General features: G+C 45.5%; 46 protein-coding genes and 1 pseudogene (1 of these 47 running past the window's edge). 23 read left to right on the plus strand and 24 right to left on the minus strand.

All coding sequences use genetic code 11. The features are described 5' to 3' along the window. Positions 1 to 491: 491 nt before the first annotated feature. On the plus strand, positions 492 to 2,423 hold the full coding sequence (locus tag QUA04_RS09210; protein ID WP_333255880.1) for an ATP-binding protein: 1,932 nt from the start codon (positions 492 to 494) through the stop codon (positions 2,421 to 2,423). A gap of 254 nt (positions 2,424 to 2,677) precedes the next feature. After that, entirely contained in the window at positions 2,678 to 3,208 is a 531-nt protein-coding gene (locus QUA04_RS09215) for a hypothetical protein (RefSeq protein ID WP_333255882.1), read from the plus strand. A gap of 117 nt (positions 3,209 to 3,325) precedes the next feature. Here QUA04_RS09215 and ilvD read toward each other — a convergent pair whose 3' ends face one another. Beyond that, the gene (gene ilvD, locus QUA04_RS09220) at positions 3,326 to 5,011 is read right to left on the minus strand and encodes a dihydroxy-acid dehydratase (protein ID WP_333255884.1); all 1,686 of its coding nucleotides are present in this window, start codon (positions 5,009 to 5,011) and stop codon (positions 3,326 to 3,328) included. 419 nt (positions 5,012 to 5,430) lie between these two features. On the opposite strand from ilvD, the gene QUA04_RS09225 reads away from it, so the two are divergent. Further along, a complete protein-coding gene (locus QUA04_RS09225; protein WP_333255981.1) occupies positions 5,431 to 6,273 on the plus strand; it encodes a pentapeptide repeat-containing protein in 843 nt (280 codons plus the stop codon). 94 nt (positions 6,274 to 6,367) lie between these two features. After that, the gene (locus tag QUA04_RS09230; protein WP_333255886.1) at positions 6,368 to 7,231 is read left to right on the plus strand and encodes a sulfite exporter TauE/SafE family protein; all 864 of its coding nucleotides are present in this window, start codon (positions 6,368 to 6,370) and stop codon (positions 7,229 to 7,231) included. A 92-nt stretch (positions 7,232 to 7,323) separates the two neighbouring features. On the opposite strand, the gene QUA04_RS09235 is transcribed toward QUA04_RS09230, so the two are convergent. Continuing rightward, positions 7,324 to 8,124 carry a hypothetical protein gene (locus QUA04_RS09235; protein ID WP_333255888.1) on the minus strand — a complete coding sequence of 267 codons (801 nt, stop codon included), beginning with the start codon at positions 8,122 to 8,124 and terminating at the stop codon, positions 7,324 to 7,326. 229 nt (positions 8,125 to 8,353) lie between these two features. On the opposite strand from QUA04_RS09235, the gene QUA04_RS09240 reads away from it, so the two are divergent. Both QUA04_RS09240 and QUA04_RS09245 read left to right on the plus strand, forming a co-directional pair. Then, a complete protein-coding gene (locus QUA04_RS09240; protein WP_333255890.1) occupies positions 8,354 to 8,680 on the plus strand; it encodes a hypothetical protein in 327 nt (108 codons plus the stop codon). Between the two features lie 66 nt (positions 8,681 to 8,746). Further along, complete coding sequence (locus QUA04_RS09245; protein ID WP_333159532.1) at positions 8,747 to 9,286, plus strand: GIY-YIG nuclease family protein; 540 nt, start codon at positions 8,747 to 8,749, stop codon at positions 9,284 to 9,286. A 486-nt stretch (positions 9,287 to 9,772) separates the two neighbouring features. Here the strand turns inward: QUA04_RS09245 and QUA04_RS09250 are convergent, their stop codons facing one another. From QUA04_RS09250 to QUA04_RS09265, 5 genes are all read right to left on the minus strand, one after another. After that, a complete protein-coding gene (locus QUA04_RS09250; RefSeq protein WP_333255892.1) occupies positions 9,773 to 11,095 on the minus strand; it encodes a response regulator in 1,323 nt (440 codons plus the stop codon). Between the two features lie 105 nt (positions 11,096 to 11,200). Then, positions 11,201 to 15,328 (minus strand): ATP-binding protein, encoded by a 4,128-nt coding sequence (locus tag QUA04_RS09255; RefSeq protein ID WP_333255894.1) that lies wholly within the window; start codon positions 15,326 to 15,328, stop codon positions 11,201 to 11,203. A 75-nt stretch (positions 15,329 to 15,403) separates the two neighbouring features. Continuing rightward, positions 15,404 to 15,889, minus strand: a complete 486-nt coding sequence (locus tag QUA04_RS09260; protein WP_333255896.1) for a DUF6887 family protein — start codon at positions 15,887 to 15,889, stop codon at positions 15,404 to 15,406. Beyond that, positions 15,876 to 16,115 (minus strand): DUF6888 family protein, encoded by a 240-nt coding sequence (locus tag QUA04_RS29925; protein WP_445242305.1) that lies wholly within the window; start codon positions 16,113 to 16,115, stop codon positions 15,876 to 15,878. Before QUA04_RS29925 ends, QUA04_RS09260 begins: the two co-directional genes overlap by 14 nt. 299 nt (positions 16,116 to 16,414) lie before the next feature. Further along, positions 16,415 to 21,919, minus strand: a complete 5,505-nt coding sequence (locus QUA04_RS09265; RefSeq protein WP_333255898.1) for a PAS domain S-box protein — start codon at positions 21,917 to 21,919, stop codon at positions 16,415 to 16,417. A 229-nt stretch (positions 21,920 to 22,148) separates the two neighbouring features. On the opposite strand from QUA04_RS09265, the gene QUA04_RS09270 reads away from it, so the two are divergent. Next, entirely contained in the window at positions 22,149 to 25,961 is a 3,813-nt protein-coding gene (locus QUA04_RS09270) for a glycoside hydrolase family 2 TIM barrel-domain containing protein (protein WP_333255900.1), read from the plus strand. Positions 25,962 to 26,061: 100 nt separating this feature from the next. Here the strand turns inward: QUA04_RS09270 and QUA04_RS09275 are convergent, their stop codons facing one another. The 7 genes and pseudogenes from QUA04_RS09275 to dnaK form a co-directional block, all read right to left on the minus strand. Next, positions 26,062 to 26,298 (minus strand): toxin-antitoxin (TA) system antitoxin, encoded by a 237-nt coding sequence (locus QUA04_RS09275; protein WP_333255902.1) that lies wholly within the window; start codon positions 26,296 to 26,298, stop codon positions 26,062 to 26,064. A gap of 91 nt (positions 26,299 to 26,389) precedes the next feature. Next, positions 26,390 to 26,635 carry an HNH endonuclease gene (locus tag QUA04_RS09280; RefSeq protein WP_015179287.1) on the minus strand — a complete coding sequence of 82 codons (246 nt, stop codon included), beginning with the start codon at positions 26,633 to 26,635 and terminating at the stop codon, positions 26,390 to 26,392. Between the two features lie 50 nt (positions 26,636 to 26,685). Continuing rightward, positions 26,686 to 27,120, minus strand: coding sequence for a KGK domain-containing protein (locus tag QUA04_RS09285; protein ID WP_333255904.1), 435 nt, complete (start codon positions 27,118 to 27,120; stop codon positions 26,686 to 26,688). 206 nt (positions 27,121 to 27,326) lie between these two features. Continuing rightward, positions 27,327 to 29,762 (minus strand): dynamin-like GTPase family protein, encoded by a 2,436-nt coding sequence (locus QUA04_RS09290; RefSeq protein WP_333255906.1) that lies wholly within the window; start codon positions 29,760 to 29,762, stop codon positions 27,327 to 27,329. A 348-nt stretch (positions 29,763 to 30,110) separates the two neighbouring features. Continuing rightward, entirely contained in the window at positions 30,111 to 31,334 is a 1,224-nt protein-coding gene (locus QUA04_RS09295; protein WP_333255908.1) for a J domain-containing protein, read from the minus strand. Positions 31,335 to 31,396: 62 nt separating this feature from the next. Continuing rightward, positions 31,397 to 31,747: pseudogene (locus tag QUA04_RS09300) on the minus strand (four helix bundle protein). Between the two features lie 182 nt (positions 31,748 to 31,929). Then, positions 31,930 to 34,038 (minus strand): molecular chaperone DnaK, encoded by a 2,109-nt coding sequence (dnaK, locus tag QUA04_RS09305; protein ID WP_333255910.1) that lies wholly within the window; start codon positions 34,036 to 34,038, stop codon positions 31,930 to 31,932. Positions 34,039 to 34,093: 55 nt separating this feature from the next. Here dnaK and QUA04_RS09310 point away from each other — a divergent pair, with 55 nt between their 5' ends. The 8 genes from QUA04_RS09310 (at position 34,094) to QUA04_RS29930 (ending at position 40,447) form a co-directional block, all read left to right on the plus strand. Continuing rightward, the gene (locus QUA04_RS09310; RefSeq protein WP_333255912.1) at positions 34,094 to 34,231 is read left to right on the plus strand and encodes a hypothetical protein; all 138 of its coding nucleotides are present in this window, start codon (positions 34,094 to 34,096) and stop codon (positions 34,229 to 34,231) included. Between the two features lie 124 nt (positions 34,232 to 34,355). Then, positions 34,356 to 35,606, plus strand: coding sequence for an FAD-dependent oxidoreductase (locus QUA04_RS09315; RefSeq protein ID WP_333255915.1), 1,251 nt, complete (start codon positions 34,356 to 34,358; stop codon positions 35,604 to 35,606). Positions 35,607 to 35,786: 180 nt separating this feature from the next. After that, entirely contained in the window at positions 35,787 to 36,041 is a 255-nt protein-coding gene (locus QUA04_RS09320; RefSeq protein ID WP_333255917.1) for a hypothetical protein, read from the plus strand. Further along, the gene (vapC, locus tag QUA04_RS09325; protein ID WP_333255919.1) at positions 36,038 to 36,448 is read left to right on the plus strand and encodes a type II toxin-antitoxin system tRNA(fMet)-specific endonuclease VapC; all 411 of its coding nucleotides are present in this window, start codon (positions 36,038 to 36,040) and stop codon (positions 36,446 to 36,448) included. The genes QUA04_RS09320 and vapC overlap by 4 nt, the downstream gene beginning before the upstream one ends. An 80-nt stretch (positions 36,449 to 36,528) precedes the next feature. Next, positions 36,529 to 37,320, plus strand: coding sequence for a Uma2 family endonuclease (locus QUA04_RS09330; RefSeq protein WP_333255921.1), 792 nt, complete (start codon positions 36,529 to 36,531; stop codon positions 37,318 to 37,320). Positions 37,321 to 37,442: 122 nt separating this feature from the next. Next, a complete protein-coding gene (locus tag QUA04_RS09335; protein ID WP_333255923.1) occupies positions 37,443 to 38,531 on the plus strand; it encodes an SPFH domain-containing protein in 1,089 nt (362 codons plus the stop codon). 86 nt (positions 38,532 to 38,617) lie between these two features. Then, positions 38,618 to 39,880, plus strand: a complete 1,263-nt coding sequence (locus tag QUA04_RS09340; protein WP_333255925.1) for a hypothetical protein — start codon at positions 38,618 to 38,620, stop codon at positions 39,878 to 39,880. A 411-nt stretch (positions 39,881 to 40,291) separates the two neighbouring features. Further along, complete coding sequence (locus tag QUA04_RS29930) at positions 40,292 to 40,447, plus strand: transposase (protein WP_445242303.1); 156 nt, start codon at positions 40,292 to 40,294, stop codon at positions 40,445 to 40,447. Between the two features lie 101 nt (positions 40,448 to 40,548). Here the strand turns inward: QUA04_RS29930 and QUA04_RS09345 are convergent, their stop codons facing one another. Next, on the minus strand, positions 40,549 to 41,961 hold the full coding sequence (locus QUA04_RS09345; RefSeq protein ID WP_333255927.1) for a hypothetical protein: 1,413 nt from the start codon (positions 41,959 to 41,961) through the stop codon (positions 40,549 to 40,551). Positions 41,962 to 42,038: 77 nt separating this feature from the next. Here QUA04_RS09345 and QUA04_RS09350 point away from each other — a divergent pair, with 77 nt between their 5' ends. Continuing rightward, positions 42,039 to 43,064: a hypothetical protein gene (locus tag QUA04_RS09350; protein ID WP_333255929.1), complete on the plus strand. Its 1,026-nt coding sequence runs from the start codon at positions 42,039 to 42,041 to the stop codon at positions 43,062 to 43,064. Positions 43,065 to 43,379: 315 nt separating this feature from the next. On the opposite strand, the gene QUA04_RS09355 is transcribed toward QUA04_RS09350, so the two are convergent. Further along, positions 43,380 to 43,703, minus strand: coding sequence for a TMEM14 family protein (locus tag QUA04_RS09355; RefSeq protein ID WP_190657231.1), 324 nt, complete (start codon positions 43,701 to 43,703; stop codon positions 43,380 to 43,382). A 126-nt stretch (positions 43,704 to 43,829) separates the two neighbouring features. Between QUA04_RS09355 and QUA04_RS09360 the strand changes: the two genes are divergently transcribed. The 4 genes from QUA04_RS09360 (at position 43,830) to QUA04_RS09375 (ending at position 47,575) form a co-directional block, all read left to right on the plus strand. Continuing rightward, positions 43,830 to 45,134, plus strand: coding sequence for an ATP-binding protein (locus QUA04_RS09360; RefSeq protein WP_333255933.1), 1,305 nt, complete (start codon positions 43,830 to 43,832; stop codon positions 45,132 to 45,134). A gap of 367 nt (positions 45,135 to 45,501) precedes the next feature. Next, complete coding sequence (locus QUA04_RS09365) at positions 45,502 to 45,948, plus strand: tellurite resistance TerB family protein (RefSeq protein WP_333255935.1); 447 nt, start codon at positions 45,502 to 45,504, stop codon at positions 45,946 to 45,948. A 153-nt stretch (positions 45,949 to 46,101) separates the two neighbouring features. Beyond that, positions 46,102 to 46,527: a thioesterase family protein gene (locus QUA04_RS09370; RefSeq protein ID WP_333255937.1), complete on the plus strand. Its 426-nt coding sequence runs from the start codon at positions 46,102 to 46,104 to the stop codon at positions 46,525 to 46,527. A 76-nt stretch (positions 46,528 to 46,603) separates the two neighbouring features. Beyond that, entirely contained in the window at positions 46,604 to 47,575 is a 972-nt protein-coding gene (locus QUA04_RS09375) for a putative 2-dehydropantoate 2-reductase (RefSeq protein ID WP_333255939.1), read from the plus strand. Between the two features lie 115 nt (positions 47,576 to 47,690). Here QUA04_RS09375 and QUA04_RS09380 read toward each other — a convergent pair whose 3' ends face one another. From QUA04_RS09380 to menA, 6 genes are all read right to left on the minus strand, one after another. Beyond that, a complete protein-coding gene (locus tag QUA04_RS09380; protein ID WP_333255942.1) occupies positions 47,691 to 49,124 on the minus strand; it encodes a 2-succinylbenzoate--CoA ligase in 1,434 nt (477 codons plus the stop codon). A gap of 76 nt (positions 49,125 to 49,200) precedes the next feature. Beyond that, positions 49,201 to 50,238 (minus strand): o-succinylbenzoate synthase, encoded by a 1,038-nt coding sequence (locus QUA04_RS09385; RefSeq protein ID WP_333255944.1) that lies wholly within the window; start codon positions 50,236 to 50,238, stop codon positions 49,201 to 49,203. 11 nt (positions 50,239 to 50,249) lie between these two features. Continuing rightward, positions 50,250 to 51,053: a 2-succinyl-6-hydroxy-2,4-cyclohexadiene-1-carboxylate synthase gene (gene menH, locus QUA04_RS09390; protein ID WP_333255946.1), complete on the minus strand. Its 804-nt coding sequence runs from the start codon at positions 51,051 to 51,053 to the stop codon at positions 50,250 to 50,252. Between the two features lie 27 nt (positions 51,054 to 51,080). Then, the gene (locus tag QUA04_RS09395) at positions 51,081 to 51,488 is read right to left on the minus strand and encodes a retropepsin-like aspartic protease (protein ID WP_333255948.1); all 408 of its coding nucleotides are present in this window, start codon (positions 51,486 to 51,488) and stop codon (positions 51,081 to 51,083) included. A 5-nt stretch (positions 51,489 to 51,493) separates the two neighbouring features. Continuing rightward, positions 51,494 to 51,739, minus strand: coding sequence for a hypothetical protein (locus QUA04_RS09400; protein WP_333255950.1), 246 nt, complete (start codon positions 51,737 to 51,739; stop codon positions 51,494 to 51,496). Positions 51,740 to 51,890: 151 nt separating this feature from the next. After that, positions 51,891 to 52,787 (minus strand): 2-carboxy-1,4-naphthoquinone phytyltransferase, encoded by an 897-nt coding sequence (menA, locus tag QUA04_RS09405; protein ID WP_333255952.1) that lies wholly within the window; start codon positions 52,785 to 52,787, stop codon positions 51,891 to 51,893. Positions 52,788 to 53,213: 426 nt separating this feature from the next. On the opposite strand from menA, the gene QUA04_RS09410 reads away from it, so the two are divergent. Beyond that, a complete protein-coding gene (locus QUA04_RS09410; RefSeq protein WP_333255954.1) occupies positions 53,214 to 54,647 on the plus strand; it encodes an isochorismate synthase in 1,434 nt (477 codons plus the stop codon). Between the two features lie 52 nt (positions 54,648 to 54,699). Here QUA04_RS09410 and QUA04_RS09415 read toward each other — a convergent pair whose 3' ends face one another. Then, the gene (locus QUA04_RS09415; RefSeq protein WP_333255956.1) at positions 54,700 to 54,999 is read right to left on the minus strand and encodes an antibiotic biosynthesis monooxygenase; all 300 of its coding nucleotides are present in this window, start codon (positions 54,997 to 54,999) and stop codon (positions 54,700 to 54,702) included. 73 nt (positions 55,000 to 55,072) lie between these two features. Between QUA04_RS09415 and menD the strand changes: the two genes are divergently transcribed. After that, positions 55,073 to 56,989 (plus strand): 2-succinyl-5-enolpyruvyl-6-hydroxy-3-cyclohexene-1-carboxylic-acid synthase, encoded by a 1,917-nt coding sequence (gene menD, locus QUA04_RS09420; RefSeq protein WP_333255958.1) that lies wholly within the window; start codon positions 55,073 to 55,075, stop codon positions 56,987 to 56,989. Between the two features lie 44 nt (positions 56,990 to 57,033). Here menD and grxC read toward each other — a convergent pair whose 3' ends face one another. After that, positions 57,034 to 57,348, minus strand: coding sequence for a glutaredoxin 3 (grxC, locus tag QUA04_RS09425; protein ID WP_333100208.1), 315 nt, complete (start codon positions 57,346 to 57,348; stop codon positions 57,034 to 57,036). Positions 57,349 to 57,599: 251 nt separating this feature from the next. Between grxC and QUA04_RS09430 the strand changes: the two genes are divergently transcribed. Further along, positions 57,600 to 57,671, plus strand: the 5' end (the start) of a protein-coding gene (locus QUA04_RS09430) for a hypothetical protein (protein ID WP_333255983.1). The gene runs 144 nt beyond the window's last position; the window shows 72 of its 216 coding nt (coding positions 1-72); it begins with the start codon at positions 57,600 to 57,602; its stop codon lies off the right edge, out of view.

Consider the following 57,671-nt stretch of genomic DNA (forward strand, 5'->3'; position numbering starts at 1 on the left):
TACGTAAATACCACATTTTTTATATTTGTCTTTTTGTCAAGTACAATTTATACTAAATTAGATGAGCTTACCCTGCTTATTCTACAAAAACTAGCCGGACGATAAGTTTTTATAATTATTCTTGATAAACTAGGAAATTAAAATAAAGGGAAGACAACCGATGATCTGAAACTATGTCACCAATCAAATAGAGTTTAAGTAAGTCGGCGTGAAAAAAACGAACTCTGTTAAAAAACAACAGAATACAGAGAATGTTTCTACTGAGGCAACTCAATATATGGGCGCTATATTAACAGAAACCCGGTTTTTTAACACCAGTGCCTGCTGGAAGCTCCGAAAGTAGAAACGAGAAACCGGGTTTATTACGCCAGGTAAGAGCGTCCTAATTTACAAAAATTATCAAATTAACTATCGATGCGGTACACTCCAATCAGCCGCGAGTCAAGTTAGACTGAATTGTCAGTGCGTGAATTATTCACAGGTTAGCATCTATGCAGCTCAAACATCTGAATCAGCCTTCACAAGACCTCTCTACCTCTTGCGAGCATAACATCAAAGAGACCCAGCCACCAAAGCCCCATTATTTCGCTCACATAGCCCGTTCCTTCGGCAACCTCAGTATTCACGACAAAATCTGCCGTGGGTACGCACTGGCTCTTTGTGTTGCGATTGGGGGAACGACTGTCGGGATGTTGGCGGGCAATCATTACTATCGCAGAACTAATAATCAAGTACACATTGATCGAGGAAGTCAGCTTTTAAATAAGTTGCAGGTGGCTTTACTGCGAACGCAAAACACCCAAGAGGGGCTGATTAACTGGGTCGAAAAGCCCCAAATTTTTGACACCAAATACCAACAGCTACAAAATAATATTTACAATTTGAAGGTTTTGCTATCTGAAGTCAAAAATTCTAAATACATGGAAGAGATAGAAGGCATAGAAAAATTTAAAAAAACTTGCGATTCGCTATTGTCTAATTATCTTTCACGATTAGAAATACTTAATAAAAAACTCAGTAAATTGCCAAATAACGCCGCTCAACAACGTGTAAAAAGTAAGTTGTTGTCGAATTTAGATCGGGATAAAATAGGGTTGGAACTCGATAGGGCGGTCAATGATATAGCAGAAATTATCGATCGCGCCCAAGAGCAAGAAAATGCAGGGCGGGAGGATCTGCTGCGAGCGCAGGCGCTGCGGGTACAAATAATTTTGGGTAGCATGGCACTGTCGATCGTGGTTGCAGCAGTGCTGGCGGGCTTCACCAGTCGGGCGATCGCCAAACCCCTCGCTGCTGTAACTAAAATCGCTCAGCGAGTGACTGAAGAATCTAATTTTCAGTTGCAAGTACCAGTTACCAGCACCGATGAAGTGGGAGTATTAGCAGCTTCGCTGAATCAACTGATTCAGAAAGTAAATCAGTTGCTAGAAGAATTGAAATCTGAACAACAAAGCCAGATACTTCAAAATGAGAAAATGGCAACTTTGGGGCGGATGTTAGCCGGTGTTGCTCACGAAGTTAACAACCCAATAAATTTTATTTATGCCAATATCGACCCAGCCAGAAATTATGTTGAAGATATTTTAGATTTGCTCAAAACTTACGAAACAGAAATTGCCAACCCCCCTGCCGCAGTGCTGGCGAAAGGCGAAGAAATAGACATCGATTTTCTCAAAGAAGATTTGATCAAAATATTTGACTCGATGCAAGTAGGCGCGGAAAGAGCCAAAGCTATTATCTTAAGTTTGAAAGATTTTTCTCGCCTCGATGAGGCAGCCCCTCATCCCGTCGATTTACACGCCTGCATAGACAGCAGTTTGCTGATTCTCAACAGCCGCATCAAACAGGGCATTGAAGTGGTGCGACATTACGGGAATATTCCGACTGTTGAAGGCTATATGGGTTTGCTTTACCAGGTATTTGTGAATCTTCTGAACAATGCACTAGATGCTGTGGAAGAGAAAGCACAAATTGAAAAAGCCAGCTCTGAGGAGGCGAAAAAACAATCGGCTTCGGACTCAAGCAAACAAGAAGCACCGAGTTTTTCCCCGAGAATTGTGATTGCTACAGAATACTTGGACGACGACTCAGTGGTAGTGCGAATTTCTGATAACGGTATGGGAATAGCGCCAGAGAGTCAAGAAAAAATGTTTGAAACATTCTTTACTACTAAACCGAGAGGTGTAGGTACTGGTTTGGGATTGGCAATTGGTCGCGAAATTATCGTTAAGAAACACGGGGGGACGATTAACTTTTGGTCGGAGGTGGGAATGGGGACGGAATTTTCGATCGCCCTGCCGATTAAGCATGAGGATTTGATGCAAAATACGCAGGTAAAACCTCCAATGGCTCGCGAAGAGAATTCCCTCTACAACGGTAACGCACCAGCCAAGTCCGAGGATAGAGAAACTGTAAAAAATTAAAAATTATCACTTTTTATAGCAGTTTCAAAAAATAAGACCACTCTCAGCCCGCGATCTAAACTCTGATGTCCTAATTTATTCCAACTCTAAAATCTAAAATCTACAATCTAAATTGTATGAGATTGCTTACTGATTGGCTGTCGCTCTCCCACTCAATGAGTGATAATACCCAAATCAAAAGTATTTTCAGTAATCTTGAAAAACAGGATTTGGTATAATTTAAAGTTGAGCAATCCCTGTACGGAGCGAAAATTATGGGACTATTTGACCAAATTTTGAGCGCGATCGACAATCCCAACCAACAAGCAAGTCCCAATCAGTTGGGCAACATTCTCGGTGCGGTAGAGCAGTTGAGCGGCAACCAAGGGGTCAATACAGGCACGACTCAGCTAGCAATGTCGGTTTTGGGCGGATACGTGCGATCGGCATTGCAAGACGTGCGATCGCAGTCGGGAGACGCACAAGCTCAACAAATTGTCAACCAATTTAGCGGCACAAATCCCAGTCCCCAAGCGGTACAGAGTTTGTTCGGAGCAGGGCAACTCACGCAAATAGTGGCCGATATCGCCCAAAGAACCGGTTTAAATAACGCGACAGTGCAAGCGATGATACCTGTTTTGGTGCCGCTCATACTGAATTTGCTACAAACCGGCGGCAACGCCCAAAATCCAGCCCAGGGCAGCAATCCTGTTTTGAATACATTTTTAGATGCAGATGGAGACGGCGACGTAGATATTACTGACGCCATGTCGATGGCAGGCCGCTTTTTGAATCAGCGCAGTTAATTTGGGATTTTTTTAACCGCAGATATCAGCGAATGGACACAGAGGAACGCAGATAGGAGTTTATCTGCGTTCCTCTGCGTTTATCTGGCTTCATCTGCAGTTAAAAAAATTCCCACTTTAACCCAAACCCAAATCAGTCACAGCACCAACACTGCTAGAAGAAACCAACTTAGCATATTTAGCCAAAACCCCCTTAGTATAGCGAGGTTTAGGAGGCTGCCAAAGAGCCCGCCGCTGCTCCAATTCTGCATCAGAAACATTGAGCTGCAACAAGCGATTTTGAGCATCAATCGTAATTGAATCGCCCTCTTTTACCAGAGCAATTGTGCCTCCTACTTGCGCTTCTGGTGCAACGTGACCGACAACCATGCCGTAAGTTCCGCCAGAGAAGCGACCGTCAGTAATTAACCCTACAGAATCGCCCAAACCTGCGCCAATAATTGCCGAAGTTGGTGCTAACATTTCGCGCATTCCCGGCCCGCCTTTGGGTCCTTCGTAGCGGATGATAATCACATCTCCGGCTTGAATTTTGCCCGCTAAAATTGCATCCAAACAATCTTCTTCAGATTCAAATACCCGCGCCGGGCCGGTAATTTGCGGTTTTTTAACGCCAGTAATTTTAGCAACGGCTCCTTCTGTTGCCAGATTTCCCCTGAGAATTGCTAAATGTCCTTGGGCATAAAGCGGGTTGTTCCAAGGGCGGATGACATCTTGGTCGGTGCGGGGTTCGGCTGGAATATCTGCCAACACTTCAGCAACAGTTTGGCCGGTAATTGTCAGCGCGTCGCCGTGCAGTAAACCCTGTTCTAGCAGCATTTTCATTACTTGAGGAATGCCACCGGCTTTGTGCAAATCGGTTGCTACGTATTTGCCGCTTGGTTTGAGGTCGCACAGCACTGGTACTTTTGCTCGAATAGTTTCAAAATCGTCGAGGGACAACTCAACGCCGATCGCATTGGAAATGGCTAATAAATGCAGCACAGCGTTGGTTGAACCGCCGATTGCCATGATTACCGCGATCGCATTTTCAAACGCCTTGCGCGTCAAAATTTGGCTCGGTAACAACTGTTTGCGGACAGCTTCCACCACAACTTTTGCAGATTCGGCAGCGCTGTCAGCTTTTTCGGCATCCTCAGCAGCCATTGTCGAAGAATAAGGCAAACTCATGCCCATCACTTCAAAAGCGCTCGACATCGTATTTGCCGTGTACATTCCGCCACAAGAACCCGCACCCGGACAAGCTTTATGTTCCACTGCATTGAGTTCTGTTTCGTCAATTTTGGCGGCGCTGAATTGACCGACTGCTTCAAAAACGCTGACGACGGTTAAATCCCGTCCGTTGTGGTGTCCTGGTTTGATCGTGCCGCCGTAAACAAAAATAGCAGGAATGTTCATGCGGGCGATCGCAATCATCGCCCCCGGCATATTTTTATCGCAACCGCCGACAGCCAGCAACCCGTCCATACTTTGGCCGTTGCAAACAGTTTCGATGGAATCAGCAATTACATCTCTCGACACCAGAGAATATTTCATCCCTTCAGTTCCCATCGAGATCCCGTCGCTGATAGTAATCGTACCGAACATCTGTGGCATCGCCCCAGCTTCCTTTGCACCCGCAATAGCCCGCAAAGCGAGGTCGTTCAATCCCATATTGCAGGGCGTAATCGTGCTGTACCCGTTGGCAATCCCCACAATCGGCTTAGTGAAATCGCCGTCACCAAAACCGACTGCCCGCAGCATTGCCCGGTTGGGCGCGCGCTGCACGCCTCCAGTCACAGCTTGGCTTCTCAAATTTTCAGGCATTTTAAAATTTCCTTTCTCTGTTGACAGTTGACAGTTGACAGTTGACAGTTGACAGTTGTCAGTTGTCAACTGCCAGCTCGCCCAAAAACGAATACAAGTTTCCGATAATCGTCGTGGTGAGCCCATAATTTTAGACCAAAGTTCCGGCTCCCAGATGAATCTGTGGAGCAAATCTAAAATCTAAAATCTAAAATCGACTGACTCAGTGCCGAGCGCCGAGAGTTTTACCCTATTGTTGATTTTCTCAGAAGCTTTGATATTTGTCAGACCTTTTAGGAGGCAGTGGCACAGCAGTGTCCGTAAAGCAGTGCAAAGATTCTACAGATAGTACAGCGTGCAGAGTGAATACCGTAGTTATCTGGGATGATGTGGTAACACCCATCACTCTAACGTTTACAAAAAATTGCGAGGCGAATGACATGGAGGCCGATCGAATTCTGAGGCAATATGCGGCCGGAGAAAGAATTTTTCGAGAAATTAACCTCGCCGGGGCCGACTTAAAAGGGGTAAACCTCAGCGAGGCTAATTTTACCAGAGCGAATTTCCAAGACGCAAACCTCAAGGGCGCTAACCTGACGGGAGCAAACTTGCGCGAGGTGAAATTGGCAGGGGTGGACTTGACGGAAGCCAACCTCAGCGAAGCAAATCTCATCGGTACCGATTTGAGTCGCGCCAATCTCAGCGGGGCTAACCTGATGGGAGCCAACCTGCGCGGCTCAATGGCCAGAGAAGTCAACATGACCAAGGCTAATTTGACGGAAGCTAATTTGACCGAAGCCAACTTTACCGAAGCGAATTTGTTTGCGGCCAACTTAACCGACGCTAGCATGATTCGCATTAATTTAATGAAGGCAAATTTGAGTTGGTCAACTCTCAAAGCGGTAAACCTGACAAATGCCATCCTCAGCGAGTCGCTTTTAGAAAGAGCTAATCTGACTCAGGCAATTCTCAGCGGGGCGATGGTGAGCGGGGCCAACTTGGCTGGTGCAGACTTGCGCCAAGTAACGATGGTTGGAGCTAATCTCACCGACGCTAATCTGAGCAATGCTAATTTGAGAGTTGCTAATGTGAGTTGGTCAACGCTGGCAAGAGCTAATTTGAGCGGTGCTAATTTGTACCGGGCAAAGCTGTGCTGGTCTAATTTTAGCGGGGCTGTTTTGGTGGAAGCGGTTTTGATTGATGCTAATCTCAATCGAACTAACTTCCGCGATGCAGATTTGAGGCGGGCAATTATGCCGGACGGCACAACTAATGATTCTTAAAATTTGATTGTTGACTGTTAACTGTTGACTGTTGACTGTTGACTGTTAACTACTGACTGTTAACTACTGACTCTTAACTACTGACTAATGACTAATGAGTATCAGTGAATTATTGATGTTGGGTGCGGCCGGAATTTTTGCCGGGATTCTAGCTGGATTTTTGGGTATCGGTGGCGGTACGGTTCTCGTGCCTTTGTTGGTAGCTCTCAATTACGCTCCGGTGAAAGCGGTTGCTACTAGCGGTTTGTCGATCGTCATTACAGCTATTTCTGGCAGCATCCAGAATTGGCGCATGGGCTACCTCAGCTTGAGCCAAGTCGCAGGCATCGGATTTCCAGCCGTCATCACCGCACAAATCGGTGCTTATTTGGCGGGGAAATTTCCGCCTTACTTGCTGTTACTTTCTTTTGGGCTGTTGCTGTGGCTGAATATTTATTTGATTGAAGTTCGCAAGCACCTGACAGCTAAGAAGAAAGCGGAACTAGAACAAGGGGAACTGGGAGGACAAGCGGGACAAGGAGAAAATGCTCAATTACCAATTACCAATCAGGAATTACCCAATAATTCAAATATTTTATTCCATCCAACTTTTGCTAAAATTGCTACTGGCAGTGCGGCGGGTTTATTAGCGGGTTTGTTCGGCGTAGGCGGCGGCGTAATTATGGTTCCCCTGCAAATTTTGCTGTTAGGAGAAAGCATTAAAACCGCAATTCAAACCAGCTTGGGCGTCATCGTCATCACGGCAATTTCGGCGACGGCGGGACACGCGGCGCGCGGGAATGTTTTGTGGGTTGTGGGGTTAATTCTTGGCGGCGGCGGTTTGTTGGGCGCGCAGGTGAGTACGCGGTTTTTGCCGAGATTGCCCGATCGTATTGTTAGTTTAGCTTTTCGATCGCTCTTGGCAGTGTTATCGATTTATGTTTTCTGGCAAGCTTGGCAAAAATTTAGTCACGGGTAATTGGTAATTGGTAAGGTGCGCGGCCCGGCGCACCCTACGAAAAAATCCGGAAGGTTCCCGCGCAGCACCCTACGAAAAACTAATAACTAAGACTAATTTGCTGATAGTTTTTTCACGGCGCGAGTCAGACGCTGCAAATAAGGCTTGACAATTTCTTGATTTTGTCTCTGCAATTCGGAAACTTGCTGCTGCAAATGCTGAATCTCGGTTTGCAGCATCCCTGTGTCTATTGTGGGTCGATCGAGCAAATCCTGCAATTGCTTCAGAGAACCTTGGATTGTATCGAAGTCTACTTCGTTCGATCGCTCCTGTAACTGAGCCGTAATAGTTTTAACTTCAGTCAACTGTTCGCCCATCAATAAAAATCGGACGTTGACATTTTCCCAATCATGCTCTCTGAGGGCGCTATTTTCCAAAATGCGGAGTTTTTGCTGCAAATCGGACAGTTGCGTGTTGAAATCCTGAGAATCTGCCGGCAGCGCCTGGGCTTGGCGTTCGAGGGAGGCTACGGCAGCTTGTACCTCGGCGATGACGCCGGATTCCAAGCCGAGGAGTTTCTGCTGCAAGTCGGAGACAGCGGTGTAGAGTTCCGCAGGTTCTCCAGGTAGTATCTGAACTTGCTGCGATCGACGTTCTACTGCGGCCTGTACGTCCGTAATCGCAGAATTTGCCTTTTGTTGCATTTGCTGCTCGAAACGCTGGCGATTGGCGAGATTCAGCGATAGTGCTGCGGTTAAGGGGGCGGCAGCGTAGAGAATTTGGCCCGACAATACAGCAGCAATCGTGCCCATCGCTGAACCAGCAACAGAGGCGTATTCTGCCAATTCTAGCCAGTCCGGCTGGTTCGGGGCGCTTCTCAAAGCTGGGAATGATGCTTTTTCAATCTTCTGCATAGCCTTTTAGTCGTAGTCGGATAGATGGCGATACGGACATGATAAAAGCGATCGGCAAATAAATCAGGCCTATTTGTCAAAATTTCCTGATTGTGGTATTTTTATTGACCTCGTGCCGAATACCTTCTGCCTTCAAAACGGTCAATCTCAGGTAAAATTCAGGATTAAGTCGATCGCTCAACAGTTAACCAATAAGTGTTCACCGCCGTCTGTCAGGAGTATACAGAAAATGGGTCTTAAGATTATTGAAAGCTACGATAGCAGTTTTGTCCTCGAACCAGAGGCTAAAACTGCACTGTTCGGTTTGTTAACCGGTGAAAACTTTCTCCAACAAGTAGCGGTACAATTGCAATGCTCGCGCATTGAGTTTGCCGAGTTACTTTTTCAGCCCGTCCCTTACAGCAGCGAGACGCCGAAGGGAATGCCTGCTGAATTTGAAAAGTATCATGAATCGAGCGATTTTGCGATCGTAAACGTCCCGCCTAATTTCATGTTCCAAGCCAAAATATTTAAACCCAGCCGCCTCTGTGCAATTTATCGAGTTTTCAAGAGCTAGCTAAAGGCTGGTTAATCTGTGGTTTAATCTAAAATCTAAAATCTAAAATCTAAAATCTAAAATCGGATGACAGAAGACATTCAATCTCTCGCCAGCTTAGAATTCATTCCATACATAGACTCCGAGGGGAAATTGCCCGATTTTGTCCAGGGAAAAATCGGCGTTTACGCGATTTTTGACAGCGAGAAAGTCCTGCAATTTGTCGGCTATTCTCGCGACATTTACCTCAGCCTCAAACAGCATTTGGTACGCCAAACCCAATATTGCTACTGGCTGAAAGTCCAAACTATTGACAAGCCCAGCCGCACCATCCTAGAAAGCATTAGAGAAAGTTGGATTGCCGAAAACGGTTCCCAACCCCAAGGTAACGGTGCCGATGCTGCCAAGTGGAACGATCCCATCGACACCAAAACTGTAATGACTGCCCAAGAAACGGCAAATTATGAAGGTATCTTCGCCGATGAAATTGCCAAAGATAAATTGTTGAAAAATGTTGCGCGGCGCGTGGAAAATGAAATTTTCGCGCTGCTGAAAGCTCGCGGCGTAACTGAAGAAATCCGGTTTAATCCCAAGCTGAAAACTAGCGGATTGCTGGATTTAAAGTAAAGACGCTCTCTGGTCAATTCCCCACAATCAGCCCCTGTTTGTAATGAGAACTCCTCTCAAATCCGGTAGCATGGGAATTAATATTACCCACCGCTTTCAAGACGGCGCCGTGCCCATTGGTCTCAACTTAAGCTTTTAGTCCGCCAGTTATCCCGCTCACCCGGAAGTCCGCCAGGGAATGAATTCCCTGTCTAATAGCCAAAGTCCTCTAAAAGAGGACTGAATAATTTATTAGTCCTCTTTTAGAGGACTTTGGCTTTGAGGCAGGGGTTTCAACCCCTTACTGACGGACTGACGGACTATCGGTTTTACCTTAAGTGGACACCAATAGCCCTTGCCCTGTCCATAATTTCCGCGCCGGAAACGGTAATGCCGTCTCCATAATCCCCACGCCGGAAACTGCATTGCCGTTTCCCTACAGATGCTCGCGTACAATCTATCTGATATATCCGGTGGGTCGGTTAAATTTTAAAAGGTTGAAATTTATTAAAATTTAACAGATATCGGAATCTGCACAATTAACTTGGTTCCTAGGCCCGGAGCAGAAATACAACTGATTTGACCTCGATGTTTTTCCACTACAATATCGTGACTGATTGCCAACCCTAATCCAATACCGCGACCTACAGGCTTCGTAGTAAAAAATGGGTCAAATATCTGGTGGCGTACTTCCTCACTCATCCCACAACCGTTATCGGCAATGTGAATAACAACGGATTTATAGTGGTGAGGGGCTAATTTTGCATCTTGATTGTGCAGGGTCGATTCTGACTCACAACTTACTGAAGTGCTGATGGTAATTTTTCGGGGAGACGGTTGAGTTTCCAGGGCATCAATAGCATTAGTTAACAGGTTCATGAACACCTGATTTAACTCACTGGCGTAACAGGTGACTCTTGGCAGTGGGCTGTAGTGTTTAATGACCTCTATCTCACCAGCTTTGTTTGCTCCCTTCAGCCGGTGCTGCAAAATAACTAAAGTATTGTCAATGCCTTCATGAATATCGACTGGCTTGTACTTTTGTTCGCCAAGGCGGGTGAATTTCCGCAAAGACATCACAATTTCACTAATCCGAGAAGCACCCTCTGTCATCGAATGCAGCAGTTTTGGATAGTCCTCTGCGATGAATTCGGGTTGAATCTCGTTCAATTTGCCGATAATTTCTGCAACGGGGTGGGGGTAGTAATGTCGGTATAATTCGACGAGGCGAAGCAAATCTCGTGCATAGTCCGCCGCTAGAGCAATGTTACCGTAGATAAAGCTGACGGGATTGTTGATTTCGTGAGCAATTCCTGCCGCTAGCTGACCTAAAGAAGCCATTTTTTCCTTCTGTATTAACTGAGCTTGAGTTTTCTTTAGTTCAGTTACGGTTTGTTCGAGTTGCTTGGCGTAGGATTGTGTTTGCTGGAACAACTGGCGCTGCACGAGTTGATTTGAGACGCGGGCGAGAACTTCTTGTTCGTGAAACGGTTTTGTGATATAATCAATACCACCAACTTCAAAGGCTTTGACTTTATCTAATACTTCATTTAAAGCACTGATAAAAATAACGGGAATGTCCTTGGTTGTGGGAGAAGCTTTCAATGCTTGGCAGACTTTGTAGCCGTCCATACCAGGCATCATGATGTCGAGCAAAATCAAGTCAGGAGGAGTTAACTCGATCGACCGCAGCGCTAGTTTGCCGTCGGGTGCGGTGCGTGTTTTGTACCCTTGCTGGGAGAGTATTTGAGCTAAAAGTTGCAAATTAGCCGGAATATCATCAACAATTAAAATATTCCCTTTTAAGACGGGAGCTGGTTCGTAATTCATATCTAGTTCGGTAAAATAACCTTTATAGGTTTGTAGTGAGTACGATCGCCCGATGGGGTTTTATGAGGACGATCCTACCCACTACAAACCTATCTCATATCCTTATTATTTTGGTTCGGGATGGATGAGAGCTAGTATTTGATTGAACTGAAACTGGTTAGCAAATGCGGCTAAAGCGCTAGCTAAAGCGTCATTGCGATCGCGAATTTGCTCAATTTGGCTCAGAATTAACTCTAAATCGCACTCAATTGTGGCTTTCTCTAAAGCTGCCAGCCAATCTGCGGGTAAAGCTGCCAGAGTCTCTGGAGTCGGAGCCTCGATTTGAGTTGACTCGGGAACACTCTCCGGTTCATCGTAAATGTAACGCACTCCCAGATGTTTGTGCAGGGTGGCAAAAATTTCTGTATCTCGAAAGGGTTTGTGGATAAAGTCATCGCAATCATCTGATACAGTAACGCTTTGCGCTTCGTCGGCGTTACTGGCACTCACGGCAATAATTGCCGTAGCTTGACCTTTAACGGTGGCTTTAATGCGTTTGGTCGCTTCATGTCCATCCATCACGGGCATCCACATATCCATAAAAATTAAGTGTGGCTCAAAACTCGACCACTTTTCAATAGCTTCTATGCCGTTGGTGGCTTCTTGGAGTTCAAAGTTAAAGGCAGCGAGGAGTTTGATCAGCAGTTGGCGGTTGTCCGATCGATCGTCCACAATCAAAATACGATAGCGTGGCTGGTTGCGTTCCAGCGCTATCACCCGACGCGGTGGCTTTACGGGTTGAGTCGCCGGGGTATCAACGGCGCTGACGGGGATATCAAACGCGAAGGTGGTGCCGCGCCCAATTTCACTGCGTACAGTAATCACGCCGCCCATCAACTTGACAAACTGTTGGCTGATAGCCAGCCCCAAGCCTGTTCCTTGCTGAGATTTGGTTCCTGTTTTGGTTTGCACAAAGGCTTGAAAAAGCTTATCTAACTCATCAGCAGCTATGCCGGCACCTGTGTCTTCTATTTCAAAATGTAATTGGTAATTACTGAGTGGTAAGTGCTGATTTTTATTATCTCTAAACGCACTTACTCTTAACCTGATTACTCCTTTTTTCGTAAACTTAATAGCGTTAGAAAGGAGATTAATTAAGACTTGGCGCAACTTCATTTGATCTGTTTGCACGTATTCGGGAGTTTCACTAGAGCAGTCAAATATTAACTGCAATTGTTGCTCCATTGCCTGGAGTTGAAACATCTCTTCCATATCGTTCAACAGGCTGCTTAATTGGAAGTTTGTTGCGTTGATGGTAATGCGTCCCGCCTCTATTTTGGCTAAATCTAATATTTGATTTATCAGAGCTAGCAAGTGTTCTCCGCTGCGGTTGATAATGCGGATATTTTCCTGTTGTTCGCGAGTGAGGTTGGTAGAGCGCTGCATCAATTGGGAGAATCCCAGAATTGCGTTTAGCGGGGTGCGGAGTTCGTGGCTCATATTTGCCAGGAAAGTGCTTTTGGCAAGGTTGGCGGCTTCTGCGGCCCAGGCGGCTTGTTGAAGCTGTACTGCTTGCTGTTGAGTGGCTTCGAGCAATTGAGCTTGTTGTAAGGCAACTCCCAGTTGAGTGCTAATTTGCAGCCCAATATTGATTTCTGCTTCGCGCCAAGTGCGGGGTGCAGAATTTTGATAGCTGGCGAGCAAACCCCAAAGCTGACTGCCGCAAAATATGGGGAAAATAACGTAGGCTCTAGCTTGAAATTGTTTTAAAAGTTCTAGGTAACAAGGACTCAACCCAGCGTTGTATATGTCTTCAATTATGCGGTAAGGAACGCCTCTAGCATACATACCACCTTGATTTTTTTGTAGATAGGTATCCAGCACGGGTTTACCGGAGGCTTGCATAGTTTTCACGGTACAGTGAGAGTCTTCGACAAGAGTGTTTGGTACATTAAAATCGTCAGGTTGCATCAGAGATATCCAGCCGGCAGCCATTGATTCGGCAACAAATTCCCCACTCCAATCAGGATTAAAGCGATAGATACCGACACGATCGCATTTTAGGGTTTGTCGCAGTTCAGAGGTTGTGGTTTTGAATATTGTGTCAATATCTAAGGATTGACGGATGCGCTCGATCGATCGGGCGATGGCTTGTTCTCCCTGGGCGCTTTCTCGCAAAGCTGACTCGGATTGTTTGCGATCGCTAATATCCAAAACAGTGCCGAACAAACGGCTCAACTGCCCTTTTTCATCATAAACGGGTTTCCCTCGAACTTCTATGTAACTGAGCGAGCCATCTCTTCGGATCAGCCGCAGATCAATTTCAAAGCTTTGCCCCGACATAGCTTGCTCGCGCACCATTGCCAGATAGCGCGATCGATCTTCTGGATGAAAACGCTCGATTAATTGTTCGGTTGGCAGCGGTTTTTGAGTAGGATCGAGCTCATAAATGCGATAGAGTTCTTGACTCCAAGTGGTTGTTGCTGTGCCGATATCGTGTTCCCAACTGCCAATACGGGCAATTTTTTGGGCTTCCAGCAGTCGGGCTTCCGCCAACTGGCGATCGCTAATGTCGCGCGCTACCCAAACCGCAGAGCTATCCGACAGCGGCGAAATTTTAGCAGCAAACCAAACTTCTTGGTTATTAATCTGCAGACTGTAATCAAAACTAATAGTTTGTTGAGCTTCCAATGCCTGTCGAACTTGAGCGAAATAAATCTCCTCGCTTTCATCATCAAAAAATTGTTCGATGATGGAGTCGATCTGATTCGTGTGATAGTTGTATTGAAAAATTCCCTTAGTGGGTATAATTTGGATGGTTTCTTCTTGGACATCAAAAATCAATACAATATCTGTAATCGACTCAAATATTTTCACAAATTGCTCAGTAGAAGTGTAAAGTTTTTGTTCGAGCAATTTGCGATCGGCAATTTCATATTGTAATAGTTCGTTAGCACGAGCTAAGGCGTAGCTACGTTCTGCAACTTCGGCTGCTAAAGTGCGATTGTAGTCAGTTAATATTTTTTCAGCTTGTTTGCGCTGTGCGATGTTATAAAAAACATTGATGGCATAAATAATGTTTCCGCCTTCGTCAAAAATTGGTGTGGCGCGCACCTCAAAAGGAATAAATTTCCCATCTCGATAAAGTTCTAAATCTTCAAGGAATACCGTTTCGCCACGCAGTGCTCGGAATGCGGGCAGCTCTTCAGTGGGATACGGCTGGTTTTGGCGGTAGATTTGATAAACTTCTACGGCTTCTTCTAAAGTCGAATCCGGAATAGTTGCTACGCCGAGCCAATGCTTGGCAGTTTCGTTGAAGTACACGACTTTACCCGAGGCATCGTGGATAGATACTCCCGCAGGTATGGCTTCGATAAATTGCTTGAGTTGGCTCTCTCTTTGCGCTAAAGCTTCATTTAAAGATTTTTGGTCTGCAAAAGCCTGTTGCAGTTGCGCTGCCATAAAATTGAAGGAATTGGTGAGTTCTCCGACTTCATCCCAGTGTTTAATTTCTAAAGGTTTATCCCATTTTCCTGTGGCAACATTTTTGGCTGCCGTATTCAAACGCATAATTGGCTTTGTTACCCAGCGGGAAGTCAAAAATCCGATCGCGATCGCCAGCGGCAGTGTACCGATCAATAACCACAATGTGTTGCGCGTATTTGCTTGAATGCGAGCCATGAAATCAGACTCTGGCACCACCACCACAATCAACCAATCCAAGCCACGGACATCTCGATAGGGAGTGACGCGGACAAACTGCCTATCGCCCTTGCTCACCAAGGTAAATCGCTGGGTTGTTTGCAGCGTGCGGAAGTTGCCAAATCCGTTGGCGATTTGTCGAGCAATATCTCGTGTTCGGGCATCCTTGCTGTTAGTGGCTAGCAATGGCGTCGGTTGCTTTGTTGCGGGCGTCACCAAGGGTGTTTCTAGTGTAGATGTGGCAATCAGATTGCCCGATCGATCCATAATAAAAGTTTGTCCTGAAGCCGAGAAGTGTAGCCTAGCCAGAAAGGTATTGATTGCCGAGAGCCCATTATTATCTGTGAGGCGATCGCTAATCCGTTCTCCTACTTGTTCGATTAATTGATGGGCTACATCTTCGACTGATTCCTGACCACTTTTGAAAGAAAGATAGCCCACTAGCCCGACGACGCTGACTGTTTGCAAAACAAACGGAACAATCAGAACCGTTCGCAGCGGCAGCTTGCTGAAAAATTTGGCGGTTAGGCGGTTGAGGGGATAAAGGGGCATGGGTGTGAGGGAATTGCGCTGGTAATCGAATTTTAACTGCTATAGTCTGCCTTTACCCCCGGCAATTGGCGAACCCTACAGGCTCTGAAATGTTCCTCCGGGTTCAATATAGCCAACTACCCGCGAAGATTGGGCCCTGCTGTCAAAATTTGCTTCTGTCAGTTCTGTTTCTAGCTGTTTGGCATTTGATTCATTTTTACTTACAAAAACTGTGATAATTTTTCTATTTTCTTTGTGTTTCTCGGCAATCATGTCGTTAATTAAAAGCTCTATAAATGGCTTATTGGTTGGCAGAGAACTGCCCATATTTTGAATTTTAACTTCTGTTTGATTTCCCTCTGAATCTGTCAAAATCAAGCTAGAGTCGCTTTCGGGAAGTTTATTAATAGTTTGATTCGGGTGCTGGAAGTGCAACCATTTAACCACTGCTGCCTCTGTGACGGCTACAGATTCATGCAGCCGATCGACAAAAGCATAGAAAGCCTCATTATCTTCTCGGTGAGCAAGTACGTAAGCTCGCAATTCCTTTCTGCTCATAGTTTGAAAATTAGGTCGGTTCATCAGAGTATCTCCATTGCCCGTTAGGATAAATCTCTATTTCAATAGTTTCACCAGCCAAAATGTAGACGTTATTTGTGCGTTCATCGAGCCGCATTATGTAGATATGCTGATACATATTTGTTAACTCGTAGCAAACTACAAAGCATTTGAGTAACTGCGCTGCTGTAGGAATAATCTTTGCTCCTTCACTCTCCCACTCTTTGTTGTTTAGTATACAGCAGTCAATCGATTTTAGATTTTAGATTTTAGATTTTAGATTGAAGAATTGGCGCCGGAGCAAATTACTTTTGGTCAGAGTTGACAGTATCTCATCGATTTTAGATTGAAGAATTGAAGAATTGAAGAATTGAAGAATTGATCCCTGATAAATCCGGGGGCCCGGAGCAAATTAATTTTGGTCAGAGTTGGTAGTATCTCATCGATTTTAGATTTTAGACTAAAGAATTGAAGAATTGACCCCTGATAAATCCGGGGGCCCGGAGCAAATTACTTTTGGTCAGAGTTTGCAGTATCTCGCCGATCGCCCTAATCCCCATTTGCTAACTTGGCTAAAACGGTGGCGAAGAGAGCGGGTTCGATCGGCTTTGTTAAGTGTTCGTTGTAACCAGTGGCGATCGCCTGATCGCGGTCTTCTTCGCTAGCATAAGCTGTCAGCGCCACGGCCGGCAAGCTCTTGATTTTGTCGGATTCGGACGATCGCACTTGGCGGATTAGCGAGTAGCCGTCCTCAACGGGCATACCGATATCGCTGACTAAAATATCCGGCGGCGACTGCTGTAAAATGTCGATCGCCTCCGCAGCCGAAGCAGCCGCAGTCGCAGTCGCCCCCCACTGTTGCAGCGCCACCATCAAAAACTCGCGGTTGTCGGGTTCGTCGTCAACTACCAACACCTTTAAACCAGCCAAAATACCCGGAGGCCTTGGATGGGATTTCCTTTCTCCTCTCAAATGCGGCTGCTTACTCCGAGGCTGTTTGAGTGGCAGTGTCACCGTAAATGTCGCACCTTGGTCTTTACCGGGACTTTCCGCAGTCACAGTACCCCCGTGGAGTTGCACCAAGTGCTCGACGATCGCCAATCCCAGTCCCAAACCGCTCTCAGCCTTAGTTTTCGAGGCGTCTGCTTGTCGGAAGCGATCAAACACGTAGGGCAGAAACTCAGCAGCAATGCCCTTTCCGGTATCGCTGACAGTAATTTGCACGTAATTGGGTGATGAGGAATCGCTAACAGCTACCGCAGATAAGCGCAGTTCGACATTTCCCCCCGAAGGCGTAAACTTGACGGCGTTAGTCAGCAAATTCCACACTACCTGCTGCAACCTTGGGGCGTCGCCCCACATCAAGCCGACTGCGGGGTCAAGTTCTAACGAAACGGTGACAGACTTGGCCTCGGCTGCCAAACGAACTGAATTATGAGCCGCCTCGATCGTCCTTACCATGTAGAACCAGCCGGGTTTCAGAACCAGCTTGCCTTGAATAATTCGGGAAACGTCGAGCAAATCTTCCACTAGCTGCATCTGCACCTTCGACTGACGCTCGATGGCTTCCAAACCCGAAGCTAATTTATCTTCGTTGTAGGCGTGGGCGCGCAGGATCTGTGCCCACCCATGAATCACGTTTAAAGGCGTTCGCAATTCGTGGGAAAGAGAGTCTAGAAACTCGTCTTTCCGGCGGCTGATAGCTTCTGCTTCCGCCCGCGCGACTTGTTCGCGCTCGAGCAACTGAGCGCGTTGGGCCTCGACTTGCTTGCGATCGCTGATGTCGGCGATAATCGACATACAGTTGATATTGCCGTTGCTGTCGCGGACTGGAGTTGCCCACAAACTGATGTCGATCAAGCTGCCGTCTTTCCTTTGGCGCTGGGTTTCCATGCCGGCGATCGCGTTTCCTTCGCGAATTCCTTTCAAATTAGCCCTGAATTCCTCCCGCTTGTCTGCGGGAACGCTGGGTATAAATTGACCTACCGCCTCTGATTCCTGCCAGCCAAAAATCCTCTCGGCTGCTGGGTTCCACATTTTCACAGTCCCGTCGTCGCAGTCCAAAACGGTAATTGCTAGGGGACAAGCCTGAATCAAGGCTTCTAAAGTGTGATGGATGTGCGATCGCGCTGCTTCTGCTTGTTTGCGATCGCTGATATCGACGTTCACCCCGATCATCCGCCAAGGCAAACCCCCATCGTCGGGAAACACCTTAGCCCTGCAAGCAATCCAGCCCACGCTTTTGTCCGGGCGGCAGATGCGGAACTCAAGGTTTAATTCCTCCCCGGACGCCCTCGCAGCCTTTACCTGCTTTTGAATAACAGCGCGATCGTCTGGATGCACCATTTGGGCCCAACTTTCATAGCTGTCGATACCGCCTGCAGGCAGCCCGTACAAAGCCTCGAACTCCGGCGTACAAGCGAGCTCGCCGGTTTGGACGTTCCATTCAAAAGTTCCGATTTTGCCTGCTTGCTGAGCGATTTGCAGCCGTTCTTGATTGTTTTTGAGTTCTGCTTCCACCCGCGATATCTCGGTCAAGTCGATGTAGAATGCGACGATCGTCTCTGGTTCGCGATCGTCCTGGCCCAGAGTGGTTCCCCCCATCAGAATCGGCACGCGGCTGCCATCTTTGCGGATATACTCTTTCTTGAAAGGAGTTGCGACTCCCTTAGCCCGCAGTTCCCCGGCCGCCATGGCGTCTAGGTGCAGGTATTCGGGGGGGGTCATTCTGTCCCACCGCATTTGACCGGAGAGCAACTCTGAGCGGGTGTAGCCGACCATGTTGAGCAGGGATTGGTTGGCGTAGGCGATGCGGCCGCTAAAATCGCCGATCGCGACTCCGAAAATATTTGACTCGAACAGCCGCCGGAATATGGCTTCGCTTTGCTGCATTACCCGTTTTGCTTGTTTGCGATCGGTGATTTCGGCTACCACAGTGCTGACTCCCAGCAGTGTTCCTGATTCATCGCTCACGGGGTAAAAGCTGATTTGCCAATCGCGCAAAACTCCCGGCTGTTGCTTGGTTTCGGCCTTAACTTCCAAGTCGATCACGGGGGTTTGCGTCGCCAGCACTTGGCGATAAATTGGCTCTAGCATATCGGCCATTTCGGGAATTACTTCTCTAACGGTATGTCCGATGTAATCTGCGATCGATTTGCCGTCGATCGCAGCGAGGCATTCGTTGATGCGGATGTAGCGCAAATTGGTATCGACAAAGCACAGCCCGACCGGTGTGGTTTTGTAAACTAAGTCGAGTTCTGCTAGTTGGCGGCGAATGCGTATTTCGTTTTCTCGAAGTTGGTTTTGCGCTTGTTTGCGATCGGTGATATCTAGTACGAAGAATGCTCCTTTGTCTGTAAATCCTGGCAAGTTTCCGCCCCCGATTAAAATTGGGAAGCGCGTGCCGTCAGAGCGGATGAATTCTTTTTCATAAGGCGCGCAACTTCCTGATGCTACGACTTGCGCGATGGCGGCGCGATCGAGTTCTGCGTATTCCGGCGCCGTGAGTTCGAGCCAGCGGATCTGTCCCGAAACTAAGTCTTCCCTCGTATATCCGATCATTGCCAGCAAGGCGTCGTTAGCATCAGTAACTTCGCCGTTGGCATCCCAGAAACCGATGCCGATCATGTTAGATTCTACCACGCTGCGGAAGCGCATTTCGCTTTCCCGCAAAGCTAATTCTGTTTGTTTGGCTGCGGTAATATCTGTAATAATTAGGCCTACTCCGATTATTTCTTCTCTTTCATTTTTAACTGGGTAGTAGTTGGCTAGCCAGTAACCGAAATATCCCGGTTTCCCATCAGGTTCGCCGCTCATTTCTAAGTTTAAAACAGGCTGGCCGGTTTCTAAAACTTGCTGAATTATCGGCGCAAATTTGGCTGCATGTTCTGGCAACAATTGGCGGAAGTCTTGGCCGAGATGCTGTTCTATCGGCAAACCGTTGAGTTCTGCTAATACTTGATTGATACGGATGAAGCGCATTTCGCGATCCATAAAGCAAATTGCTAGGGGAGATGCTTCTAACAGCGAGTCAATTAAGGCAAAGGATTGGGATGTTTGAGATAGTGCTTGTTGCGCTTCAGTGTAAAGTCTGGCGTTGTCGAGGGCGATCGCCACGCGGTATGCTAGGTCTTCTAGCATTGCCATGTCTTCTGCACAGTAGCGGCGGCCCAACTTCGAGGTAAAGCAAGTGATGGAACCCCTTACCCGCCCGCGAGCCTTCAGCGGTACACAAGCGTGAGAGCCGATATTGAGCGATCGCAATTTTTCCATTTCTGCTGCATTGTCGGCTCCTGCTGCTAAAATTTCCTCATCCACGTCGGCAATTAGTTCGGATTTTCCGCTGCGGATTACCACGGGATAGCCGTTAACAGCATTCTCGGCGATCGGGCTGCGGATTCTCAAGTTATTAATAGTATCAACCGTAGATGGGTCTGCGTGAGCCACAGCCACTCGGCGCACTTTTGAGTCGGTTTCGGTCAAATGAATGCAGCACCCATCGGCGATCAAATTTACTGCTAATTCTGCTACCTTTTGCAGCACCGTTTCCCCGTCAAACGCATCAGCCAGCATTTTGCTGACTTCTGCTAAAAATGCCGATCGCTGTTGTTCTATTTCCGCTTTTTGCCTCGCTGTTTGCTCGATAGTTAACTGCAATCTTTGAGTTTCTGCAAGTTTGATTTCTGTGAGATCGCGGGCGACAATTAAGGCTGATTCTGGTACGCCATTTTTGTCAAATTCGGGAACTACGCGGGATTGATAACTTCGGAGACCGTTGATTGAGAAAGCCTGAAATTCGATAATTTCTTCGCAACCGATTTCTAACACTTTGTGCAGGGTTTCATCCCAGATTTGGCACAGTTCCGGCGGGATTCCTATTTCTTGACTGGTTTTACCCAAAAAGAATGAAAGCGGTTTTCCTTGGCTTCTTTCAACTGCTTTATTGACATACATATAACGCAGTTCTTTGTCCGTGCGGATAATGATATCTGGCGTATTTTCTAGCAGCGTTCTCAGTTGCTGTTCGCTGTTTGCCAAAGCTGCTTGCGCTTGTTGTCTTTCGCTGACATCTCTCACCGTGCCCACGTATCCGATGAGTTCGCCGGAGTCGGAGAACATCGGCGAGGAACAAACGTTAATCCAGCGCACAATTCCCTCTGGTGTTTGCAGGCGATACTCGATCGCATATTCCCCACCTTGCCGAGTATAATCCAGCCATCGGGCCAATACGCGATCGCTGTCTTCCGGGTGAATGCACTTCTCCCAACCGTCTCCTAAAAGTTCTGTCAAACTCAAGCCAAAAATAGCCTGACAGCGTGGGTTTGCATAGGTGTAGCGCCCCTCATAATCTGCCATAAAAATGCCGACAGGCGAACACGAACTTAAACAGCGAAATCGTTCTTCTTGAGCTTGCAGCGCTTCTTTAGCTACTGTCAGTTCTGCTGTGCGTTGTTTGACGCGGCTTTCTAGTTTGGTGTAGGATAATGCCAAGGCTATTTCTGCTTCTTGGCGCTCGGTAATATCAATGCCAGTTGCTATCACATATTCTACCAAACCCTCGCTATCGGTCGTCACAGTATTCGACCAAGAAATTAATCGTTTCGAGCCGTTTTTAGTGCGCCAATAGTTTTGATATTCGCTGTTATAATGTTCGACTTTGAGCTTGGTAAAAACAGTTTTAACTGGGTCTATTTCTTCGGAAAGTAAAAACACATCCCAAAGATATTTATTTATTACTTCTGCTGTCGAGTAGCCTGTAGTTTTTTCGCAAGCTTGGTTAAAGCGGACAATCCGTCCTTGGCTGTCGAGAACTACAATTAAGCAAGCCGTCGTGTCAATTACTTTGGAAATAATATTACGTTCTATTTCTAGTTTTTGTTCGGCGGACTTTAAGCAAGCATACCAAGCGATAACCGCAGCGACCAAAAGTAACATTGCAGGAGCGGCCTGGAAGGAAAACAGTAACAGAGTTGTTAGCAGTAAAGCCGTGCCGGCACTAAATGTAGCAATACTGTAAGATTTAATGGGTAAGGGCAAGACCTCAAACTGACTCATTTTTGTTGACCTGTAGCGATGGCGCGATCGCACTATTGCTTATGTCGATGAAACAACCTTTTTAAAACTTAGTTAAAACTAAGTATTTATTTTTTCTATACAAAACCACATTTGTCTGCTCTGTGCCATCTTCCCAGAGACAGATTGGCAGGGGGATTTATGCTGAATCAACTGCTATCATAGATTCAGGGACAAATTAGAGTATCTAATTTTTGGGAGCAATAAGCGAGTGAATCACAAGCTGGCAAAAATTATCGGGTTATTTTTCGCAGCCGCCACCCTCTTTGGATTCGTCGGTTACGCGCTGCAAAATCCCAACTTCGCCAGCAACTCAGCGATATCGATCGGCTTCCCCAATCTTACCACCCTGGCCGCCGGGGCGATCGACAACAAACGATCCCAAATCTATCTCAACGGAACTTGGCAATTTGTCCCCGCCGTTGGCAACCCCCAAAACCCCCCCGTCTCCCCAAATTGGGGTTCCATCTGGGTGCCTGGAGACTGGCAAAAAGAAAACCACGAATCCGTACCCGGAATCATCACTCGCGGCAGCGGCAAAGATTGGGAAAACTTTAACAGCAAACAACTATCAAAAGCTTGGTATCAGAGAAATATAGACATTCCTGGCAACTGGACAAACCGCCGCATATTTATCGACTTAGCCAGAGTCAGCACCGATGCAGTCATATTTATCAATGGCATTAACTGCGGTCAAATCCCATGGCCCTACGGCACTATTGAAATTACCAAAGCAGCAAAACCAGGTCAAAACACCCTATCTATTTTAGTGGTTGCAGTATCCGATGAAAAGGAAAAAGCCGTCATCATGGGCCCCACAGAAATCTACACAGAAAAATCCAAATTGCAATCGCGGGGAATCATCGGCGAAGTGCGACTTCTGAGCCTTCCCCCAGGCCCGCTTATTAGCGACGTATTCGTCCAAACTTCCACCAGAAAAAAGCAAGTTAAATTAGATGTAGAACTCAAAGACGTTGCCCAAAGCGGTCAAGTTGAATTAATCGCGCAAATGGTGGACGAAAAAGGCAAAGTACAACAAAAATTCACCGCAAATGCCAAGGTTCAAGCTAAACCAATTCAAACCTTACAAGTTCAGTGGAATTGGCCAAATCCCCGTCTTTGGGATGTCGGGCAACCAAACCTTTACACCCTGCAATTAGAAGTAAAAGGCAGCGGCATTGACACGCAATACGACCAACCTTTTGGCTTCCGCGAATTTTGGATAGAAGGGCGCAAGTTTTTCTTAAATGGAACTGAATTTCGGCTGCGACCAATCTTGCACTCGGATACTTGGCAAGGCGGGACATTAGAAGTTGCTGATAGCCTAATTGATGGCTACGTCAAAGCAGGTTTTAACATAACAGAAATGTGGCCTTGGAATCACGACGAACGCGGTAGATGGCACTTCCGAGAGTTATTTTCCGAAAGAGCAGACCTCAAAGGTTTTCCCATTATGGCTCCCGCTTTAGACATTAGTCCTATTGCTTGGAACGGCAAGTGGAAGAACCCCCTGTGGAAAAACCGCTGGAAAGACCGAATGGTGACTGAAATGCGCCGCTACCGCAATCATCCATCAGTATTAATGTGGGCGACAAGTCCTAATTTTTTCGGCAACGCTGACGACCAAAATCCGCGCCGTATCGGCAAAAGAAAAGTAGAAGGCACTCTCAGTCCCTCCGACAACCAGCGTTTGCGGGCGAACACTCCCCTAGGAAATGACGCTATAGCTGCGATTAAATCGGCAGACCCAACCAGACCTGTGATGGTACACCAAGGCGCAAATTTCGGCGATGTTTATGCGCTGAATTCTTATTTAAATATGATTCCCTTGCAAGAACGGGAAGAGTGGATTTCTGAGTGGAGCAAAACCGGGGATATGCCCTACATGGCCGTCGAGTTTGGCACTCCTCTGCACGCAACGATGATGCGGAACCGCAAAGGTTTTGGTCAGGCGATTCTCAGCGAACCTTGGATGACTGAGTTTGCGGCAATTTATTTTGGCAAGCAGGCTTACGAGTTGGAAACTGCCGCTTATAAATCTAAAATTCGCGAGCAATTTGTCCAGGGTCAGGAGTATCAAAGCTGGCATTTTAAAAAAGAGTTAGATTTTTCACCCGCTTTTCAAAAGTTGCAGCAGTTATTCAGTACAAATACTTGGCGGAGTTGGCGAACTTTTGGAATGTCTGGGGGGATGATTCCTTGGAATGACGGACATGGTTGGGAAGTGTCCGAAGCTGGCAGAAAAAAGGTGGAGATTGGGGCATTTCAACCGGGTCGCCGGGGAGTTTATTTGAAGCAAGTCTCGAATAATCTTTTGCATTATTTCCAGCCCGAAGCTTACACTGTTCATCCTGGGGGCGAGGCAATTATGAATAATAATAGCTCGACTTTGGCTTGGATTGCTGGTGCTAGCCCGGTTTTTACTGCGAAAGATCACAATTTGTTTGTGGGCGGAAAACTGGCAAAGCAAGTAGTGTTACTTAACGATACGCGGGCGACGCAAGAATTTGCATTTAATTGGCGAGTTTTGGTGGGGGGGAAAGAAGTAAAAAAAGGCGAGCAAAAAGGGAGAATTGAGGCGGCAGGAACGCTGTTTTTCCCAATAGAAGTAAATTTGCTAAATACCATTTCTAGCAAGGCTGACGGCGAAATTCGCTTGACGGCACGGGTGGGCGATCGATCGCATTCTGATACATTTGCTTTCCGGGTTTTTGCCAATCAAGCCAAAAGCAAGGATACGCTGACAATCTTCGATCCAGCGGGCAAAACATCGGCAATTTTAAAACAATTAGGTTATCAGCTTGTACCGTGGAATGGTTCGCAACTTGCATCGCTATTAATTATCGGTAGGGAAGCGTTTTCGAGTGGGGCAAATTTGCCGGGAAGTTTAGAAAGTTTTGTACGAAACGGCGGCAAAGCAATTGTGTTTCCTCAGCGCAGGGAATGGCTGGAAAATACGGGTTTTCGGGTAGCTGGTCACGTCAGCCGCCGCGCTTATCCAGTTGACAGCAACCATCCCGCAATTAGCGGTTTAGACAGTGAAGATTTGCGGGATTGGGTGGGGGAAAGCACGCTGGTTGAAGCTTATCCAGATACGAGCCAAACAGACCCTAATTTGAGTCCGGCAACTAAACATTGGTACGGCTGGCGTTGGGGAAATCGTGGCGGTGTCAGTAGCGCTTCTATTGAGAAGCCGCACCGCAGCGGTTGGCGCCCTATTTTGGAATCAGAGTTTGATTTAGCTTATTCGCCGCTGATGGAATTGGAGTACGGAAAAGGGCGGCTGATTTTAAATGAGTTGGATTTGGAAGACCATTATTCTGTAGATGCTGGGGCGGCGCAGTTAGTGCAACAAATTGTGAGTTACGGGATGAATTCTCCTGTGCTTGGAAAGCCGGATAAAGTGGTTTTAATAGGGGGAGATGGAGATGCCCAAAAGTTGGACAGTTTGGGGGTAATTTATCAGCGGGCTAGTTCGCTTTCTAATGATGTTGGTTTGGCAATTGTGGGGACACAAGCGAATCTGAAAGATGCAGATTTGCGCGGTTATTTGAATGCTGGCGGGAAGGCGTTTTTCTTGCCGCGTGAAGTGCCTGTGGCGGGTTTGGGCGTGGGTTTGCAGCAAGCGCAGGATTTTGGCGGTTCGCTGGCGGTTCCGAGTTGGGATGAGGTGAAGGGGGTTAGTGCTTCAGATTTGCGATCGCGCTCTTTTTATGATACTTGGTTGATTAAGTCTGGGGGAGAAATCGGCGCTGACGGTTTGTTAAGTCGGGTAAAAGTTGGCAAGGGTGTGGCGATTTTTTCTCAGATTGAACCGGACAGTTTGAATGCTGATACTAAGACTTATTTGCGTTTTACTCGCTGGCGGCAAACCCGGGCCAATGCTCAGATTTTGGCTAATTTAGGGGCGAGTTTTAAGGCGGATGGATCTGTGTTTAACGGTTCGAGTCGGGAGTTTTATCACTGGGATTACAAAACGGATTTTGAGAATGGAGACGATCCTTATCGGTATTATCGATGGTAGGATTTTTGAACCGCAGATTAACGCGGATGTTATGGAGGATTTGAGGCGTGATATTAAAGGTAAAAGTACAATATGAAGGTATTAGTATCGAACACTAATTTCATAGATTCCCTGTCCAAAATTCGTCGGGTAACGGTTCATCAAAATCGTCGCTTGTCCAGATTGCTCCTGCGTGCAATCCTGCTGTACGCTGCTTAGTTGGGGATGCGATGGGCGCTAAACGGACAAGGGGAATGCCACCTTCTGTGAGAATAACCTCTATGCCTTTAAGTGCTAGAGATAATAACTCTTTTAAATTTGTCTGTGCTTCTTGCACGTCTACTGTTTTTGTCAGCATTGCAGTTATCCAAGCTAGGGATTAAAAGTGCGATCGAACAGAGGTTAGCAATTTGAAGCTTAAATTGCTGATTTTATTATACTGTTAAATATCACAGGTCAAAGTGACGACGGAAGCGGGGGTCTAGTTTGTCGGTTTTCTTTTGGTTGCAGGTGCCACAGAGGGTTTGCAAGTTGCTGATGTCGTTGCTGCCGCCGCGGGCTAGGGGGATGATATGATCGATCGTCAGTTGGGTTTCTAGCTTGGTTTGGCCGCAGCTTTGGCATTGGTATTTATTGCGAGTAAATACATATTTTCGGACTTCTGGGGGAATGGGAATTCTGGGGGTTTTAGACATGATGATTTTTAACCGCAGATGAACGCGAATAAACGCGGATGTTTGATGGATTAGCTGGATGAGTTTTCTTGATTGAGAAGTTGGCGGCGCAAATCATCGAGGGGGGATTCTGGTTTGCTAGTTTCTGATTCGTTGTTTTCTGGTGTTTCTTCAACGTCTGGTTCGTCTGGGCAAAATTCTATAGTGACATTGAGTTTGAGCTTCATCTTTCCTTTCTTCCACCCCTGAGCACCCACTCTGAGAATTTCACAATCTATACCTTCACCAAACCAGTTCTCATAAGCATTAGGTTGTTGGTCAGTATTTGAACCTACATAAATGTAGAGTTTTTGTTGACTCAGCAAGTGAGTGAGTTTCTCTCCTAACCCATATTCAGGCAAAACTCCATTTACTGTTTCCTTGAGTTTTTCTACTTTAAGCATTGCGTTACCGAAAGATAAAGCATCCTCATTACCGCAGTTGTGAAAATCAAATTTATCTTCCATATTAATCTTTAAGTTGTTTAAACTGTCATCCTAACTATTTTAGAGTAGTATCTCTGTTTTGACAATTGCCCCGGCGAATAGAATTGGCAGCTATACAAACGATGTCCGCCGGACGCCGACTAAGAATGTCTTCAACCCGCGTCGGCGGGTTTTGTCTGTGTAGCTGCGATTTCCAATCGCCTGGTTTTCAATCGCCGGATTTCCAATCATTCACCATCCACCGAAACACTATCATTTTGCCCGATTACAGGCAACAAATGCTCGTGCAACTTCATTGCCTGCAAACAACTATTAATCCCAGAAACCGCCCGATCGTACTCTTGAATCTTTTGCTCATTCTCAGCTTGCCGCCGCAGGTTCCCAGCAATCTTTTCCTCCGCCTCCTGTGCCAAAGTTTGCTCCAAATAATCGCGGGCTTGACTGTATTTCTGCAAAATATCATCAGCTTGCTTTTGTGCCAGCGGCAACAAATGCTCTTTCAGCGTTTGGTTGACAGTTTGGCGGAAAGTTTGCCGAATAGTTCTAGATACTTTCGGCTCAAAATCCAGCCGCAATAATTGTCGAATTGCCGGTTGGGCATCAACCATATTTTCGCAGTCGAAACCTTGAGAAGTTTGCTGCAATGTTTCCCGGAATTGATAAATTGAAAATGTGCCTTCGTCGTAAAAACGGGGACTTTCTCGCACGTAGCGATCGCACTCAACGCCCGCCGCATTTACCAAAGCATCAGAAACCCGCTTTGATAACTCCTCTAACTGCTGTTCAATGCCCCCATCATTCCCCAACAACCGATAGAGTAATCGATAGTATTCCGACTTGCGAACGTTATCTTTCAAATACTGGAAATAATTATCAACCAGTGACTTAGTAGCCTCTACTAAAATATCTTCCAACTGATTCGCTAAATAATAAAGTGCTTCAACTAAAACAGCAATTAAAGGTGCTGTAGCATTGCGGGGATGATTCCGCAAAGTGCGTCCGTAAGCCGCCTCAACAGAAAATCCGTCTAACAATTCATCCAAGCGCCGGATCATCCGAGATTGCAGTTGCCGAAAGTCTATATCGAAAATATCGCATCTGTTCATAATCATTTCATTGACTTCTTCGGCGATATGTTCCCGAAAATCCTGTCCAACTTGCTGCAATTCTTGATTTAGCCGCAAAAGTTCTTGTGCTTTCATTGCTTCAATTTCGCGGGGCTGGCTGTCCAAGTTCCGCTGAATTGTTTGGTAATGTTTCCGCAGTTGAATGCACAAGTCTTCTAAGTCGTCAGCTAAATTTTTGAACAGTTGCGGGCGTTTTTCTTCTGTGAGGTAACGGGTGATGGCTGTGCGAAAATCTTCGATTCCGCTATCTTGAATTAATTGAGTAATTAATGGTTGTCCTTGCTCGGCAAGAATCCGCACGTAGTTTTCATTTGGTGTTTCGTAGCTGTTAACTGAAATGCGAAATTTGCTCGGAGATAGCTTACCGGAATTCGCACAGTAGCGATTAAATTCACTAACAAATTGCGGAGTTTCTTCACTATTACCGAGTAACTCTGAATCTAATTTATCATCTCCAGAAACTCGCCCTTGGCTGGTGGCAAAGATTGTATTTAAACCAAAGCGATCGCGCCCTGTTGTCCCTCGAATCAAACTCCCGTAAAACCCCAACAATCCGCTAGTTTTGTAAACTCTCGCAGTATCGCGAAAGTCGGAATTAATCAGATTTTCTAAGCGCTGTCGCAGTTGCGTGTTGTACCAAGTTTCGTCAATGCGGTTAAAAATGTAAAACAGTCGATCGCGAATTCCCGGATTTCCCCGTGTTTTTTCCATCAACTCGGTTTCCTCCGTCGTCATTTCCCCAGACGAAGCCGCTTTTAAAACGCATACAACCGCCGAAGTATCCGGGCTTTCAATCTTATCATAAGTCAATTCTGCATCCCGCTGCACCGGCGCATCAATTCCCGGCGTATCGATAATAATATTGCCATCTTGCAGCAGCGGATGATAACAGTAATATTCCACTCGCTTGAGTACAGCACTGTTACTACCGCGACGGGCATAACTAGCAGCTTCCTTGAGATTGGAAAAGTTAAACTGTTCCATTGAGTAGGTAGCGTTTTCGAGAGTTTGGATGCGCTCGCGATTTGCCTCAAAACCTTCCAACAGCAGCATCAAAGCCTTAGCTTGTTTGGCTCGCTCCGATTTATTTTCGCCGCCTTCCTTTTCAATAATTATCTTACATCCCTGACACAAAAGCGGCACTACATCTGTGTGATTAATATTAAGTTCAGTAGTTAAACCTAACCTTTCACAAAGAGTATGTGCTTGTTCTCGAATTTCAAAGTCACTCAAAAAAGTGAGAACAACTCGCTCTTTTTCAGGATCAGCAAAGGCGATATAACATTCAGTACCTGTCGCGTGTCCTTCAGCACTGTAGAGCAATTCCCGCTCCAGCAAAGCATTAATTAGCATTGATTTTCCCGCACTGAAAGCCCCGGCAAACACAATTTCAAACTCAGGAGAAATTGCCTTTTTCAGAGAAGCTTGTACCGCCGTGATATCTTGTTGTCGCAAAGACGATTCCTGACGCAGCAGTTGCACTAAAGAATCAACTTGCTCTTGCAGGTTGTTGCATTGAGGGGGCATTTGAGTCATGGCGGCAGACTGCTCCTGATTGTGGGAAAATTATCTTATTGTTAATTCTCTGCTAGTTCAGAAATAATCACAACAGTAATTTTACTTATGCGAGCCAGGATTGCTGAAAGTGCGATCGGCTATTCTGGCGACAAATCATATTGTGTACGGTTGTTTCGGAATGATTAAACCGCAGAGGGCGCAGAGGGCGCAGAGGAAGAGAAGAGAGAGATGGATAATTCTGATACCAAGGGATTTGTTATTATCTATTTACAGCCAAGCATCTCCTAAGTTTTCGCACACAATTGGTAGTAAGGCGCGCATTATGGCGCCCCTACAAAATTAAACGGGCGCATTGCTTACTCTACATTAAACTGATAAATCCTGGCGCGGTTTAAAAGACTCAACCTCTCGCAACTTCTGGTACAATTCTCTTTCTTCGTCACTAATTTCTGTGGGAATTAACACCTGAATTTCTACTAGCTGATCGCCCCGATCGCCATTTCCCGTCGGATAGCCCTTGTTAGCCAGCCGCAACCGCTTTCCAGACGTTACTCCCGGTGGCAATTTCATTTTCACCCTACCATCCAGCGTCGGTACTTCCACATCTCCACCCAACACCGCTTCGCTGGGAGTCAGAGGCAATTCGCAGCAAATATCCGACATTTCCAATCGAAAAAATGGATGGGGAGAAACCGTGATTTTCAAATATAAATCTCCGCCGCCAATACCTTGATTTCGCAAGCGAATCCGCTGGCCTGATACCATAGCAGGAGGCAGATTCACCTCGATCGCTCGCCCATCTTCCAAACGAATTCGCTCGGTACCACCCGAATAAGCCCTTTCCAAAGGCAGAGTTAGCCTCGCCTCAATGTCTCTTCTCGTTTCGCGATCGACTGTTTCTCTAATTTCCCGTCGCATTTCGCGATCGGCTATATCCCTTCTGATTTCGCGATCGACTATCTCCCGTCGCATTTCGCGATCGACTGTTTCTCGTCGCATTTCGCGATCGTCCACATCCCGTCGCATTTCGCGATCGACTGTTTCCCGTCGCATTTCGCGATCGTCTGTTTCTCGTCGCATTTCGCGATCGTCGAAATCCCTTCTAGGTGGGCGAGAATTAGCAACATAACTCGTTTTCTTAGAAGCCGTACTCCACGGTTCAGAGGAGGCTACTCCCGCTGCATCATTCGCTGTCGCCATCCTCACTTCCCGGCGTCTTCCGAGCACTTGATCCAGAAATTTATTAAAATCCGAGTAATCGCTAAAATCTACATCTTCGGTCGGTTTTTTGCGGGTTGTTTTACTGTTTCCCCAAGTTTTGAAATTGGGAAGTCGCACCCCTTGCTTTCCTTGAAATCCTTTTTGTTTCCAGAATTTACTAAACTGATCGTATTGAGCGCGCTTGTCGAGATCGGAAAGAATATCATAAGCTTCATTAATATCCTTAAACCTATCTTCAGCAGATTTATCACCTGGATTTACATCGGGGTGCAACTGTCTGGCCAGCCGTCGATAGGCTTTTTTTATCTCATCAGCCGTGGCATCTTTGGGCACTCCCAAAATTAGATAGTAATTGCGAAAATTCTGCATAGTTGGAGAAGGAAGAAGGAAGAAGGATGAGGGATGAGGGATGAAGGATGAAGGATGATGTTTTATCCTTCTAGTTTGTTGATTGTACTGACAATTAATCGTGTGAGTTCATCTACTTCTTTGATAACTGGTGAGATTTTTTCGGGTGCTGCTAATCCTACTCTTTCAGAAATCACTAGATGAGTATCCAGTTCTCTGAGCGAACCGAGAGCTATTCGCAAATATCGAATCTACTCTTGTCTAGTAACACGCCCATATCCCTCCGCAATGTTAGCTGGTACTGATACAGATGCACGGCGAATTTGACTGGTAATACCATAAAGTTCAGACGAATGAAAAGATTTAGTTAATTCGTAGCAAAGTTGACAAAGATAAATACCCCCCTGCCAGATGTATTGTTCTCTATGGGTCATACAACATAATTTTCTCCTTACTTACCATAGTAATCTTTATCTAATTCAAAGAAGTCTAGTGTAGGAGAGGAGAAAGAAAGAATATGAGAAGAATTAGGAAAACAGCCGTCACAAATTCTCAGCCGAAAATCCACTATTTTCCTTCTTCCTTCTTCCCTCTTCCTTCTTCCTTCTTCCTTCAATTACAGCCAATCGTCGTCATCATCCCAATCGTCGCTTTGATTTTGATAAGGGCGAGTGGGGCGATTAGCACTGCTTCTACGATCGCCCATGCGATCGCCCATACGATCGCCCATACGATCGCCGGTGCGATCATAGGGTCGATCATAGGGTCGATCGGGAATTGGATCGACAGTCGATCGCCTGTACGGCTTAGCATTGGTATAATAGCTGCTGTCATCGCTGCGCCGCTTGGTACCGTCCCCCGTAAAAGTCCGCTTCACAGACTCAAAGAAATCATCATCATCGTCATCCATCGCAAACGCGGAAACTTCCCGGCTCAAATCGTAAAGAGCATCCTGCAAATCCGAACCAACTTGGTCAACTCCGCGCTCATCATTGCGTTCCAAACTGTCTCGCAATTCCCGAATTAAAGTTTCAATTCGCTGGCGGCTTCTTTGAGCAAACTGCATTCCGCGATCGAGCGCAACTTCCCGCAACTGCCGCTCGGCTTGATAAGCTAAAGCTTCAGCGCGATTGCGTTTTTCCACCTTTTCCCGCTGCAACTTATCAGCTTGAGCAAACTGTTCCGCATCGCGAATCATTTGATTCACTTCCTGCTGAGTCAGCGTCGAAGCACCTTGCACAGTAATGCTTTGTTCCCTGCCGGTAGTTTTGTCCAAAGCAGTCACCAACAGCATCCCGTTAGCGTCAATATCAAAAGCTACTTGCACCTGCGGAATCCCTCGCGGTGCCGGCGGAATTCCAGTTAGTTTAAACCGTCCCAAAGATTTATTATCTCTGCCTAATTCCCGTTCGCCTTGGATCACGTGAATTTCTACTACAGTTTGGTTGTTTTCAGCAGTCGAAAAAATGTCCGATCGCCTGACGGGAATAGTAGTATTCCTCGGAATCAATTTTTTCATCACCCCGCCGATAGTTTCCAAACCCAGCGACAGCGGCGTCACATCCAACAGCAGCACATCGCGGACATCCCCACCCAAAATACCCGCTTGAATTGCCGCACCCACCGCCACAACTTCATCGGGATTCACATTTTGATTGGGTTCTCGATCAATCAAACTGCGAACAACTTCCTGAACCAAAGGAATGCGAGTCGAACCGCCGACTAACACAACTTCATCAATGCGAGAAGGACTCAAACTTGCATCAGCCAAAGCTTGTTTGACCGGACGCCGCAGCCGCTGCACCAAATCTGTGCACAGCCCCTCAAATTGACCGCGAGTCAGCCGCGTTTCCAGATGCAAAGGGCCATCTTCGTTCGCATCGATAAACGGCAAATTAATCTCGGTGACACCGACTCCCGACAGCTCAATCTTGGCTTTTTCTGCCGCTTCGATCAAGCGCTGCAAAGCTTGCCGGTTGCGTCGCAAATCAATTCCTTCTTTTTCTAAGAATTGTTCTGCCAACCAGTCAACAATTTTAGAGTCAAAATCATTGCCACCCAATTGAGTGTCACCGCTAGTTGCTTTAACTTCAAATACTCCGTCTCCCACGTCTAAGATAGAGACATCAAAAGTACCGCCACCCAAATCAAACACTAAAATAGTTTGACTTTCTCGCCTCTCCAAACCGTAAGCCAAAGAAGCCGCCGTTGGCTCATTTAAAATCCGCTTAACATCAAGTCCCGCAATTCGTCCAGCATCCCGCGTCGCCTGTCGCTGCGAGTCGTTGAAATAAGCGGGAACAGTAATTACAGCCCCCGTCACCTCTTGTCCCAGATAGCGGCTGGCTTCATCGGCCAGCTTTCGCAACACCATCGCCGAAATTTCCTCTGGGGCAAAATCTTTTTTCAGGCGGGGACACTTGATTTTGATGTTCCCGTTTTCGTCGCGGCGAGTTGTGTAAGGAACGCGCTTTGATTCTGGAGTCAGTTCGGTATATTTGCGTCCGATGTACCGCTTGACAGCGTAAAAGGTGTTTTGCGGGTTGAGAACAGTCTGGCGTCTGGCCATCTGTCCCACAAGGCGTTCTCCTTCCTTTGTGAAAGCAACTACCGAGGGAGTTGTCCGCATCCCTTCTGCATTGGCAATCACAACCGGTTTGCCGCCTTCCATGACGGCTACTACTGAGTTTGTTGTTCCGAGGTCAATGCCAACTACTTTACCCATGCGTCAGTTGTCTCCTGTGGCGTTGTGTGTAGCCTTTTCAATATAAGCGTTAAGTATGATTGCATTTATTGTACCGCGTCGAGAAGCGGGGGCTGCGGGGGGATTGCCTCACTTTGGTCAAGCGGCTGCGGTTGGCTGGGTGCGATCGCTCCCCTGGTGGATTGGCGAGATCCTGCGAGGAGTAGGAGTGTGAACTTGGGAAAGCCCTGTATGTTCATCTTTTGACAGGAAAAAAAGTTTCAGAATTGATTAACTAATGCGTTTTGCTAAACTAAAAGCAGCTAGCAGGATTGTTGAGCAAAGAGGAACATAAAAATATGACTGTCAACTCTGTTCAAAATTCAGAATCCTCTCAAGAGCACTCGATCGTTGACGTGCAGCATACAAGCTGCTGCATTGTGGGAGGTGGGCCTGCGGGTGCTGTTTTAGCATTACTTTTAGCGAGGCAAAACATTCCAGTCATCCTGCTAGAACTACACAAAGATTTCGATCGAGAATTTCGCGGCGATACGCTGCATCCGTCTGTAATGGAAATTATGGAGCAATTGGGTTTAGCAGCACAATTGCTGGAATTGCCCCATACAAAAATGCGCCAACTCACCATCCAAGCTGCTGGGAATACCGCCACACTCGTAGATTTATCCCGTCTCAAAACCAAGTATCCTTACATCACTATCCTTCCCCAAGTCAAGTTTCTCGAATTCATCATTACCGAAGCGCAGCGCTACCCCAGTTTTCAGCTAGTAATGGGAGCTAATGTCCAAGAAACGATCGTAGAAAATGGGATTGTGTGCGGAATTCGATACCGGGGACGCGGGGGATGGCATGAAGTGCGATCGACCCTCACTGTTGGTGCAGACGGTCGCTTTTCCCGCCTTCGCCAATTAGCAGGTTTTGAACCGATTAAAACTTCCCCGCCGATGGATGTCCTTTGGTTTCGTTTGCCGCGCAGTCCCCATGATGTCAAAGATTTCGGCGTGGGAGGTCGAGCTGTTGGAGGTCATTTATTAGCTATAATTGACCGCTTGGATTATTGGCAACTCGGTTACATTATTCTGAAAAGTAGCTATCAGAAATTGCGCGAATCAGGAATAGAAACTTTGCAAAAATCTGTTGCTGAATTAGCACCAGAATTTGCAGATAGGGTAGAGCAACTGAAAGAGTGGTCGCAAATTTCTTTTCTGTCGGTTGAATCGAGTCGCCTTCCCCGCTGGTATCGTCCCGGTTTACTCTTAATTGGGGATGCCGCTCACGTCATGTCGCCCGTAGGCGGTGTGGGAATTAACTATGCTATTCAAGATGCTGTCGTGGCGGCTAATGTACTCAGCGCCCCCCTGAAAAACAATCACTTGCATCTGTGGGATTTGGCAGAGGTGCAGCGACAGCGGGAGTTGCCCACGCGGGTAATTCAAGCATTTCAATCGTTTGTACAGGAGCGAATTATTAAGGGGGCATTAGATACAAATCGACCGTTTACACCGCCACTTTTGTTGCAGTTACCAATTTTGCGAAATATTCCAGCGCGATTAATTGGTTTTGGATTAACTCGGGTTCGGGTGCGAAATTAATCAGATACACCAATCCTAAATATAGAGGTAGAATGACGCACGGGTGGTCAGAAACCGGGTTTTTTGACGAAAATCTTTCGCACTCACCCACATATTCGGTAAAAAACCCGGTTTCTTTGGCATAGATGAGTAATTCCTGACAAGATTGAATTTCAGTACAAACTTAAAGAGGTCACAGTTATGCAAAGTATTAAAGTACGATCGCGCGTTGGTTCGGACGGGATGTTGCATTTGCAAATCCCCGGTGGTATCAAAGATACAGATTTGGAAGTTATTGTAATTTTTCAGCCTATAGCACCTGCAACTGAGGCTAAAACGCCGGAAGATTTGGGCTGGTCGCCCGGTTTTTTTGAGACAGTAATAGGAAGTTGGGAGGGAGAACCGCTTGTTCGTCCTGAGCAGTTGGAATATGAAATCCGGGAAGAATTGCTGTGATTTATCTTTTAGACACCAATACTTGCATCCGTTTGTTAAATCCAGACCGCAACTCATCGGTATCTCGCCGACTAGCAATGATGCGGTCAGGTGATGTAGCAATATGCTCTGTAGTTAAAGCAGAACTTTACTGGGGTGCTTTTAAAAGTTCTCGTCAAGATAGCAATCTAGCTAGACTAGAACGTTTTTTCAATGAGTTTGTAAGTTTGCCTTTTGATGACCAGTCTGCCCTAATTTACGGTCAAATTCGCGATCAATTAGCTGCATCTGGAACACCTATCGGCCCTCATGACCTCTTGATTGCGTCTATTGCTCTCGCCAACAACCTAATTCTTGTAACTCACAATACCCGCGAGTTCAGCCGCGTTGAGGGTTTGCATCTGGAGGATTGGGAGATAGAGGTCTGAGTTAGATGTATCGAGTTTGCATCTACTCAAAATCAAAACTTCTTTCACAACAAAACAATGCTTGGGACCCAAATAAAACTATGAAATTCACCTTAGATGTAGAAAACAACCCTACAGGCTGGCCAGACCACACTCAGCTACCCGAATCCGACGGCACTTTTGTGAAGAATTTCCAAGAACATCCCCAAAGCATCCTGTTAACCGATTCAATTACTCCCGTCTTCCAAAGCATTCATCCAGATGGTAACTATTGTATCGGTCAAGACAGCGGCATTTATTGGCGATTAACTGAGCCGCTAGAACGGGGTGCAGAAGCACCCGACTGGTTTTATGTACCTAATGTTCCGCCAACTATTGACGGTCAATTGCGCGGTTCTTATGTGATGTGGCAAGAATTTGTAGCACCGTTAATTGTGTTAGAATTTGTATCGGGCAATGGTGCAGAAGAACGGGACACAACGCCTTTATTGCGATCGGGTCAACAGGAAACTAAGCCGGGTAAATTCTGGATTTATGAAAATGTGATCCGTCCGGCCTTTTACGGGATTTATGAAGTAACTAAGGCTAGCGTTGAAGTCTATCACCTGATCGAAAATAGGTATCAATTAGTTGCTGCAAATGAGCGCGGTCATTATTCCATTGAACCGTTAGGGGTGGAATTGGGAATTTGGCAAGGAAGGTATCAAAATGTTGAGTTACCTTGGCTGCGCTGGTGGGATAGTGCAGGAAATTTGCTGTTATCGGGAGCAGAAAGAGCTCAACAAGAACAGCAAAGAGCCGATCGCGAACAAGAAAGAGCTCAACAAGCAGAAGACCAATTAGAGCAATTGCGCGCTCAGTTGCGATCGGCTGGAATTGAACCGGAATTGTGAATTGTCTGCAAGGGCGATCGCCCCCATCCCCACCCATCGCACGTAAAAACTTTACAAGGGCGATCGGGAACTCCGATCGCTCCTATTGAAGCTAAAATCGAACAACAACCCCAAATAAATCTATGGGACTCTTTGACAAGATTCGCGGCGAATTTGTCGATATCATCGAATGGTTGGACAATACCAGTGACACCATTGCCTATCGATTCGAGCGTCACCAAAACGAAATTAAACAAGGTGCTAAACTAACTGTACGACCAGGACAAATAGCAGTCTTTGTCAACGAAGGCCAAGTGGCCGATGTCTTCGATCCTGGAATGCACGAACTGTACACCCGCAACTTACCCATTCTCAGCACCTTAAAAGGTTGGCCCTACGGTTTCAACTCTCCCTTTAAAGCAGAAGTCTACTTTTTTAACACCAAAATATTTACCAACCTGAGATGGGGAACCTCTAACCCTGTAATTATCCGCGATCCAGAACTCGGCCCAGTGAGAATGCGGGCTTTTGGCACATACAACATTAAAGTTTCCCATCCAGAACAACTCTTAAAACAACTAATCAGCACTGACGGACTATTTCAAGTAGATGAAATCAGCGATCAACTCCGCAATACAATAGTCAGTGCCTTTGCCAATTGGGTTGGCAATTCCCGCGTTCCCCTGCTAGACTTTGCAGCCAACTACACCCACATGGGCGAACAGGTACGAGTTGCCATAGAGCCAAGTATCCAGCAGTTTGGGTTAGAGTTAACTCAGCTATTAATTGAAAATATCTCGATGCCGCCTGAAGTTGAAGAAGCACTCGACAAACGAGCCTCAATAGGACTTCTGGGAAATATGCAGCAATATACCCAATATCAATCTGCTAACGCCATAGAAGCATCAGCAAATAACCCTAGCGGCGGCAATCAAGCATTAGAATTTGGCATGGGAATGGCACTAGGTCAGCAAATGACAAATATGATGCAGCCGCCAGCATCGCAGACTCCGCCGCCACCTCCCCCGCCAACACAAACTCAGTGGTATATTGCCCAGAACGGTCAACAATTAGGCCCTTTTGAATTGCATCAACTTCTGCAAAATGGTTTGACACATCAGGTAATGGTGTGGCGTGCGGGTTTTGACGGCTGGAAGTTAGCATCGCAAGTGCCGGAATTAGCATCTTTGTTGGCGACAGTACCGCCGCCTCCCCCGCCAGCCGCCGCCTAAAATGTTGGATATTTAGTTAATTAGTAATTGGTAATTGGGATGCTTTCCCGATTACCAATTACCAATTACATCACCAATTAACCATTATGAATACTTCGGAATCTGCTGTTAAACGTTTTCCCTGTCCTAGCTGCGGGGCTTATTTAGAGTTCAACCCCCAAGCAGGAAAGCTCAAGTGTGCTTACTGCGGCTGGGAAGATGCAATTCCCCAAACTGCCCAAGAGGTAAAGGAGAACTCTTACGAACAATATCTCCAAGTCGATCGCACGGCGCTGACAACTTTATCAACAACAGCCCTTGAAGTAAAATGCAATGATTGCGGAGCAAGTGTTACTTTTGAACCGCCGAAAGTAGCGGGTAGATGCCCATTTTGTGCTTCTCCAATTGTGACGCAACCTGCAAAGGCTAGCCCTAGCGTGCATCCAGAGGGAATTGTACCTTTTGAAGTTACTGATAAACAGGCCAGAGAAAGCATTCAGAAGTGGCTCAGCAATCGCTGGTTTGCTCCCTCTGCTTTGAAATCCCTAGCCCAACAGGAGAAAATTCAAGGGGTTTATTTGCCGTTTTGGACTTACGACACTTACACGGTTAGTTACTATAGGGGCGATCGCGGAGAACACTACTACGTAACTGAAACTTATACGGAAACAAACGCGCAGGGCGAAACAGAAACTAAGACTCGCCAAGTGCAACATACTAGGTGGTGGCCTGTTTCTGGCAGAGTCGATCGCTTTTTTGACGATATTCTGATTCCCGCTACAAATTCAGTCGATCGCCCGCGCCTGGATGCGTTAGAACCTTGGCATCTCAAGGAGTCGCTGCGCCCTTACAATTCATCTTATTTAGCTGGGTTTGAAGCGCAGCGATCGCAAGTTTCTCTCACTCAAGGATTTGAATCTGCTAAAAATGTCATGGCCGGTACTATTCACTCGGATGTTTGTAGGAATATTGGTGGCGACGAGCAGCGGGTTCACAGCATTTCCACTGATTACAATGCTATCACTTTTAAGCATATTTTGCTACCTGTGTGGTTGTGTGCCTATCGCTATCAAAACCAGCGATATCAAGTAATGGTTAATGCACGCACCGCTGAAGTTCAAGGCGAACGTCCCTACAGTATTTGGAAAATTACTGCTGCTGTTGTTAGCGGTGTCGTGCTTGCGGGTGTTATGTACCTATTGTTTACTGGTAATTGGAAATATATCCGTGTTCCTGGTCTGCCTCAACCGCAACCTCAACCAACTTCCCTACCTGTACCTAGCCAAAAATTACCGCCAGCGCCTGTTCCCTCTACCGCACCTGTACCTAGCCAAAAATTACCGCCAGCACCTATTCCCTCTTCTAATTAATTGATGGTTCGTTAGACCTCTGGCATAATTCTTGTGGAACAGCCATCCTGCCTTTTCAACACTTGCTTTTCACTCCTAAGTCTATTTTTTATTTAAACGAAGTACAACCGCGTCTAGGAGCGATAACTTGCTAAGACCAATTCACTATGAAGGTACACGCTCATATAGGCTAAAGTAGAGGAAAGCCAATATGCTCAACAAATTTTAGGTAGAAATCCACGAAACGGTTGAAGAACTAGAGCATCGACTCGAACGGGCTATAATCGCAGTAAGCACGCGAAAAATTACTGATATTATACTGCAGTGCCATCACACAAATCAAAACAAGAGAAGAATTAGCCACGATGCGGAAGCGAATGGATAATGGTAGCTTTCAGAAGTTTCTCTTATTAGACTAACTCTCTGCATATAATGTCAATATATTTACCGGCCTCTAGTCCTGAATTAAATCCGATGGAAAAAATGTGGGAACATCCAAAAAAAGACCTAAAGTGGGAAAATTATTCGAGTTTAGATAAACTTAAAAAACAGGGAGATATAATTATCAAATCTCTCACGAATGAATAAGTTTGAGATCTCTGTGGTTGGGACTAGATCCTTGAAGCTATATTAAGTGCAGATTGATAGTGAATTGGTATGAGGAACTGGTGTAATTGGTCACCTGTCATTTAATTGCTGTAATTCAGCTCGTTTTTTAAGGTTTTGGGAAAGTGCCAATAAGGCGTTTCTAATTCGTCCTCTGTTGGAGAATTTTCAGTTGAGTTTTCTCGGATTTGAAAAAAGTAGTAGAGGTTAGCCACAGTTAAATCGGATATTTCTTGCCAATTCGAGGCAGCTAAAGCTTGATAGCCAGTAGCGATCGCCTGCTGGCTGACATAAACTTCGTATCCCCGGCGGATTTCCGGCGACACAGCGAAGGTTAGCTGGTCGCGCAAGGATAGAAAGTGAGACTTTTGCTTTAAAGTTTCATAAAGTGAAGGTTCCGCAGCTAATACCGCGAATGTAGTGTACACGCTGCTTTTTAAACTCTCGCCGGCGAGTTTATCTAAACTAGCTAACTGGTGCTGCTCTTTTGGAGACAAAGTTTCCATCCAATCAACCTCATTTTGCCAAAATTCTATTACACTTAAATCATGACCGAGAATCCTAGTAACTTCAGGAAATAAAAAATCTAGTTCGGCTTCGGATTGACATCCTTTAACAACAGTTAGAAGATTTTGACGAATTTTTGATTGGAGTTCCAGCAGGCGATCGCTCACCATATCGTAGGCCCGCTGCAAGTGAAACGTGACCCCGATCGCCTGCTCGATCGCCCAAACACATTCCATTTGCCTGAGTTGTCCGGCAGAACACAGCCCCTCCAACAAACTAGGATTATCATAAATTTTTAAAGCCTCAAACAGCATATCCCGCCCGCTATTAATTTCGGAATTCCGAAGTTTAATATCTGGCACTGTCAGGGCTGACTGACAGCGTTTGATAGCTTTAGAAAAAATCTCATAACCATTAACCAGTTTCTGGCGGTGCATTTCAAAACTAGAGTCGTGAGCCACCTTAAAAATCTGCTGGATCACCTCTACTCCCCTATCTTTGAGGATGTGTCTGAGATCGATAAACCCGTCTTTAATTTTTAGCTTCTGGTGCTTGGCCTCTTCTCGGATTTTTAATACTTGGTTGAGGTTTACTGCTGATAAAACTGTGTTCGATACAGCGCCAATACCAATGACAGCAGCAGTCGCTTGCATCACTGCCAAATTAATTTTCAGACAGTTAAGCATTCTGTATGTTTTTTGAAACCCCTGATGAGTTTGAGCCACCTGCAACGGCGCCAGTGTCACGTACACGGGAGCTACCAGCGGCTGTATGGGGCCACCTCCGGCTAACTGTGCGAGCAATCCTATAACTCCGCGATCGGATAGAGTTTCACTTCTTGATTGATAAAAAATTTTTGCAAGCTCCACAAACTCCCCTGTCACCGGATCTCTAGCTGCCGGGAGCAATTTTCCTGTTTTGGCAGCAGGCTGTACTAGGTTGCCACTATTGAGTCGCGCCTGAGTTGCAGGGGTGAATATATAATCCATGTTGTGGCTCAGTTTCCATTCAAAAAGGCAGATGTTCTGTATTGTATGCTGTTTAGGGAAACGAGGAATGAAAGGAAATGAATGAGTATCTCAAGGCATTCCAGGCTATTACCCTGTTTAGCGATCGATTGTTGGCAGACGAATATCAATCCGTGGAGATTAAACAGTCAGCTACCCAACTCAGTTTAGATGTGGAACCTTGTATTGACGAAATTAAGCAATCTGCCATCAGACTCAAGGGGCTACTTCAGGTATGTTTCAAAGATGTATCTCAGGCTGAGGATGTCTGGAATAGCAAGCCGAGAATTGCTGGAGCATCTCCTGTTGATGTCTGGGAGCAAATTGGCGAACTAAGCGGATGCGATGTAAGAATTCGCAGTTTAGGAAAACAGGGCAAATATGATGCTGTTGCTAAAGTTCGCCAATCTTGGAGCGACAAGGCGACCAAGTTAAAAAATCAGTGGTTTTTGTGGGATAAAAAACCTCAAGTCTTTCAAAGAGATACTATTGGTTTTTTTGAAAAAGATAATTTACACAAAGAGTTGCGGAATGAAGTTGATGTCCAAGCCGAGCGAGTGATTTTAATTATGGAGAATGAACTGAGTTTAATTTTTCAAGAATTACAATCTATTGATATAGAAAAAATTGAATTTTGCATTCAATGCTTCGACCTAAACAGTCAGTCGAAATTTAGAGAGCGACTACAATCAATAGGCGGGGAGATTGTATCGAAGTTTACGGAGCCACTGAAATATTTGCCTGATTCTTATATGAAAACTTTTAAAGAAACCCTGAAAGAACCAGTAGAAACTCTGGTTCATAAAAGCAAGATGGGAATCAGTTTGGTCGATTTTGAAGAGTCCTGTAAAGTGATTGGGTTAATCCTGGATCATGTAATTATATCAGTTTTTGAGGAGCGAATGAAACTGGCAATTCAAACAGTTGAAAAAGCGATTAAATTCTACAATAATTTTTTAGAGAAGCAGGCGCGGTATCAGAAAGAGACGCCGGAACAGCGATCGGCGGAAAAAGATTGGATCGAATGCCAGCGGCAGCAACTGAGGGAAGTTCAGCAGTATATTGATGCAGTCATCAATCATTAGTGGTTAGTCATTAGTAATTGGCAATTTGTAATTAGGAGTTAGTAATGAGTGTTTTAACTACTAATTACTAACTCATAACTTCTGAATTCACCCAAACAGGACTTACGCCGAACCTAATTAATTATTTACGGCTCCCTGCACACCGCACCTTAGCGCTAGAATTCGCGCGTCAAACCACTTTTTGCGTAAGTCCTGCTAAAAATAGAAGCCCCGTAATTAAGTCAGGGAAATAAAAAATTAGACTTTAGTTCAACCTCCCAATCAAGGCTGGGGAGTTGACCTAAAATCTAAAATCTAAAATCTAACATCGAATGACTATTGATATTGACCGCTGATTTCGTAAACGATCGCGCCCAAAGATGCCAAACTAGCTAGAATGAGCATCCCGGCGGGCATGAATTTGCGAGTTTTTACAAGCCGTAAAATAAAGACTATTACTAAAACAGCCGAGATGGCTGCTGCTAATGTTAAACCCCAACTTTGTCCCATAAGCTGCGCGGTGCCGGCAAAAATTAGCAGCGAACCGCTAATCAAGCCCGAAATGAGCGAGGCTTGGCTTTTGGCCTTGATATAACCCATGATGCCGCCAACCAGTGTTAAAATGCCGTAGCCGATCGCCGCTGCTGTCCCTAAATTCATTTTTAATCCTCCCGATTTCACTCTTTGCATCTAAATTTATACAGCGCGGCCTGCAATTAGTGTCACGAATTGTTAGAAAATTTATTAAAGCCAGTCAGGATATCTAACTGTTCTACAATTGCCATTATGTCAGCCCTAACTTCTGGTGCGATCGCCCAAATCCGTTACCTCCAGCGCCAAGCAGCATCCCTGCTGCTGTATCAATCGGTTTTCAAAAGCCCTGTCGGTCAAGCTTTTCTCGACTTGCTGCAAGCCCTCCACCACAGCGAAGTCAGCGGTTTGGAATGTCAGGTAGCTTACGGGAACTGGTTCAAACTTCAGGCTGCTAAAAATTTAAGCTGGAAAGATTCTCTGATTTCCGAAATTCTCAAAGACGAAAACCCCTTTTCTCGCCGAGCACAGCAAACAGATTTTGCAAGTTTGCCCCCCGCGTTGGTGGAGGCCGCCCGACATGATTTACAAGTGCTGCAAAATATTTACGAATGCAGCAGCGAACAATTGAGCAAGTGGGTGCGGGTAGCGGGTCAACTTGACGCAGTGCCTCCGATTTGGCATTCAGAAACTGTAGCAGAACAGGGAGATTTGCCGCTGCACGGAAAACTAGAAAAATGGTCGAGCGCGGCGGAATCTCTGGCAGTTTATTACCGACAGTTTGGCACTGGTTTGTTTGCCGAATATCGCGCTTTTAGGTGGCGGGGAGGGGAGTTGGCGAATATTTCGCATCCCGATGGCATAACTTTAAAAGAGTTGGTTTGCTGCGATTGGCAACGGGATGCTCTGGTGAAAAATACGGAGTTTTTATTGGCAGGTTATCCGGCTTTGCACGTCTTGCTGTACGGGAGCCGCGGTTCCGGCAAGTCTTCTTTGGTGAAGTCGCTGTTAAATGAATTTGGATCTCGCAATCTGCGCTTGATTGAAGTATCTAAATCGGATTTGCAAGATTTGCCGTTAATTGTCGAGCAGTTGCGGGGAGTTCCTCAAAAGTTTATTATTTTTGTGGATGACCTTTCCTTTGAGGAAGATGACGATGCTTTTAAAGCTCTGAAAGTTGTCTTGGAGGGGAATGTCACTGCTCGCTCTCAAAATGTGGTAGTTTACGCCACATCTAACCGCAGGCATTTAATTCGAGAGTTTTTTGATGACAGGCCTCGCCCAGGCGATGGAGAGGAAGTTCACGCTTGGGATACTGTGCAGGAAAAACTTTCATTTAGCGATCGATTTGGCTTGACTTTAACTTTTGAACCGGCCGATCAAAACACTTATTTAACAATTGTCCGACATCTGGCAGAACTTGCTGGAGTCAAACTCGCTGCTGAGGATTTGGATCACCGCGCTAAAGAATGGGCAACTCGTCGCAATGGGCGATCTGGCAGGACTGCGCGGCAGTTTGTTGATTTCCTGAAAGCAGATTTAGCCATTTTTCACAAGTAGATCGTCTGCGCTGGGAAGGCGGGTTTTAACTGAGATGTTACATCCTTCTCAATAAGTTTTTTATGAACAGGCAAGATGCCTGTTCCACAATAAAATTCACTCTTTGTGGAACAGGCATCTTGCCTGTTGCTTACAAGGGTGCAAGATGCCTGTTTTAGCCGATATATGGGAAGGCAATTCTGGATAGGAATCAACCCGCCCTTACAGCACCCAAGGGCGAAATAAAAATTCTTAATTTTTTCATAATTTTATTGATAACAACTAACTAACAAAATTTGATATAATTATCAAAATCCCCAAAGAAACCTCCAGAGCCAGAACCTATCCTGACTCCCTAAATCGACCACTAAATAACGAGGAAAATATCATGGGTTTATTTGATAAAGTATCGCAGACTCGTAAAGAAACGGACGTAACGTTAGGGCCTGCCGAAGCATTTGCGGCGATCGCGCTAATTGCCGTAGCAGCCGACGGTTACATTAATGACAGCGAAAGTAAAGCAATTAGCATGACGCTATCTCGGATGCAACTGTTCCGCAGTTATCCCGATGACGTGATGAGAAAAATGCTCGATCGCCTGCTGATGATTCTGCAACGGCAAGGAGTTGAGGTACTGTTTAATGCTGCTTTGGCAACGCTTCCTGACGAACTTAAAGAAACCGTTTTTGCTGTGACAACTGATATGGCTTTAGCAGATGGCGAGGTTTCAGAAGAAGAAGAACAACTTTTGAACGATCTTTACAGTGCATTGGGGATTTCCGAAGATATTGCCCTCAAGATTATAGACGTGATGTTGATTAAGAACAAAGGTTAAGAAATCAGGGGAAGGAGTGAGGAGGGCGAATTTTACAATATAAAAAATTAGCGCCTACTTACTTAGCTGACAACTTCTCCAAAAGTGCGGTTTTACCGATATGATGGTTGGTAAAATTGCGATCAAATTTGCGATCGCCAGCTACTACCTCAAATGCCTTTCACTTACACCCGCACTGTTCGCTTTCAAGATACCGATGCTGCTGGAGTCGTTTACTTTGCTAACGTTTTGGCGATGTGCCACGAAGCTTACGAGGCATCTCTAGCAGCATCGGGAATCAATCTCAAAGCATTTTTCAGCAATTCCGAGGTTGCCTTTCCCATAATTCATGCTAGTGTAGATTTTTATCGCCCAATGTTTGCGGGCGATCGGCTGACGATTCAATTGACGCCCAAACAAGTTACTGGCGATGAATTTGAAATTGCCTATCAAGTATTTTCTCAGGAAGTTGCAGGCAGAAGCGCTGCTAAAGCTCTGACTAAGCACGTCTGCATCGATGCAGTTAGCCGAAATAGAAAACAGCTATCTGAAGACTTGATGCAGTGGATGAAGAAAATTGAGATTGAAATTTCAGATTAGTTCTATCTTTAAATAATAGCAGGGTATGACAGTCAAATTTCTGTTTTGTGGATATTATTTCTGACTTTTTGATATTATGTCAAATCGCAATTATGCCATTGTGGGCACGGGAGCTTTAGGCGGATTCTACGGTGCTAGACTGCAACAAGCAGGTTTAGAAGTCAATTTTTTGCTACGCAGCGATTACGATCAGGTCAAAAAACACGGTTTGATTGTCGAGTCTCCCGAAGGCGACTTCACCCTCCCCCACGTCCGCGCCTACCACAACACGCATAAAATGCCTAAGTGCGACGTAGTAATTGTAGCGCTGAAAACAACTCAAAATCACTTTTTGCCCCAAATTTTGCCTCCTTTATTAAAGGATAACGGCGCGGTTTTAGTATTGCAAAACGGATTGAATGCGGAACCGGAAGTAGCTAAAATTGTTGGTGCAGAACGAGTGGTTGGCGGGCTGTGTTTTCTCTGCTCTTATAAAGTTGGGCCCGGTCACATATGCCACCTAGATTACGGCACTATCACCCTGGGAGAATATGCCCAAGACTACAAAGCAATCGGTATTACTGATAGATTGCACCAAATTGCTAAAGATTTTAAACGTGCTCACATTCCTATTAAGATGAGCGAAGATTTGCTATTGTCAAGGTGGAAAAAACTGGTTTGGAATATTCCTTATAACGGGCTGTCTGTAGTGTTGGATGCGAGAACTGACGAACTGATGGCTAATCCCGATACTCTGATTTTAGTTAAGGAAATCATGGGGGAAGTGGTAGCGGGAGCCAAAAGTTGCGATCGCATTATTCCAGATGACTTTATCCCACATATGCTCGAATACACTCAGAAAATGAAGCCTTACCGCACAAGCATGAAAATCGATTATGATGAATCGCGGCCCCTGGAAGTTGAGGCGATTTTTGGTAATCCGATACAGGTGGCGCAGCAAGCAGGTATTAAGTTGCGACAAATAGAGGTACTTTACCGAATGTTGAAGTTTATGGATTTTCAAAGGCAAGAAGCGGAGAGGACGAGAAGGCTATTAGGTTTGTCGTAATTAGTCAGTTGACTGTTGACTGTTGACTGTTGACTGTTGGCTATTGGCTGTGGTCAGGAGTCGGAAATAAGCATGATAAATTCTGCCTTCTGCATTGATTGCGATCGCCTAATAATTATTGATATTCGATCGCAATTTTTTGCAATTGTTCTCGATTAACTTTGCCTTGAGAATTTCGCGGCAATTGTTCGACGCTTACCCAATATTTGGGCTGCTTAAACTTGCTCAACTTATCTTCTATTGCCGCTTGCAGATTTTTGACAGTAACTTCGGAATTAGCGGGAACGTAGATAGCCGTAACGACTTGACCCCAATCTTTGTCTGGCAAACCAATTACAGCAATATCCGCGACTAAATTAGTCGATCGCACAACGGCTTCGACTTCCGCCGGAAATACATTTTCTCCGCCTGTGATAATTTTGTCGCTGCTGCGTCCGACGACATTTAAGTAGCTATTTTTATCAAAAAATCCCAAATCATCTAATTGGAAGTATTGGCGATCGCCAAATTGTTCAGGATAATAACCCAACGCCAAAGATTTAGCATTGACCACAATATTCCCGATTTGATTATCGCACAAAATATCGCCATTGGCACTGCGAATAGTTAGTTTAGCGTGCGGTAAAATTTGACCGGAACTGTTATTACCCGCGAGAAAATCTTCGGGTTTTAGTGTAGCAATTTGCGAGGCAGTTTCGGTCATGCCGTAACTTGGCGCTAATTTGATTTGATAGTTTCTAGCTGTTTCTAAAAGTTCCGGCCAAGCGGGAGCACCACCCAAAAGTACGGCACGAAACCGTCCCAGCCAATTAGCTTTATCTGGGTTTTGCAGCAGCCGTTGCAGTTGAGTGGGAACTAAAGAAATGAAAAATTCTTCTGGTTCGAGGTCGCATATTTTACCATTTTCTAATTCTTTAAATGGCTGAATAGCCAGTTTTCCTCCGGTAGTAAAGGAACGCATGAATTGCATTAAACCGCTGACGTGGTATAATGGCAAAACGCAGAAAGAGTTGATTTTGTCAACTTTAAAATATTGTTCAAAACCTTGCACTGATGCTGTTAGCGTTTCCCAAGTGTGGATGGCAAAACGAATTTTTCCTGAAGAACCGCCGGTGGGAATCATGATCGTATCAAAACCGTTTTTAGTCGGCGAATGGAATTCGGGCGAATGGAATTCGCGGCTATACAAACGAAGTCCGCCTTCGCGGACTGGGATATGGGGATTTTTAGGAAGCGGGTATTGTCCTAAAAATATGTCTGGTTGGACTAAATCAAAGACTTGTTGCCATTCTGGTTTTACCCAGTTGGGATTGCACAGGAAAATCGGGCATTTGGCGGCGCGGGCGGCGATGAAACTGGCCAGAAATTGCACTGGTTCTGGTTCGGCGAGGCAAATTTTTGGGGGTGTTTTTTGTGCGGGATTCTGGGTGATTTCTTGAAATAGCCGATCGACAATTCGGGCAAATTCGCGACTGTCACAACCGATCAGCCAATTATCGGGCAAGCGATCCGCGAGATCCAGGATATTTACTGTGAGATTTGTTGCCATAGATGCTTTCACCAAATTTCTTGATTCAAAACAATTACCTAACCCGCTTGATTGAGTCGTGGAAGTAATCTAAAATCTAAAATCTAAAATCTAAAATCGAATGATTGTCATCGAACCAGGCCTCGGTGCCGAAGCCCAGTGCTCTATTATTTAAAGACAATTGTGTTGCTAAATTTAATGCTGCTTGTCTGCCGATTTCGGTTTCAAATACTGATGAGAAAACAGCGTCTATATTGTGAGTTTGACAAAATTTTCGCAGTTGGGATGGGGAACCAGCAATCGCAGGTTTAATGACGAAAATTCCCCGCCAGCCTTGGCTGTAGCACTCTTGGATGCGATCGAGGTTGGCAGCAGATTCATCAAGGGCGATCGGAGTTGCATAAATAGCATTCAATTCTACCATTTCCTGAAACTGTGTTACGGGCAGCGGCTGTTCCAAAAATTCAATGTCTGCAGAAAAATCGGGAGTTGCATTTACCTTGTCGCAAGCTTCCAGCCATGTTGTAGCCTGCGAGTAACTGAGTCCCCCGTTGGCATCTAACCGCAAAAATGCCGATTCTCGATCGCACAAATTGTGCATTGCTTGGATTAGCTGCTGAAAAATCTTTAATTCTTGTTCAATTGCAGCAACACCAATTTTCCATTTAAACGTGCGATATCCCTCTAACCAAAGCACTTGCAAAGCCTGCAAAGCTGTTTCACCTGCTGGCAATAAACCGCTGAACCGATTTTGCATTTTCTCCCCCTTTTGGGAAAGGTGAGTTAAATTTCCGCTTTTCTCCCCCCCTTGGCAAGGGGGGGCTGGGGGGGGTGAACTTTTCTCGTTTGATAGTGCTGACTCAAAGCCAAATTGACAAGCAGGCAATTCACCGGAAATAGCAAAAATCATCTCTGATGAAATATTACCTGGCAACTGGTGACAAAAATCTAAAGCTTGCTCAAAACTTTCGGAACCAAACCAACTCAAAGGAGCAATTTCTCCCCAACCAATTTGATTATTTTCATCCACAAGTCGCAGGATAATTCCTTCACGAATATCCCAAATGCCATGACTTGTTTGCAGTGGACGCTTAAATTTTCGCTGATAAGTGCGAAACTCGAATTGATAAAGCATTGGTTTTTTAGTTAATCATAAAATTGTCTCACAACTGATCCAAACTTATCAATATTTTCAAAATGGATGTTGTGGCCAGCTTTTGGTACAATTTCTAGACTGGCGGCTGGACACAATTTGGCAATTTCGGTATTTATCGTTGTAAATTTATCATCATATTCTCCCGCTAGCAAGAGGATGGGGATTTGATTTTGTGCCAATTTTCCCCAGAGAGAGGGCTGGTTGCCTGTTCCCATGTTGCGGAGTGATTTGGCTAATTCTAAGGGATTGTTTGCTAAGCGGGTTTCTATGAGTTTGTCGAAGTGGGGAGAGTTTTTTAAAGATTTGAATAAAGGGCGATCGTACCAGTTGAATAAAAAATCTTTAAGGTTGCTATTTTCCAGCTTTTGTGCTAACTGTAAATCGGCTTGCAGGCGGTGCGATCGCTCTTTTTCTGTTTTCAATCCCGGAGAAGCTGACTCTAACACTACTTTCTCGAATTTTTCAGGAAAATGTAATGTCATGTAAAGTGCCAATCGCCCGCCCATTGAATAGCCCAACAACAAACATTTGTCTATTTGTAAATCATCTAATAACTGTATCAATGCTTGGGCTGTATTTGGCATATTGTAGCAACTTTCGTCGCCACTGACTCTAGTATTTCCGTGGCCGGGAAGGTCAACTGCTAGACAGCAATAAGTTTTAGAAAGTAAGGAAATGATGGGATTAAATTCTTGACAATCGCACGTGAATCCGTGGAGAAATAAAATTAATTTATGATTTTTATGACCACTTAGTGAATAGTGAAAGTGATGATTTTTTTTAAATTCATCCATATACAATTATTAGTATAATTGCCGTATTTACTGAAATCTAATTTCCGCATCGCCAACAGAGATGACTGCCTGAAAACGAGTGAGAAAGTCCATACCAAGAAGACCATCTATACGAAGATTTGGCGGTATATCGTGGGCAAATACGTCAAAATTTTCTATTAGTTGACCCACGCAATTAAACCAAGATACATTAATTACAGGAACATAGATTCTTCCTTGACCTGTAACTAATTCTTGCCTGCGTAAAGGATTGCGCGTATCGTAACCCAGATTTTGTAATACTTGAACTGGCAATATTGTGAAGCTAGATCCCGTATCGACCAATAAACGCACCCGCACAAAATCGCCCCCTTCTCTACTGCCAACAGTTGCTTGCACGGCTAGCAAATTTTGTCCATAACGCAACAAACGGTAAACTTTCTGATAAGCTGGCATTTTCGTTACAACATCACTGCTATGTTATCAGGTATCGAGCCAGTATACTCTATTGCGACAGATTTTCCATTCCTTAATGAAAGCTTACTGTAAATTTCATCGCGTTCTGTTGCATGGGCTAAAACTTCACCTCGAATCACGTTTAATTCTTCATCTAATTCAGGATTGACGATGAGTACCCACTCATCAGGATATAGGCTAAAAATTTTTTCTAAACTCATAATTTGACCGATTTCTGTTTGCTTACTCATGCTTGGATTCTCCTTTTTTACGATTCAATGTGAGGGATGGATTGCTAAATTAAAGAAAATTTTGAGAAGTCACCCAACTCTGCCAACTCCACCAACTCCCTCAGCTTAGCAAACCATACCTCCATTTTACCGAAATTCTCGATCGCCCGATCTACAAAACAAACCCCAACGCCAGCAGCAATCCGCTCGAAAAATGCAGCGTGACTGCGATAAACTTAGAGTTGCTAACCTTTGCCGGTTGGTCGTGATAGTCTGTGACATGGCGGCAAAGGTCGATCGCAAATGGCAAACTCCCAAAAATTAACAACGTCCAAATTGGAAACATTCCCAAAGCCACAAATAGCACAGTCAAAGCATAAACGCTGCCGCATAACCACTGCAACAACTGGGCACCTTTTTTCGTACCGAGTCGAACAATCGGCGATTTTTTGCCGGCAGCCAAATCGTCATCAACTTGGTGAAAGTGAGAACAAAATAAGATGATACTCGTAGTAATTCCCACGATTGCCGACGCTGCAAAATTAGTGGCAGACCAAGTTTGAGTTTGACTGTAATAAGCAGCGGCTAAGGCTAGCGGCCCAAAGGTGAAAAAGCAGATGATTTCGCCCAAACCCTGATAGCCAAGACGAAAAGGAGGCCCTTGATAAGTGTAGCCCAGAACACAGCATAAAACTACTAGCAAAATTACTGTTGGGTCTTTTTGCCACCAGCTTATGGCGCAGATTCCCGACACCCCAACTGCTAAAAACAGATTAGCCAGCCCGAAAATTAAAGCTTTATTTCCCGTTAAATTAACTAGAGAATGCGCTTTGTTTTTATCGATCCCTGTTTCTGAGTCAAATACATCATTGCTGAGATTCAGCCATGCTATAATCAAAATGGCTGACATTAAAAATGTCGAAAAAATTGACGAATTAATCGTTTGAGTTTCGGCAAAAGCAATTGCAGTTCCTACAGAAATAGGAATCACCGCAACGCTGTACATGGGCGGCTTGATTGCCGCCAGCCACAATTTACTATTTGGACGTTCAATTAACTTTGTTGTCATTACACAAACTTGATTCAATTGATAGCAGCGTAGTAATTTTACAATTTTATTGGTGAAGAAAGTCTACTCTGTATCAGGTTGAGTGCGCGGGGGGCATCCGTTGAGAGGCTTTGCGGGCGATCAAAAGCCTGAAGTAGCCCGTCTGCAAACCTTTGTAGGCGCGATCGCATGAGAGTCGAGATTGAGTCGCTCAATCTTAAAGTTTTATGTCTAAATGTTTCGATTGATCGCGCGTTGGCGTTAGCGAAGCGATCCGAAGGAAAGCCCTCGAAGAGGATCGTCTGTTTTTTGCCCCAAGCGAGCCCAAACTTTCCGGGAAACTCGAAAGGTCATGTTTTGCGATCGCCCTCCCGTGCTTAGATCGAAATAGGGGTTCTAGCGGGACAAAACCGCACTCTTTCTGACAAATCTGCTATTCTCGCTTTCATGACAGTAATACCGCACCGCGCTAATCTTTTACAAGACCGCAATCAACTGCATCAGTTTCTGTTAGATTGCCAGCAGTCTTTAACGGAAAAAGATCAAACAAAGATAGTTAGTATTTCTCAGGAGATTGCCCCCGTCGATCCGCTAGTTGTACTTCAAGAGATTTCCGAACCATGCCAGCGGCACTTTTACTTTGAAAAAAGAGACCCGATTTCAGGCAATAGTTTTGCCATCGCCGCCCTAGATTCGGCAATCCATCTAACAGTAGCCGGAAGCGATCGATTTGCCGTCGCTCAAAACTTTATTCAATCTTGTCTTGCCCGAACAATTACCATCGGTACAGAACGCTTGCCCTTCAGCGGGCCGCACTTTTTTTGTAGCTTTGCTTTTTTCGATGAGAATGTCGCCACCAATTCTTACTTTCCCCCTGGCACGCTATTTTTACCAAAATGGCAGATTACTCGCCTGAAGGATAGCTGCATCATTGTGGCAAATGCCATCATCAACCGAGACATAAATGTTAAATTTATTACGGATAATATTTGGCAAAATTTTGATAAAATTGCGTCTCCCCCTTACAAAAAAATAACTTCTCTTAGAAACAGCTCGATATTTTTAAAACAAATCCCTGTGAACGATGCCACTCACTTTAAAACATCAGTCAAATCGGCTTTAAAATTGATTGAGTCTAAATATTTCAGTAAGATTGTTTTGTCCCAAGCAATAAATGTCATTTCCCAAACCCCTTTCAGTTTAATAGATTCCTTAAATAACTTGCGCCTTACTTATCCCGGTTGCTACGTATTTTCCACCAGTAACGGCCAAGGTCAAAATTTTATCGGTGCCAGTCCAGAACGCTTAATCAGCATTCACAAAAATGAATTAGTAACAGATGCTTTAGCTGGTTCGGCACCGAGGGGGAAAAATGAAGCGGAAGATGCGAATTTAGGCAAAGGTTTACTCAACAGCGAAAAGGATATTCGAGAACATCGAGTTGTAATTGATTTTATAGTCGATCGCCTGTCGAGTCTCGGTATCAATCCCGACTTTTCCCCGGTTCCCAGGCTGCTGCAACTGTCAAACATTCAGCATTTGTGGACACCCATAAGGGCTAGAATTCCCCGTGATATTCATTTATTAAAGATTTTATCCCAACTGCATCCAACGCCAGCGGTGGCCGGCGTACCGAGAGATATTGCCCTACAGCAAATTCGCGGCTGCGAAAGCTGCGATCGCTCTTTGTACGCAGCACCCCTCGGCTGGATCGATCGCACCGGCAACGGCGAATTTGCCGTGGGCATTCGATCGGCTTTAATCGATGGCGATCGGGCTATACTTTATGCTGGTGCTGGTATTGTGGCGGGATCGGAACCCGAAAAAGAACTAGCAGAAATTCAGCTCAAATTGCAGGCACTTTTAAATGCTTTAGTTTAATTCAGCTAATTTGCAGAATGTAGAGTTGTCTGGCTAATTGATTGAGTCTGTGTTAATGTTTAATCTTCACCTCCTCAAAATGTTCTACTATGGGAAAAGGATCGTAAAAATGGTGAAGCATTCTTTTCCACTCTTGATATTGAGCGGAATTCCTAAATCTAATTGTATGAGCTTCTAAATTTTCCCATCTAACCAATAATAGATATTTTCCTTGAACTTCTGTGCAGCGATGAAGTTCGTGAGATAAATATCCATCTATAGACGCTATCAGACTGGAGGCTTCTCTAAAAGCTATCTCAAAATCACTCTCACAGCCAGATTTGACATTAAGCACAACCGCCTCAAGAATCATAAAAATGTATCCTGACAATTATTTTGGTATAATATCGTAGCACAATACAGAGTTGAGCTACTCAGGTTTAGCAATGCCAATAGATTTTCGCAACACAAATACCGTCTGGGCTTCCGTATTAGCAGAAACTTTGCAGTGGTTGGGATTAACTACCGCCGTGATTTGTCCCGGTTCGCGATCGGCACCGCTAACAATAGCCTTTGCTCAAAACAAAAAAATAGAAACTATTCCCATACTCGACGAACGTTCTGCCAGTTTTTTTGCATTAGGAATTGCCAAAAAATCCTCTTTGCCAACAGCACTAATTTGTACGTCGGGAACCGCAGCAGCCAACTTTTATCCTGCGATAATAGAAGCCAGAGAAAGTCGAATTCCGCTGCTAATATTCACCGCAGATCGACCTCCCGAACTGCGGGACTGTCACGCCGGACAAGCGATCGACCAAGTGAAAATATACGGCAATTATCCCAACTGGCAAGCCGAATTAGCTATACCTTCTGCGTCCAGAGGAATGCTAGACTATCTGCGCCAGACGATCGTGTATGCTTGGGAGCGATCGATCTTTCCAACACCAGGTCCCGTCCACCTCAACATCCCCTTTCGCGACCCGCTTGTACCCGTTCCAGACATAGCCGTAGAAGCTTTAGAAACAGAATTTAATCCCGAAGATTTCTTTGCAGGATTAGAACCCATTTTCGGAGGAGAAAGCTCTACCCCCCCCAGCCCCCCCTTTTTAAGGGGGGGAGAAGAAAGTACAATGCAACAATGGCAAAAGTGCAGCAAAGGGATAATTATTGCAGGCGTTGCACAGCCTCAATTTGCCGAAAAATACTGTAGTGCGATCGCCCAAATTTCCAAATCCTTAAACTGGCCAGTTTTAGCAGAAGGACTATCCCCAGTCAGAAACTACGCCCAACTAAACCCCCATCTAATTTCCACCTACGATTTAATCCTGCGAAACCGCGAACTAGCAGATAAATTAACCCCAGAAATCGCCATTCAAATCGGAGACTTACCCACAAGCAAAGAACTCCGAAACTGGCTGGATAAAACCCAACCCAAACGCTACATAATCGACCCCAGCCACCACAATTTCGATCCCTTACACGGCAAAACAATTCACCTGCGAACCTCCCCTGAAAATCTCGCAACTAATCTCGCAACTACATTAACTCTTGTCCCCCCCCTTATTAAGGGGGGGTTAGGGGGGGATCGAGCCCCTGCTACCACTGCTATTTCCCCTCAAATCCCCCCCCTAAACAAGGACGAATCAACTCCAGTCCCCCCCCTTAATAAGGGGGGGTTAGGGGGGGTTCAAACCTCTCCATCAAACGAATACCTCCAACTTTGGCGCCACACCGAAATCCAAGTCAGAGAAACAATAGACCAAAAAATATCAGCAATTAACAACATAATCGAACCCAAAGTTTCCTGGCTGCTTTCCCAAATTTTGCCACCGGGAACACCGATATTTATTGCCAACAGTATGCCCGTCCGAGATGTCGAGTTTTTCTGGAAGCCGAACAACTTAGAAATAAAACCGTTTTTCAATCGTGGCGCTAACGGTATAGACGGCACATTATCAACAGCTTTGGGAGTTGCTCACCGCAATCAAAGCAGCATCATGCTAACAGGCGATTTAGCACTTTTGCACGATACGAACGGTTTTTTAATAAAAAATAAATTTGTCGGTCATCTGACAATCATATTAATTAATAACAACGGTGGCGGAATTTTTGAAATGTTGCCAGTTGCCAAATTTGACCCGCCCTTTGAAGAGTTTTTTGCCACGCCGCAGCAGATAAATTTTGCTCAGTTGTGTGCAACTTACCGCGTGGAACACGAGGTAATTGAGGATTGGGAACAGTTCAAAGAAAAATTAAATTTGCTGCCAAATAGCGGGATTCGCGTCTTAGAATTGCAAACAGACAGGCGCGCCGATGCTAAATGGCGGCAAGATAATTTAGGTAAATTTGCCAAAAATTTGTAAATTTGTAGGTTGAGCAGGTGGAACGAAACCCAACCTACATTAATTTAAACGGCTGGTTGAGCTAGCAGCGAATCTAACTCTCCATCTGCATCGAGTTTGTGAATGTCATCGCAGCCGCCTACGTGTTGGTTATTAATGAAAATTTGGGGCACGCTGCGGCGTCCGTTAGCGCGATCGGCCATTGCTTTTCTAGCGGCTTCGTCGCCATCAATTTTGTATTCCGTGAAATTTACGCCTTTCCACCACAGCAAAGTTTTGGCGCGGATGCAGTAGGGACAGGTTTGCCAAGTATAGATTTCAACATTGGCTTTGATGCGATCGGGCTTGCGGCCCAAGATGGGATTGAGAAAATCAAGCATTTTTAGTACGGGGGTAAGGGTGGAACTCATTTAGAAATCATACCCAATGTATAAATTCCGCTGGTATGGGCGCATCTGCCAGAGGTGGGTTTTAAGCTGTCGGGCGATCGCCCTGTGACCCAAGTCACAACTTTACTCTACTCGGATCACTGGCTTTCACCCCTGACAATCACATTCGCGGCCTCATTAATATCACCGATCTTTTGAGGAAACCAGAAGATGATAAATATATCGAATTCAACCGCACTGCCATGCACCCCGTACAACTCCTCCCCGGCGCTATCTCTGAAATCCTCGCTGCTGTAACCGATACAGGCGTTTTG

Origin of the sequence: Microcoleus sp. S13_C5 (genome assembly GCF_036700845.1) — a bacterium.
Classification (GTDB): Bacteria; Cyanobacteriota; Cyanobacteriia; order Cyanobacteriales; family Microcoleaceae; genus Microcoleus.

Bases quoted from the DNA above. Each gene is read 5' to 3' on its own strand.
- QUA04_RS09210 (WP_333255880.1), top strand. From the start codon at position 492: ATGCAGCTCAAACATCTGAATCAGCCTTCACAAGACCTCTCTACCTCT.
- QUA04_RS09215 (WP_333255882.1), top strand. From the start codon at position 2,678: ATGGGACTATTTGACCAAATTTTGAGCGCGATCGACAATCCCAACCAA.
- ilvD (WP_333255884.1), bottom strand. From the start codon at position 5,011: ATGCCTGAAAATTTGAGAAGCCAAGCTGTGACTGGAGGCGTGCAGCGC.
- QUA04_RS09225 (WP_333255981.1), top strand. From the start codon at position 5,431: ATGGAGGCCGATCGAATTCTGAGGCAATATGCGGCCGGAGAAAGAATT.
- QUA04_RS09230 (WP_333255886.1), top strand. From the start codon at position 6,368: ATGAGTATCAGTGAATTATTGATGTTGGGTGCGGCCGGAATTTTTGCC.
- QUA04_RS09235 (WP_333255888.1), bottom strand. From the start codon at position 8,124: ATGCAGAAGATTGAAAAAGCATCATTCCCAGCTTTGAGAAGCGCCCCG.
- QUA04_RS09240 (WP_333255890.1), top strand. From the start codon at position 8,354: ATGGGTCTTAAGATTATTGAAAGCTACGATAGCAGTTTTGTCCTCGAA.
- QUA04_RS09245 (WP_333159532.1), top strand. From the start codon at position 8,747: ATGACAGAAGACATTCAATCTCTCGCCAGCTTAGAATTCATTCCATAC.
- QUA04_RS09250 (WP_333255892.1), bottom strand. From the start codon at position 11,095: ATGAATTACGAACCAGCTCCCGTCTTAAAAGGGAATATTTTAATTGTT.
- QUA04_RS09255 (WP_333255894.1), bottom strand. From the start codon at position 15,328: ATGCCCCTTTATCCCCTCAACCGCCTAACCGCCAAATTTTTCAGCAAG.
- QUA04_RS09260 (WP_333255896.1), bottom strand. From the start codon at position 15,889: ATGAACCGACCTAATTTTCAAACTATGAGCAGAAAGGAATTGCGAGCT.
- QUA04_RS09265 (WP_333255898.1), bottom strand. From the start codon at position 21,919: ATGAGTCAGTTTGAGGTCTTGCCCTTACCCATTAAATCTTACAGTATT.
- QUA04_RS09275 (WP_333255902.1), bottom strand. From the start codon at position 26,298: ATGCTGACAAAAACAGTAGACGTGCAAGAAGCACAGACAAATTTAAAA.
- QUA04_RS09280 (WP_015179287.1), bottom strand. From the start codon at position 26,635: ATGTCTAAAACCCCCAGAATTCCCATTCCCCCAGAAGTCCGAAAATAT.
- QUA04_RS09285 (WP_333255904.1), bottom strand. From the start codon at position 27,120: ATGGAAGATAAATTTGATTTTCACAACTGCGGTAATGAGGATGCTTTA.
- QUA04_RS09290 (WP_333255906.1), bottom strand. From the start codon at position 29,762: ATGACTCAAATGCCCCCTCAATGCAACAACCTGCAAGAGCAAGTTGAT.
- QUA04_RS09295 (WP_333255908.1), bottom strand. From the start codon at position 31,334: ATGCAGAATTTTCGCAATTACTATCTAATTTTGGGAGTGCCCAAAGAT.
- dnaK (WP_333255910.1), bottom strand. From the start codon at position 34,038: ATGGGTAAAGTAGTTGGCATTGACCTCGGAACAACAAACTCAGTAGTA.
- QUA04_RS09310 (WP_333255912.1), top strand. From the start codon at position 34,094: ATGATTGCATTTATTGTACCGCGTCGAGAAGCGGGGGCTGCGGGGGGA.
- QUA04_RS09315 (WP_333255915.1), top strand. From the start codon at position 34,356: ATGACTGTCAACTCTGTTCAAAATTCAGAATCCTCTCAAGAGCACTCG.
- QUA04_RS09320 (WP_333255917.1), top strand. From the start codon at position 35,787: ATGCAAAGTATTAAAGTACGATCGCGCGTTGGTTCGGACGGGATGTTG.
- QUA04_RS09330 (WP_333255921.1), top strand. From the start codon at position 36,529: ATGAAATTCACCTTAGATGTAGAAAACAACCCTACAGGCTGGCCAGAC.
- QUA04_RS09335 (WP_333255923.1), top strand. From the start codon at position 37,443: ATGGGACTCTTTGACAAGATTCGCGGCGAATTTGTCGATATCATCGAA.
- QUA04_RS09340 (WP_333255925.1), top strand. From the start codon at position 38,618: ATGAATACTTCGGAATCTGCTGTTAAACGTTTTCCCTGTCCTAGCTGC.
- QUA04_RS29930 (WP_445242303.1), top strand. From the start codon at position 40,292: ATGTCAATATATTTACCGGCCTCTAGTCCTGAATTAAATCCGATGGAA.
- QUA04_RS09345 (WP_333255927.1), bottom strand. From the start codon at position 41,961: ATGGATTATATATTCACCCCTGCAACTCAGGCGCGACTCAATAGTGGC.
- QUA04_RS09350 (WP_333255929.1), top strand. From the start codon at position 42,039: ATGAATGAGTATCTCAAGGCATTCCAGGCTATTACCCTGTTTAGCGAT.
- QUA04_RS09355 (WP_190657231.1), bottom strand. From the start codon at position 43,703: ATGAATTTAGGGACAGCAGCGGCGATCGGCTACGGCATTTTAACACTG.
- QUA04_RS09360 (WP_333255933.1), top strand. From the start codon at position 43,830: ATGTCAGCCCTAACTTCTGGTGCGATCGCCCAAATCCGTTACCTCCAG.
- QUA04_RS09365 (WP_333255935.1), top strand. From the start codon at position 45,502: ATGGGTTTATTTGATAAAGTATCGCAGACTCGTAAAGAAACGGACGTA.
- QUA04_RS09370 (WP_333255937.1), top strand. From the start codon at position 46,102: ATGCCTTTCACTTACACCCGCACTGTTCGCTTTCAAGATACCGATGCT.
- QUA04_RS09375 (WP_333255939.1), top strand. From the start codon at position 46,604: ATGTCAAATCGCAATTATGCCATTGTGGGCACGGGAGCTTTAGGCGGA.
- QUA04_RS09380 (WP_333255942.1), bottom strand. From the start codon at position 49,124: ATGGCAACAAATCTCACAGTAAATATCCTGGATCTCGCGGATCGCTTG.
- QUA04_RS09385 (WP_333255944.1), bottom strand. From the start codon at position 50,238: ATGCTTTATCAATTCGAGTTTCGCACTTATCAGCGAAAATTTAAGCGT.
- menH (WP_333255946.1), bottom strand. From the start codon at position 51,053: ATGGATGAATTTAAAAAAAATCATCACTTTCACTATTCACTAAGTGGT.
- QUA04_RS09395 (WP_333255948.1), bottom strand. From the start codon at position 51,488: ATGCCAGCTTATCAGAAAGTTTACCGTTTGTTGCGTTATGGACAAAAT.
- QUA04_RS09400 (WP_333255950.1), bottom strand. From the start codon at position 51,739: ATGAGTAAGCAAACAGAAATCGGTCAAATTATGAGTTTAGAAAAAATT.
- menA (WP_333255952.1), bottom strand. From the start codon at position 52,787: ATGACAACAAAGTTAATTGAACGTCCAAATAGTAAATTGTGGCTGGCG.
- QUA04_RS09410 (WP_333255954.1), top strand. From the start codon at position 53,214: ATGACAGTAATACCGCACCGCGCTAATCTTTTACAAGACCGCAATCAA.
- QUA04_RS09415 (WP_333255956.1), bottom strand. From the start codon at position 54,999: ATGATTCTTGAGGCGGTTGTGCTTAATGTCAAATCTGGCTGTGAGAGT.
- menD (WP_333255958.1), top strand. From the start codon at position 55,073: ATGCCAATAGATTTTCGCAACACAAATACCGTCTGGGCTTCCGTATTA.
- grxC (WP_333100208.1), bottom strand. From the start codon at position 57,348: ATGCTTGATTTTCTCAATCCCATCTTGGGCCGCAAGCCCGATCGCATC.